The organism is Streptomyces atroolivaceus (assembly GCF_000717025.1).
GTDB lineage: Bacteria > Actinomycetota > Actinomycetes > Streptomycetales > Streptomycetaceae > Streptomyces > Streptomyces atroolivaceus.
Genome location: NZ_JNXG01000010.1, coordinates 112,430 through 169,025, shown reverse-complemented (window position 1 = coordinate 169,025; position 56,596 = coordinate 112,430). Strand labels below are relative to the sequence as shown.

The window sequence follows — 56,596 nt, the reverse complement described above, 5'->3', positions numbered from 1 at the left end:
GTCGCTCGCCGCGCGAGGGTGCTTGTGGGCGCTTACGTTGGGTGCCGAGCTCAGCACGGACGGCCATACGCCTCCCCTCACTCGTGCGAGCCCGGAGGGACGTCATGCCTGAGCTGTACATCGGGGGCCGCTGGAGCGCCGCCGTCGAGCGCGGAACGCGTGAGATCCGCTGCCCTGCCGACGGCGAGCTGGTCGCCGTCGTCGACGAGGCGGGGCCGCGGGACGCGGAGGCGGCGGTGGCTGCGGCACGCGAGGCGTTCGACAGCGGCCCGTGGCCGCGCACACCGGCGGCCGAGCGCGGCCGTCTGCTGCTGCGCGTCGCCGGCCTGCTGGAACGGGACAAGGACGTGTACGCCCGAGCCGAGACCCTGGACACCGGGAAACGGCTCGTCGAGAGCGAGTACGACATGGACGACATCGCGAACTGTTTCCGCTACTTCGGGAACCTGGTCGCGACCGGCGGCACCGACCGCGTCGTCGACACGGGCGATCATGCCATCGACAGCCGGGTGGTACGCGAACCGGTGGGTGTCTGTTCGCTGATCACACCGTGGAACTACCCGCTGCTGCAGACGGCCTGGAAGGTCGCACCCGCGGTCGCCGCGGGCAACACCTTCGTCCTCAAGCCCAGCGAGCTCACGCCGCACACCGCGATCCTCCTGATGAAGACGCTCACCGAAGCGGGACTGCCGGCCGGCGTGGCGAATCTGGTGCTCGGGGCCGGTGCGACCGCCGGAGCGCCGCTGAGCTCGGACCCGCGTGTGGACATGGTCTCCTTCACCGGCGGCCTGGTCACCGGGCGGCTGATCATGGCGGCGGCCGCGCCCACCGTGAAGAAGATCGCGCTCGAACTGGGCGGGAAGAACCCCAACATCGTGTTCGCCGACACCGAGTTCGACACCGCCGTCGACTACGCGTTGATGGCGGTGTTCCTGCACGCCGGGCAGGTCTGCTCGGCCGGTGCGCGGCTGCTCGTGCAGGACGAGCTCCACGACGCGTTCGTCGACGAGCTGGTGCGACGCGCCCGGGGGATCCGGCTCGGCGGGCCGTTCGACGAGAACGCCCGCAGCGGGCCGCTGATCTCGGCCGCACACCGCGACAAGGTCGAGAAGTACGTGGCCGCGGGCCTGGCTGAGGGAGCGGTCCTGCGTTGCGGTGGCGCCCGCCCGGACGACCCCGCGCTGCAGGATGGCTTCTACTACCTGCCGACCGTGCTCGACGAGTGCACTCCGGACATGACCGTCGTCCGGGACGAATCCTTCGGCCCGGTCCTGACCGTGGAACGGTTCCGGGAGGAGGCCGAAGCCGTCGCCCTGGCCAACGACACCGTCTACGGGCTGGCCGGGGCGGTCTGGACGCAGGACGCCGAGCGCGCCCACCGGGTGGCCGCCGGGCTGCGCACCGGAACCGTGTGGATCAATGACTTCCATCCCTACGTACCGCAGGCCGAGTGGGGCGGAATGAAGCAGTCCGGTGTCGGCCGCGAGCTGGGCCCGACCGGTCTCGAGGAGTACCAGGAGGCCAAACACATCTGGCGCAACACCGCGGCCCGGCCACAGAGGTGGTTCGAATGAGCCACTCCGGCCCGACGGGCCGGGGCCCGGCGAGCACCCCGCGCCCGGGAACCCGGGCGGACGGCAGTCACGACGACGACTCGCTCACCGAACTCGGCTACAAACCCGAGCTCAAGCGGACCCTGGGCAACTTCCACACCTTCGCCGCGGGCATCAGCTACATCTCGATCCTGACCGGTACCTTCCAGCTGTTCTACTTCGGTGTGAGCTTCGGCGGCCCGGCCTACTGGTGGTCCTGGCCCATGGTCTTCGTCGGCCAGCTCATGGTCGCCCTGTGCTTCTGCGAACTCGCGGCCCGCTACCCGGTGGCCGGCTCGGTCTACAACTGGGCCAAGAGCATGGGCGGACCGCACGTCGGCTGGCTCGGCGGCTGGATGATGATGACCGCCACCATGGTCACGCTCTCGGCCGTGGCACTCGCCTACCAGATCACGCTGCCGCAGATCGACGGCTGGTTCCAGTTCGTCGGCGACGGCACCGGCAAGAACGACGCGGCGGCCAACGCCGTTCTCCTCGGCACGGTACTGATCCTGTTCTCCACCCTGGTCAACGCCTTCGGTGTCCAGCTCATGGCCCGGATCAACTCGGCGGGCGTGTTCATCGAGCTGATCGCCGCCGTCGCCCTGATCATCTTCCTGGCGGCGCACATCACCCGAGGTCCCAGCGACGCCTTGACGGAGACGTACGGGCTCGGCGAAGGGCAGGCCCTCGGGTACTTCGGTGCGTTCCTCACCGCGTCGCTCGCGTCCGCGTACGTCATGTACGGCTTCGATACGGCGTCGTCGCTCGGTGAGGAGTCGCACAATCCGAGCCACAACGCGCCCCGCGCCATCCTGCGTGCGCTCATCGCGTCGTTCCTCATCGGCGGCCTGATCCTGCTCTTCGCGCTGCTGGCAGTGCCTGATCTGGCCGCGAAGGAGCTGTCGACGGGCGGCCTGCAGTACGTGGTGCTGGACACGCTCGGCTCGACCGTCGGCGAGATCTTCCTGTGGTGCGTGGTCATCGCGATCACGGTCTGCGTGCTGGCCGTTCAGGCCGCAGGGATCCGGCTGATGTTCGCCATGGCACGCGACAACAACCTTCCCGCGGGCTCGGTCCTGGCCCGGGTCAGCCCCCGCTTCCAGACGCCTGTGGTGCCTGCCGTCGTGATCGGTGTGGTGGGCGTCGTCATCCTGGTGATCAATGTCAACCAGCCGCAGATCTTCTCGGTGATCACGAGCATCGCGATCATCATGATCTATCTGGCCTATCTGATGGTCACCACCCCCATGCTGATCCGCCGGCTACGAGGCACCTGGAAGCCTGCCGAAGGCAGCTTCTCGCTCGGCCGGTTCGGACTGCCGGTCAACATGCTCGCCGTGCTGTGGGGAGCGGCCATGTCGGTCAACCTCGCCTGGCCGCGCGCCGAGGTCTACAACGCGACGGGGCCGCAGCACTGGTACCTGCGCTGGGGCGCCTTCGTCTTCATCGGCATCGTCGGGCTCGGCGGCTTCGCCTACTACTGGTTCGTGCAGCGGCACAGGACCGGCGTCCTCGAGAGCCATCGCACCGAGGAGAACCAGCCGGCAGCCCCCGTACCGCCGGCTGCCTAGCCACGGAACCCCGGGGGCCGCGGCCCTTCCCCCCCCTGCCTTCTGGAGCCACAGATGCCCGACGAGAGCCAACCGCAGGACGAGTTCGACTACGTGGTGGTCGGCGGGGGTACGGCCGGCGCGGTCGTGGCCGCCCGGCTGTCCGAGGACCCGTCCGTCACCGTCTGCGTACTGGAGGCCGGCCCCTCGGACGTCGGGGACGACAACATCCTGCGGCTCGACCGGTGGATGGGACTTCTGGAATCCGGCTACGACTGGGACTACCCCGTGGAGCCGCAGGAGCACGGCAACAGCTTCATGCGGCATGCTCGCGCCAAAGTCCTCGGCGGCTGCTCCTCCCACAACTCCTGCATCGCCTTCTGGGCACCGGCCGAGGACCTCGACGAGTGGGGTGCTCTGGGGTGCGAGGGCTGGAGCGCCGCGGACTGCTTTCCCCTCTACCGGCGGCTGGAGACGAACGACTCGCCCGGTGACCACCACGGGCGCAACGGCCCGGTGACCATCCGCACGATCCCTCCGGACGACCCGTGCGGAGTGGCCCTGCTGGAGGCCTGCGCGGAAGCCGGAATCCCCACCACGCCGTTCAACACCGGCAGGACGGTCACCCGAGGGGCGCACTGGTTCCAGATCAACGCCCGTCCCGACGGTACGCGTTCATCCTCTTCCGTCTCCTACCTGCACCCGATCCTCGGAAAGCGTCCCAACCTCGAAGTACGCACGGGGCTCCAGGCCAAGCGCCTGGTGCTCGACGCCGGACAGCGCTGCACCGGCGTCGAATACCTGACGCCCGACCTCATCCACACGCGCACAGTCGGCGCACGGCGCGAGGTCGTCGTGTGCTGCGGCGCCATCGACGCGCCGAAGCTGCTGATGCTCTCGGGGATCGGCCCGGCGGAGCATCTGCGGGAGACCGGTGTGGGCGTCCGCGTCGACTCGCCGGCGGTCGGCTCCCACCTCCAGGACCACCCCGAAGGGGTGATCATGTGGGAGGCCCGCCGGCCCATGGTCACCACGTCCACCCAGTGGTGGGAGATCGGCATCTTCGCCGACACCGGATCCGGCCTCGACCGGCCGGACCTGATGTTCCATTACGGGGCCGTGCCCTTCGACATGAACACCTACCGGCGCGGCTACCCGACCTCCGAGAACGCCTTCTGTCTCACGCCGAACGTCACCCGCGCCCGCTCCATGGGCACGGTGCGGCTGCGCACCCGGGACTTCCGGGACAAGCCGCGGGTCGACCCGCGCTACTTCACCGACGAGCACGACGTACGGGTGATGACCCACGGCCTGAGGCTCGCCCGGGACATCGTCTCCCGTCCGCCCATGGCGACCTGGGCCGGCCGGGAACTGGCGCCGGGGACCGGCGCCCGGACCGACGCGGAGCTGCTCGACTACATCCGCGAGACCCACAACACGGTCTACCATCCGGCGGGCACGGTACGGATGGGTGCCACCGGCGACCCCGAGGCCGCCCTCGATCCTCGCCTTCGCGTGAAGGGGGTGCGGGGTCTGAGGGTGGCCGACGCCTCCGTGATGCCGTTCCTGCCAGCCGTCAACCCCTGCATCACCACGATGATGATCGGTGAGAAGTGCGCGGACATGATCCGCGCCGACCGCGACTGAACGGACCCGGGTGCCAGGCCGCAACCGGTCGGCCCTCCGAGGACCGGGACGAGGGCTGCCTGCCTCCGGCACCGGCTGCCCGGAAGCGGCCAGGACAAGCCTCTGACCTCCGGTGCCTACGCCGGACCCCACGACATCATCACCAAGGCCGGGGACCACATCATGAAGGACTACGCGGACCTGGCCGAAAGTCCGCGCAATCCCGCAGCCATCAGTTCTCTCGCCGCTGACCCGAGGGAGTCCGTTTCCTGAACCGGGCTGCGTGCCCCGTGAACTGACGGCCCGGCGCCGAACCCGTGTCGGCCTGCTCCAAGGGGGGGTATGGCGTGGGCGGACGAGGCGGGTGCCCACCACCGGCCTCCTGTGGTCCGGATCACAGCCGGTCGCGGGAACTCCTCCGCCTGCGCAGCCGACTTCTGGACCGGCTGACCACGGTCTGCCCGCGCGCCCCCACGCCCCTCAGGAGAGCCTTCATGTCCGTCGAACCAGCAGTCCACACCTCATCCGCAGACCCGGAGGCCCGAGAGCCGGGCGATCCCCCTGGCCGGACCACCTGGGCATCGCTCAGACCTCTGGTGCTGCGACTGCACTTCTACGCCGGGGTGTTCATCGCGCCGTTCCTTCTGGTGGCCGCTGCCACGGGCCTCCTCTACGCCGGTTCCTACCAGGCCGAGAAAATCGTCTACGCGGATGAACTCCGGGTCCCCGTCGGAGTGGACGAGCTGCCGATCTCGCGGCAGGTCGAGGCGGCCCGGGAAGCGCATCCCGAGGGAGAGATCAGCGCCGTCCGTCCGGCTCCCGAAGAGGGCGCGACGACACGGGTCATGCTGTCCGGCGTGAAAGGGGTGGACGCCACCCACACGCTCGCCGTGTTCGTGGACCCGTACACCGGTGAACCGACCGGGACGCTGGAGCAGTACGGCTCCTCCGGTGCCCTGCCCCTGCGTACCTGGATCGACGAGTTCCACCGCGACCTGCACCTGGGCCAGACAGGCCGGCTCTACAGTGAGCTCGCCGCGAGCTGGCTGTGGGTGATAGCCGGCGGCGGCGTCGTGCTGTGGTTCGGCCGGCACAGGGCTCGTCGGAAGGTGCGTGGAACAACAGGTCGCAGGCGCACTCTCTCCCTGCACGGCACCGTGGGCGTGTGGGCCGCGGTCGGACTCTTCTTCCTGTCCGCCACGGGTCTGACCTGGTCCACGTACGCCGGCCAGAACGTCTCCGACCTGCGCGAGGCCATCAGTCAGACGACGCCGACGGTCTCCGCGGGGATCGTGTCCGGGGGCGAGCACGCCGAGCACACGCAGTCGGGCGGATCCGGTGACGCACCGGGTGAGGACGTCGGGCTGGACGCGGTGCTGGAGGCCGCTCGTGGCGAGCGGCTCTCGAACCCGGTGGAGATCGTTCCTCCGGCCGACGCCTCCTCCGCCTACGTCGTGCGCCAGATCCAGCGCAGCTGGCCCGAGAAGCAGGATGCGGTCGCCATCGACCCGGCCACCGGCGAGGTCACCGATGTGGTGCGGTTCGCCGACTATCCGCTGCTCGCCAAGCTGTCCCGCTGGGGGATCGACGCACACACCGGCTCCCTGTTCGGGCCGGCGAACCAGATCGTGCTCGCCGCTCTCACCGCCGGCCTGATCGTCCTCATCCTGCTCGGCTACCGGATGTGGTGGCAGCGTGGTCGCGGTTCCGGCTTCGGCCGCCCGATGCCGCGCGGCGCGTGGCAGAAGGTCCCGCCCCACGTGCTGGTTCCGCTGATGGCAGGCGTCGCCGTCGTGGGGTACTTCGTGCCGCTGCTCGGCATCCCGCTGGCGGCGTTCCTGGCTGTCGACATCGTGCTGGGCGAGGTCGCCTACCGGCGGGGCAGGCGCACGTACGCGACCGGATCCTGACGGGAGTGGCGTCCGTGCCCGACCGGCCCTCCGCGTACGGCCCTGACCTCGTTCGACGCGCACGCCGTTCTCCCCGGACGGTCAGGGGCCCGCACTCGCCGGCACCGCCGCCCTGACCTGAGGAGAGCGAAGGGGACGCCGCCGTCGTGGAGGGGCCGCCGGACGCGTCGCCTTCCAAGGCCGGTCCGGAAGGCCGTGGGGCTGCGGTCCCACGTGCCGGGCGAGCGGGACAGGCGGCCCCGGCCTGGGCCGGCCCCCGGTGGAGCGGATCCGGGGGCGCACCTCGCCGCTCCTGCGCTCAGTCCGCCGAGGGCACGAGCGCGGGAGCCGTGTCGGGGCTGCGTCCACGGCGGTTCTTCATCGCCAGCGGGACCAGGGAGATCGCCAGCGCGCCGAGGACCGCCGTCACCGCGAACGTGGTGAAACCGAGGCCCGCGTCACCGCCGGCCAGGACCGCGCCGCCGAGGGTCGGGCCGACCACCGCACCCGTACGGCCGATGCCCGTGACCCAGCCCAGGCCGGTGGCGCGTTCACGGGGTGCGTAGACGCGGGAGGTCGCGGCGTACACCATCACCTGGGCGCTGAACAGCCAGATGCCGGTGACGAAGACGACCGCGTACGCGACGCCGATGGGCAGCTGCGCCCTCAGCAGGAACGTGCCGACCGCCGTCAGCACGAACCACAGGGCGGAGACCTTCACCGGGCCGAACCTGTCCGCCGTGCGGCCGGCTACCAGCATGCCCACGATGCCGCCCGCGTTGATCACCATCAGGAAGGTGACCGAGGAGGAGAGGGAGTAACCGGTGGCACGCATGAGTTCGGGCAGCCAGGTGGAGACGCCGTAGACGAGGAGGAGTCCGGCGAAGGACGCGATCCACAGCAGCGGGGTCGCCCAGCGGGTGCCCGGCGCGAACAGGGCGGTGATCGCCGTCATGCGGCCCTTCGCGCCGGCCTGGGGGGCCTGCTGCACGCCGGGGCGCTCCAGCCGGAATCGGTCGGCGACCGCGTAGGCCTCCTCGGTCCGGCCCCTGGCGAAGAGCACCCCGGGCGACTCCGGAAGCCACTTCAGCACCAGCGGCACCGCGATCACGGCGGGGAGCACCCCTGCCCAGAACACCCAGCGCCAGCCGTGTTCGGGGGCGATGACGAGCCCGATGCCGGTGGCCGCCATGCCGCCCGCGTGGTACGAGGTCATCATCAGGCCGGTGGCGAGGGCGGCGCGGCGTGGCGGAGCGAACTCGGCCACGATCGCCAGCCCGATCGGCATGAGTCCGCCCAGGCCGAGTCCCGAGAGGAAGCGGCCCGCGCCGAACACGGTGGCACCGGTCGCGACGGCGCACAGTGCGGAGCCGACGGAGAACAGCACGACGCTGCCCACGACCAGTGGCTTCCGGCCCAGCCAGTCGGTGAGTGTCCCCGCCGTCAACGCGCCGATCAGCATGCCGAAGGTGGTCCAGCTGCCGATGGAGCCGGCCGACGCGGGGGTGAAGCCGAGGCTCTCGTCGGCGAGGAGGTGCGGCATGGTCGCGCCGTAGATGTTGACGTCCATGCCGTCGAAGAACACGGCGAGCCAGCACAGCGCGATGACTGGAGCGACGACCCGGAAGGAGCGGTCGGGTGGGGACGTGGTGGAGGCAGCCACGGGGCACTCGCTTTCTGCCACGGCGTTGTGGCGGGTGGGCCGTCCTGTACGAGGGATCAACACCACGGTCGGGGAGTAAGTGTTCGCGAGGTGAAAATAATTCCACTCGCGGGCGGTGCGAGTGTCTCCCTGGCCTCCACTCGTGTCAATGGGGGCCGCGGCGCTGCTTCGTGATGCCAGGCACGGGGGGCGGGCCCGCAGGTACATGCCTACGGGCCGGACGTCCGCTCACCTCCGGGGCGGGCGAAGTTCCCCGGTAGGCCGTCCTGTCGTCGCCCCCGTTCCGGCACGGTTACGGCAGTGGCAGACCCGCGTAGTTCATCGCGAGTTCGGCCGCGGCGTGCGGTGAGGCCGCTATGCGGTCGAGCTGGGCGATCTGGAGCCGCGTGTCGAACGGGCTCTGGTCCGGATCGGTATGCAGCGTCGTGGTCATGAAGTACGAGAAGTGTTCGGCGCGCCATACGCGACGCAGGCATGTCTCGGAATAGCTGTCCAGCAGGTCGCTCGCACCGGTCCTGTGCTGCCGGATCAGCGCCCGGCCCAGCACCACGACGTCGGCGGCCGCCAGGTTGAGCCCCTTCGCGCCGGTGGGCGGCACGATGTGCGCGGCGTCGCCGGCCAGGAAGACGCGGCCGTACCGCATCGGTTCGGTGACCGAACTGCGCATCGGCAGAACGCTCCTGGAGGTGATCGGTCCGCGGTCCAGCTTCCATCCGTCGAGTGCGAACCGGGCATCCAGCTCGTCCCAGATCCGCTCGTCGGGCCAGTCGGCCGGGTCCGTGCCGTTGGGCACCTGGAGGTACATCCGGCTGACCTCCGGCGACCGCATGCTGTGCAGGGCGAAGCCGCGCGGGGAGTGGGCGTAGACCAACTCGTCGCAGGAGGGCGCCACATCGGCCAGGATGCCGAACCAGGAGTAGGGGTAGACCCGCTCGTAGGTGCGCCTGACCCCTTCGGGTACGGCTGCCCGGGTCACCCCGTGGAAGCCGTCGCAGCCCACGACGTAGTCGCACGTCAGGGTCCTGTCCTGTCCCTCGTGCCAGTATCGGATCGTCGGGCGGCCGGTGTCCGCGCCCTCGACGGAGCGGACCTCGGCTCCGAAGTGGAGGGCGGCGCCGTCGGCCAGCTGCAGGGCTACGAGGTCCTTGACGACCTCCGTCTGCGCGTACACCCACACGCGGCGACCGCCCGTCAGGGACGGGAAGTCGATCCGGTGCGCCCGGCCTTCCCAGCGCAGTTCCACACCGTCGTGCACCAGGCCCTCGGCATCCAGCCGTTCGGCTGCCCCGACTTCGCGCAGGGCGTCGACGGTGGACTGTTCGAGGATGCCCGCCCGCTGACGCTGTTCGACGTAGGCGCGATCGCGGCTCTCCAGGACGACGCAGTCGACGCCCGCGCGGTGGAGCAGGCGCGACAGCAGCAGCCCGGCCGGGCCGCCCCCGATGATTCCTACGGTCGTGTGCACGTCTCGTTCTCCTTCTCGCTTCGGGGAGTTCGCGTCCCATGGGGCCCGCCGCTCGCCCGCCCGCATGGCTGAGTGCCGCCCGGCCCCGGAAGGTGTGGGCGATGCCCACGTTCCTTCCGGGGCGCGGGCGCCCGTCGATGCCTACCCTCGGGGCGGTGTGATCAGTACGCGTCCGTTCCCGGTCACGGGGGTGTTCGCGTAGTGAGTGTTCGCAGAGTGAAAATTTCTTCACTCGGTTGCCGTGAGTGTGCCGCCCGGATCGCGGCCCTGTCAATGGTTCTGTCCGGATACCGGCGCGTCTCACCGTCCGTCCTGTCCCGCCCTGGCCGGGCTGGTGATCAGGGCGGTGACGTGGCCGATGGCCTATTCACCGGCAGGGGGCGGCGCGGTGCTGTCGCGCACCACCAGGCGCGTGGGTACGAGTGTCGTGCCGTGCTCCGCCTCGTCGTGGCGCATCCGCCGCAGTACGCCCTCGACGCACAGCCGACCCACTTCGGCGAAGTCCTGGTGCACCGTGGTCAGGGGCGGCATGTAGGAGCCGGCTTCCGGGATGTTGTCGAAGCCGATGACGCTGACGTCGTCCGGGATGACGCGGCCTCGTTCGCGGAGGGCCCGGAGGAGACCGAGCGCCATCTGGTCGTTGGCGGCGAACACGGCCGTGCAGTCGTCCCGGGCGGCGAGTCGGAGCCCCGCCCGGTAGCCGGACTCGGCCGACCAGTCTCCGCGTGCGACCGGAGGCACGGGCCGGCCGGCCTCGGTGAGTTCGGCCGACCAGGCGTCCGCACGGCGCTGCGCGGCGAAGGACTCCTCGGGTCCGGCCAGGTGCCAGACCGTGCGGTGGCCGAGGTCCAGGAGGTGCCGCACGGCGGCACGGGCGCCCCCGGCCTGGTCGGTGTCGACCACGGTGTAGCGGTCACCGGCGTCCGAGTCGGCGACGACGACCTGGACGTGCGGGGGGAGGGAGAGGGTCGCCACGTCGAGGAGGTGCACCTCCATGATGACGATGACCGCGTCGACCGCCAGCTCTCCGAGCCGGGAGAACGCGCCGCGCACCTCGTCCTGTGTGGGAACGGCGACGGGCAGGAGAGTGACGGCGTACCCCTCCTGTGCCGCGGAGGTGGCGATCGCCTCCAGGGTGCGCATGTTGCCCGTGGTGGAGAGGTTGAAGGTGATGACGCCGATGGTGCGGAACTCGCCGCGCTTGAGCGCCCGTGCGGCGCTGTTCGGCCGGTAGCCCAGCTCCTTCATGGCGGCCAGCACCTGGCGTCTGGTCTTCTCGTTGACTCCCTCGTAGCCGTTGGACACGCGGGACACCGTCTGGGACGAGACGCCGGCCAGGCGGGCGACGTCCGCCATGGACGCCGTCCGGGAGTGCCGGGTGGCCGGTCCTCCCTTGCGGGCGTCCGGCCGTGGCGTGTTCGTCGAGTCCGTGTCCGCGGTGTCCACCGGTCTCCATCCGTTGTGCGGGGCGGCCGGAGTGCCCGACCCTTGACCGTCCACCTGGGGCCGGTGTAGACATTCCGCCATCAGATGTTTACGTAAACATATCAGCCACGCCCCTTCGGGAACGTGGTGTTCACGCGACCGTCCCGACGCTGTGTGCCGCCGGTTCCGAGATGGACGAGCGAGGAAAACATGACAACGCCAGCCACCGTTGCGGGTCCCGGCCGGCGCCCGCGACGCCCTTCGGCGAAGCGGGACCGCCGATCATGGACCGGGTGGGGCTTCATCGGCCCGTTCGTGCTGGTCTTCGCCTTCGTCTTCCTCGCGCCGATCGCCTACTCGATCTACCTCAGCCTCTTCCGGGACCAGCTCATCGGCGGCACGACCTTCGTGGGCCTGGACAACTATCAACAGGCTCTGCAGGACGAACAGTTCTGGTCGTCGTTGACCCGGGTCTCGCTCTTCCTGCTCGTCCAGGTGCCGATCATGCTGGGCATCGCCCTCTTCGTCGCGCTGGCCCTGGACAGCGGGCGGCTCTACGGCAGGGACTTCTTCCGGATCTCGGTCTTCCTGCCGTACGCGGTGCCCGCCGTGGTCGCCACGCTCATGTGGGGCTTCATGTACGGCACCCACTTCGGTCTCGTCGGCGACATCAACGACGCACTGGGCGTCTCCCTGCCGAACCCCCTCTCGCCCGGTCTCGTCCTGGCGTCGATCGGAAACATCGTCACCTGGGAGTTCGTCGGCTACAACATGCTGATCTTCTACTCCGCGCTGCGCGTCATCCCGAACTCCCTGTACGAGGCCGCGGAGATGGACGGTGCCGGCCAGATCCGCGTGATCACCGCCATCAAGCTTCCCGCCATCCGCGGGGCCCTGGTCATCGCGACGATCTTCTCGATCATCGGCACGTTCCAGCTGTTCAACGAGCCGAGCATCCTGCAGAAGCTGGCGCCCAACGCCATCACCACCTCCTACACCCCCAACTTCTACACCTACTCGTTGTCCTTCTCCGGCCAGCAGCACAACTACTCGGCGACCGTTGCCATCGTCATGGGCCTGATCACCATGGTCATCGCCTACGTCGTCCAGCTGCGCGGCATGCACAAGGAATCGTGAAGCGATGAGCAGCCCTCCCACCACAGCCCCGTCCGTACCCGCCCCGGCCGGACGGGCCGGCGCCGTCCCACGCCTGCGCGGCCGGCCGCGGCACACTCCTTCCCGCCCACGGCGCAGCGTGCCGCTGACCGTGCTCACCGGCCTGGTCCTGCTCTACTCGCTGGTCCCGCTGGCCTGGCTGGTGATCAGCGCCACCAAGACCCAGCGGGGGCTGGCCGATTCGTTCGGTCTCTGGTTCAGCGGCGACTTCGCCCTGTGGGACAACATCGTCGAGACGTTCAGCTACGACGACGGTGTCTTCACCCGATGGCTGCTGAACACCCTCTTGTACGTCGTGGTGGGGGCAGGCGGGGCGACACTTCTGGCCGTCCTGGGCGGCTACGCCCTGGCCAAGTTCTCCTTTCCCGGCAAGCGCGCGGTCTTCGGCGTGGTGATCGGCGCCGTCGCTGTCCCCGGAACGGCCCTGGCCGTTCCCACCTTCCTGATGTTCAGCAGGATGGGGCTGACCGACACCCCGTGGGCCGTGATCATCCCCTCCCTCATCTCGCCCTTCGGCCTCTACCTGATGTGGGTCTTCGCTTCCCAGGCCGTGCCGGCCGAACTGCTGGAGGCCGCGCGCATCGACGGGGCGGGGGAGACGCGCACGTTCTTCCAGGTGGTCCTGCCGCTGCTCGCTCCCGGCATCGTCACGGTCCTGCTGTTCACCACGGTCGCCACCTGGAACAACTACTTCCTGCCGTTGATCATGCTGAAGGACCCGGACTGGTATCCGCTCACCCTGGGCCTCAACAGCTGGAACGCCCAGGCCGCCACGGCCGGCGGCGAAGCCGTCTTCCATCTGGTGATCACCGGATCCCTGGTCACCATCGTTCCGCTGATCGCCGCGTTCCTCCTGCTGCAGAAGTACTGGCAGTCCGGGCTCGCCGCCGGAAGCGTCAAGGAGTAGGCGGACGCGTCCGGTCCGGACGCGTTCCCCCACAGTTCACCCAACTCTCATCAGGCACGGTTTCGGCCACGAAGAAGTGGAAGCACCCCATGCGTATGAGCACACGCCGCCTGCTGCGCGGCACAGCCCTGATCGCCGCCCTGGCCCTGGGTTCGACCGCCTGCGGCGGCTCCGCCGACGGCGGCTCCGACCGGAAGCAGGTCAGCGCCGAGGACATCGACGCCGCTCTGGAGAAGGGGGGCACCCTCACGGTCTGGGCGTGGGAGCCGACCCTGAAGCAGGTTGCCGCGGACTTCGAGAAGGCGCATCCCGCCGTCGACGTCGAACTCGTCAACGCCGGTACCGGCAACGACCAGTACAAGGCGCTCCAGAACGCCATCTCGGCGAAGAAGGGTGTCCCCGACGTCGCGCAGCTCGAGTACTACGCCCTCGGTCAGTACGCACTGACGAAGGGCCTGGACGATCTCGCCCCGTACGGCGCCGACAAGCTGGCCGACACGTTCACCCCGGGCCCGTGGAACGCCGTGAAGTCGGACGGGAACGTGTACGCCCTGCCCATGGACTCCGGTCCCATGGCGCTGTTCTACAACAAGACGGTCTTCGACAAGCACGAGATCGAGGTGCCCACCACCTGGGACGAGTACCTCCAGGCGGCACGGGACCTGCACAAGGCCGACCCCAAGGTGTACATCGCCAACGACACCGGTGACGCCGGTGCGACCACCAGCCTCCTGTGGCAGGCGGGCTCCCGCCCCTACACGGTCGACGGCACCGAAGTGAAGATCGACTTCTCCGACGAGGGCGCCGCGAAGTACACGGAGGTCTGGCAGCAGCTCCTCGACGAGAAACTCCTCGCGCCCATCACCAGCTGGAGCGACGAGTGGTACAAGGGTCTGGGCGCGGGCACGGTCGCCACCCTGGCCATCGGGGCCTGGATGCCCGCCAACCTCTCCTCGGGCGTGAAGGAGGGATCCGGCCAGTGGCGGGTCGCACCGCTGCCCCAGTGGACCGCGGGGGAGAGGACCAGTGCCGAGAACGGCGGCAGCTCCCTGGCCCTGCCCGCGCTGGGCGGGAACAAGGAACTCGCCTACGCCTTCACCGAGTACGCGAACGCCGGCGAGGGTGTCAAGACCCGCATCGCGGCGGGCGCCTTCCCGGCGACGACCGCGGATCTGCGGTCCGACGCGTTCCAGAACACCGAGTTCCCCTACTTCGGCGGCCAGAAGGCCAACAAGATCTTCGCCGAGTCGGCCGCGAACGTCGGCACGGGATGGTCGTACCTGCCCTACCAGGTCTACGCCAACTCCGTGTTCAACGACACGGTAGGCCAGGCCTACGTCTCCGGGACCAAGCTGTCCGGCGGGCTCAGGAACTGGCAGGACGCCTCCGTCAAGTACGGGACCGAACAGGGTTTCACCGTCCAGAAGTAGGCACGCGTTCCGTCCCGCCCCGCGCGGTACACCGGAAGGACCGACATGATCTCCACCCTCCTGTCCCAGGTGCGGCACGGACCGGACGGTGAGGCCGTGCCCTGCCTCGCGTTCGGCGCCGACTACAACCCCGAACAGTGGCCCCGGGAAGTGTGGGAGGAGGACATACGGCTGATGCGCGAGGCCGGGGTGAACATCGTGTCGCTGGCGATCTTCTCCTGGGCCCGCATCCAGCCGTCCCGGGAGGAGTGGGACTTCGCCTGGCTCGACGAGGTGATGGACCTCCTGCACGGAGGCGGCATCGGCGTGGACCTGGCCACCGCGACGGCGTCGCCGCCGCCCTGGCTGACCGCGGCACACCCGGAGATCCTTCCGGTGACCGCCTCCGGCGAGACGGTGTGGCCAGGAGCCCGGCAGCACTGGCGTCCCACCTCCCCCGTCTTCCGCGAGCATGCCCTGCGGCTGGTGCGCAGGATGGCCGAACGGTACGCCGGCCACCCCGCGCTGGTCGCCTGGCACGTCTCCAACGAGCTGGGCTGCCACAACATCTACGACTACTCCGACGACGCCGCACGAGCCTTCCGCGACTGGCTCCGCACCCGCTACACCACCCTCGAGTCCCTCAACCACGCCTGGGGCACGGCGTTCTGGGCACAGCGCTACAGTGCCTGGGAACAGATCCTGCCTCCCCGGCTGGCCGCCTCCCACCCCAACCCGACGCAGCAGCTGGACTTCAAGCGCTTCTCGTCCGACGCGCTCAAGGAGTACCTCCGCGCCGAACGGGACACGCTGCGGGCGATCACTCCGGCCGTCCCGGTCACCACGAACTTCATGGTCATGGGCGGGACCAAGGGGATGGACTACGCCGACTGGGCCGGTGAGGTCGACTTCGTCTCCAACGACCACTACGTCGTGCCCGGTCCGCAGAGCCGCGACGAGCTGTCCTTCTCCGCCAACCTCGTCAGCGGCATCGCCCAGGGGCGTCCTTGGTTCCTCATGGAACACTCGACCAGCGCCGTCAACTGGCAGCCCGTCAACCTGGCCAAGGCGCCCGGCGACCTCGCCCGCGATTCGCTCCTGCACGTCGCCCACGGGGCCGACGCCGTGTGTTTCTTCCAGTGGCGCCAGTCGGCGGCGGGAGCCGAGAAGTACCACTCGGCGATGCTGCCGCACGCGGGGGCGGACAGCGAACTCTTCCGCGCGGTGACCGACCTCGGACGGAAACTCCGCGCGCTCGCCCCGGTCGCCGACTCGGTGCGCGAGCCTGCTCCGGTCGGCATCCTCTTCGACTGGGACTCGTGGTGGGCCAGTGAGCAGGACTCCCACCCCACCTCCCGCCTCGACTACCACCAGGAGGCGCTCGACTGGTACTCCGCACTCCTCGGCCTCGGAGTACGGGCCGACGTGGTCACCGCCCACTCCGACCTGAGCGGGTACCAACTCCTGGTCGCGCCCGTGCTGCACGTCGTCCCCGCTGCGCTGGCGAAGGAGCTCACCCGCTACGCGGAGAACGGCGGCCATCTGGTCACCACGTACTTCTCCGGCGTCGTCGACGAGAACGACCACGTCTGGCTCGGAGGCTACCCGGGGGCGCTGCGAGAGCTGCTCGGCATCCGCATCGAGGAGTTCGGGCCGCTCGCGGACGGCGACACGGTCGACGTGGACGGCGCGACGGGCAGCCTGTGGACCGACCGGATCACCGTCACCGGCCCGGACGTGGAGATCCTTGCCCACTACCGCAGCGGTGCTCAGGCCGGCCACCCCGCCATCACCCGGCGGACAGCCGGCCGGGGCTCCGCCTCGTACGTCTCCACCCGCCTCGGCGCCGGCGGACTCACCGGGCTGCTGCCACAGTTGCTCGCCCCCGCAGGCGTGGCCGGTGAACTCCCGCAGGAAGTGGCAGGCAAGGTCGAGCTGGCCGTGCGCCGAGGAGCCGGCCGGCGATACCTGTTCCTGGTCAACCGCACCGACGAAACGGTGCCGGTGGCCGGCCTCGCCGGGGACCTCCTGATCGGCGGTGCCGAGGCGGGCACCGTCCTCCTGCCGCCGAGAGGAGTCGCCGTCCTGCGGCAGTCTGCCCCCTGACGACCTCCGGCGGCCTTCACACGCACCCTCGTGACCTGCGGGCCGGGGGTGCGGCCGCCGCTCAGACGGGGAGGCCGACGCATCCTTTCCCTGAGGCGGGCATGTCCGGGTTCGGCAGATCGGATAACGTCTCGGCCATGACGACTGCCATGGCCAGGACGGTCGATGAAGTGAACGTCGGAAGCCTGCTGCGGGGCTGGCGCAAGCTGAGACGTATCACGCAGCTCGAACTGGCCCTGAAGGCCGACAGCTCCGCACGCCACATCAGCTTCATCGAGACCGGACGGTCCACGCCGAGCCGCTCCATGGTGCTGCATCTGGCGGAGCATCTCGACGTTCCCGTGAGGGAGCGCAACTCGCTGCTGCTGGCCGCGGGTTACTCTCCCTCGTATCCGGAGACGTCGCTGACCGCCCCGGCGATGACGACGCTCCGGGCCGGCCTGGAGCAGTTGCTCACCGCGTACGAGCCACACCCCGCCCTGGTGATGGACGGGATGTACGAAGTGGTGACCGCGAACAGGGGCGTGCACGTGCTGCTCGACGGCGTGGCCGGTCACCTGCTGCAGTCGCCCATGAACGCCATGCGCCTGACGCTGCACCCGCAGGGCCTGGCCCCGCGGATCCGTAATCTCGGCGAGTGGCGTGCCCATCTGCTGGAACGGATGGAGCGGCAAGCCGCGCTGCGTTCCTCGGAAGCGCTGCGCAGCCTGTACGAGGAGGTCGCCGCCTATCCGGCACCGGCGGGAGACAACTCGGCCGGCCCGGACCGGCACACGGACGGGCACGGCCTGTCGGCGCACCCGTACGCGCTGCCGCTCCGGATCGAGGCGGGCGGCAGGGTGCTGTCGTTCATCTCGACGGTGACGACGTTCAACACACCCATGGACGTGACCGTCTCCGAGCTGGCGGTCGAGACCTTCCTGCCCGCGGACCCGGAGACGGCCGCCGCTCTCCAGGCGGCGCGCTGAGGCGCGGAGTTCATCCAGGACGACGGTCCAGGAAGCCCGCGACGCCGGTGATGCGGCCGTCATCGGCAAGCGTGATCACGTCGAAGCCGGCGGCGGGGGAGGACCCGTCGGCGGAGGAGACCAGGTCCCATGTGAAGCGCACCAGGTGGTGGTGCGCGTCGGGCTTTCCGGTGAGCTCGAAGGTGAACCCGGGGAACTGCTCATGGGCGCCGGCGATCGCCGCCGCGATCCCTTCGTGGCCCTGCGCGTCGCCCAGCGGGTCGGTGTACGTGCCGTCCTCGGTGAACGCCGAAGCGACAGCCTCGGCCAGTTCCTCGGGGGTGACGGCGTTCCAAGCGGTGAAGTAGCGCTCCACAGCGTCCTCGTGCATGGTCACGACAGTGTCCTCTCGTCGTCGGGGCGCACCCGAACGGTGCGTTCGCGGCGGGTCGTCCGCGTGCCGCCCTGCCTGCTACCGCAGCGTGCCGGACTCGTCGCGGCGGGTCGATTACCGCTGAGGTAATCACCGGGCCCGGGCCGACCGGGTCCTCACCGCCGTATTCAGGACCATGCGCGATGCCGGCCCGGCCGCGCTCACCCGACCCGACCCGACCCGACCCGCACTCACTGCACGCGCCGCGAGACCCGAGAACCTTTCCGCATGGCGAGACAGCAGGGCATCCGGAGTGAGGCCGTCCGTATATTCGTACGCATGTCTGCATCGGCCCTGCCACTGTGCCTCGCACTGTTCGCGCACTCGGAGTGGTGCGTCGACGACGGACTCTGTCGCGGCTGAATCCCGCGCCGGCAGCGCGTGCGCGCCGCCGACGGTCGATACCGCCGTCCGTCCGAGCACCATCCGGAGACTTCTCGTGACCACCGCGCCACCCGCCGGGCCGGCCGCGCCGCCGCGCGCCCTGCCCGCCCTGCTCGTCCCTTCCCCCACCTCGGTGCCGCGACCGGAGGCACCGTCCCTGCCCCCGGTGCGCAGGGCGCCACTCCTCGTGTCCGGAGTGCTCGCCGTGGCCCTGACCGCATACGTATGGTCTTCACACGGCGCCCAACCGGGTGTGCTGCTCCTGCTGGGGCTCGGCCTGGGCGTCGCCCTCTTCCACTCGCGGTTCGGCTTCACCTCCGCCTGGCGGCAGCTCGTCGCCGTCGGCAACGGCACCGGGCTGCGGGCGCACGCGCTCCTGCTCGGCACCACGGCCACGCTGTTCGCGCTGATCATCGGTACGAGCACCGGCCTGTTCGGCTCGCAGCCGGCGCCTTCCGGCGGAGCCGTCGGAGTCGGTCTGGTCGTCGGGTCGCTGCTCTTCGCCGTCGGGATGCAACTCGGTGGCGCCTGTGCCTCGGGCACCCTCTTCGCGGTCGGCTCGGGGCAGACCTCGGTGCTGCTGACCCTCGGCGGGTTCATCGCGGGTGCCACGCTCGCCGCCTGGCAGTTCGACCTGTGGAAGGACCTTCCCGCCTGGGAGCCCGTCGTCCTCTCCGACCACATCGGCTGGTTCGGCTCGTGGGCGGTGACGATCGCCGCGCTGCTGCTGGTGGTCGTGGTCACGCGACGCGTCCAGGCCCGGCGCAACCCGCCTCCCCTCGGCGCCGTACCCTCGGCTCGCACCGCGCTCGTGCGGGCCGTCCGCGGCTCCTGGCCACTGGCCGCCGGCGCCCTGGCGCTGGCCGTGCTCGGCGCGGGCGTGCTTCTGGTCTCCGGCGGCGCCTGGGGCGTCACGAGCGCCTTCAGCCTGTGGGGATCGGAGCTGGTGGGCGTACTGGGCGGCCATCCTGAGAACTGGACCTGGTGGCGGCAGGAAGGCAACGCGGAGATGCTGGCGGGCCCGGTCCTGGCCGACAAGACCAGTCTCACCGACATCGGCATCATGATCGGTGCGGCGGTGGCCGCCGCGCTCGGCGGTACCTGGGCCCTGCACCGTGGCATCCCCTGGCGCACGGCCGTCGCGTCGGTGCTCGGCGGTGTGCTGATGGGTGTCGGGGCCAGGCTGGCGGGAGGCTGCAACATCGGTGCCTACCTGGCGGGCGTCTCCTCGGGCAGCCTGAGCGGCTGGCTGTGGGGAGCCGTCGCACTCGTCGGTACCTGGGTCGGGCTCAAGCTGCGCCCCCTGTTCGGCCTGGGCAACCCCAAGCCGGGCGACGGCGTCTGCTGAACACCCGAGGCTGCCACGTCGGACCGGCTGCCGCCCGGGAGCGGGGACCGGCTCGGAGCCTGGCCGCCGGTACCAGCCGCCGCCGGAGGCCCCCAGCGGCAGCGCGCGGTCCGCGGCCGGGGGCCTCCTCTACGATCATCCCCGTGTGCGCAAACGTCATAGTCGCGGAAGACGACGCGAAACAGGCCGAGTTGGTCCGCCGCTACCTCGAACGTGAGGGCCACGCGGTCACGGTGGTGTCCGACGGCCTCGCCGCCCTGGAGCAGGCCCGGCAGGGGGCGCCTGACCTGCTCGTCCTCGACGTGATGATGCCGCGGGCGGACGGCTTGGACGTGGTCCGCATCCTTCGCGCCGAGGAAAGGGACGTGGCGGTCCTCATGCTGACCGCCCGGGCGACGGAGGACGATCTGCTGCTCGGGCTGGACCTGGGCGCGGACGACTACATGACCAAGCCCTACAGCCCGCGGGAGCTCATGGCGCGCGTGCGCACGCTCCTGCGGCGTACCCGGAGCCCCCGGCGGGACGGAGGACCCGAGGACGGGCAGGTGCTGCGGGTGGGGACTCTCGCCGTCGATCCCGTTCGTCACGAGGTGGCGGTCGACGGTGTGGGGGTCGAGTGCACTCCGGGGGAGTTCCGGCTCCTCGAGGCGATGGCCGCCGAGCCCGGACGCGTCTTCACCCGTGAGCAACTGCTGGCCGAACTCCACGGGTTCGACCGGTACATCAGCAGCCGGACGGTCGACGTGCACATCATGAACCTCCGTAAGAAGATCGAACGCGCGCCCCGGCGCCCGGTCCGGCTGCTCACCGTCTTCGGAGTCGGCTACAAACTCATGGACCCGCTGAAGGGGGTCCCGCGTGCCCCGGCGCACTGAGCCCGGCGGGCAGCGCCTGCGGCTGCCGTTGCGCAAGAGCCTCCTCGGCAGGCTGCTCGCGGTGTCGGCGCTCGTCGCGGCCTGTTCGGTCGCCGCGACCGCGTGGCTGGCCGTACAGACCACGTCCGGTGCGATCGAGCAGGAGCAGGGCCGCAATCTCGCCGCCGACACCCGTGTCCTCGACGCCCTGCTCGCCTACGCGGCCGAACACCCCACCTGGGACGGCGCAGGTGCCACCGTGGACGAGCTCGCCGACGATTCCGGCCGGCGGATCACGCTGACGACGCAGAGCCGGGAGATACTCGCGGACTCCGCCGGCTCCTCCCCGCCGCCGGCTCTGCCTCCCCAGGCATCGGCGGTCGTCGACCCGCTGTCCGTCGCCGCCGTGTCCTCCGGACCGGAGGCGGTGGCCGGGTCCGTGACGGTCGCGGCACCGGGCACGGACGGGGAGCAGCGCTCCGGGAACGACCGGGTCGACCCGCGGGCCGTCGGCCCGTTCAGGCTGTCCGAGGCAGAACGTACGTCGTTGAGACGCACCGCGCAGGAGGCGGTGCAGTGCCTCAGCCGGTCCGGGATCGCCTCGGATGTGGTGGAGGGACCGAGCGGGCGGCCCCGGATCCAGGTCGTGGGCAACGATCCGGAGCGCGTACGCGGCAGCCGGTGCTCGACGGACGCCCTGGACCGGCCCACCGCCACCGAGGCCAAGGCGCTCACGGAGCTGAACGAACTCGTCAACGCCTGCCTGGACCGGCAGGGGCGCGAAGCCGTCCGCCTTGATCTCGACCTCTCCTGGAACTCGGGCGAGGAGGCCTCCCAGGCGTCGGCCGTGCCCGAGCCGACTCCGGTTCCGGTTCCCAGCATCAGTGTTCCGCAGGAGCCCACGCCGACAGCGGTCGCGACTCCCGCGCCCCTCGACAGCGAGAACGACCGCGACATCGCCTCGTGCGTGGGCATCGCCCGCCAGGAGCAGCTCAGTTCGTATGTCGCCTCACCCGCACTGCTGTTCATCAGCGATCCGGGAGGCGGAGCCGTCCCCGGCTTCGAGCTGTCCCCCGCGAACACGGCGAAGATCACCGGGGTCGCGGCCCTCGTCCTCGCGCTCACCGTCGGCGCCTCGGTCCTCGCCGGAGTCCGGCTCGTGCGGCCCCTGCACGCGCTCACGGGAGCGGCCCAGCGCATGCGGGACGGGGAGGCCCCGTCGCAGGTGGTGGTCGCCGCGGACAACGAGATCGGCCGGCTGGCGGCCGCCTTCAACGACATGTCGGCACATCGCGCGCGGCTGGAGGAACAGCGCAAGGTGATGGTCAGCGATGTCGCGCACGAACTGCGCACCCCCCTGAGCAACATCCGAGGATGGCTCGAGGGGGCCCAGGACGGTATCGCCGACGCGGACGCGACGTTCGTCTCCTCGCTCCTGGAGGAGGCGCTGCAACTGCAGCACATCATCGACGACCTCCAGGACCTGTCGGCGGCCGACGCCGGCGCCTTGCGCCTGCACCCCGAGCCCGTACGGATCGAGGAACTGCTCACCCATGTCGTGGCGGCCCACCAGGCGCAGGCCGACGCGGCCGGGGTCGGCCTCACCGTGGCCGCCCCGGACGGGCAGGAACCGGTTCCCGAACTCGCGGCCGACCCGGTCCGGCTGCGGCAGGCGATCGGCAACCTGGTGTCGAACGCCGTACGCCACACCCCGGTCGGCGGGCGGGTGACGCTGCGGTCGTACACGACCGGGTCCGGCGGGGCGGACGAACGGGTGGTGGTGGAGGTCGCGGACACCGGCAGCGGCATGGCGCCGGAGGACCTGCCGTACGTCTTCGACCGCTTCTGGCGTGCGGAGAAGTCACGCAGCCGGCGCACCGGGGGCAGCGGCCTGGGGCTGGCGATCGTCCGCAAACTCGTAGAGGCACACGGCGGCACGACCGCCGTGGCCAGCACGGTGGGCCAGGGGTCGGTGTTCACCCTGCGGCTCCCGCCGGCCGGCCCTGATCCGATGAACACGGTGGTCTGACAGCTTCCTCACAACTTCGCTCCAGTCTGTGGGCAAGCCCGGCGCCCGACGCGCATCAGTGCGCGGGCACCACCAACGCCGAGCTGGAATCGGAGTTCTTCATGTCCCTTCGTCCCACCCTGCGCACCGCAGTCCTCGCCGCCGCCGGCCTCGGAGCGGTCCTGCTTCCGTCCGCCGTGGCCGTCGCCGACACCTCGCCCACGCCGGCGCCCGCCAGGAGCACCGCGAGCCAGAGTCCCACCCCCGCGCCCGGCGGCGCCGAGCCCACCGAGGCGGCCGCTCCGGTCCCGGCGGAGTCCGTGCCGGCAGGCACGGTGCCGCGGGGCGGCGTCGACGCCGGGGAGCGTCCGACGCAGGGCACCGACGGCACCGCGCTGTACGGTCCCGCGGCCGGCGCGGTGCTGGTCGCGGGCGCCGGTGTCCTCGTGCTCCGCCGCCGGTCCGCCGCCCGGCGCAACGGCTGACCCCCACGGTGGCGCCGCCCCCACCCGGGGGTGGCGCCACCCGCCGTTCGTCCTCCCGCTCCCACTCGCCCACCGCACGGAGAACTCATGCCCCTCACACCGCACTCGTCCAGGCCGGGTGCCGTGGCCATGGCCGCAGCCGGTCTGCTGCTCGCCACTGTCACCGGCTGCGGAGCGGGCGACGCGCCCGAGCCCTCCGCCAGGACGGCGTCGCACGCACGCGCCGTGCCGGAAGCGCCCAAGGCGCCGGCGCCTACGCGGCTGACGGTCCCGTCGCTGGGGATAGACAGCGAACTGCTGCGGCTGGGCCTCAACGAGGACGGCACGGTCGAGGTCCCGCCGGCCGAGAAGGGCATGACGGCCGGCTGGTACGCGGGCGGTGCCGTGCCCGGAGAGCCCGGTGCCGCGGTACTCATCGGTCACAACGACACACGGTTCGGCGAGGCCGTCTTCCACGACCTGCACACGATCGGCGTAGGCGAGGGCATCACCGTCTACGGCGGTGAGGGCAAGGAGGCTCACTTCACGGTCACCGGCACGGAGACGGTCCGCAAGAACGCGTTCCCCACCGAGAAGGTCTACGGGGCCACCGACGAGCGTGTGCTTCGGCTGATCACGTGCGACGGGGCGTTCGACGCGGCCGGCCACCCCGTCGACAACCTCATCGTGTACGCCACGCTGCGCTGACGGGGGAGCGAGGCGCACCGAGCGCGGGAGGCGTGCGGACTCCCCTCCCGCCGCTCACGCGCCGGTCCGCGTCGTACTGCCGACCGGTGCCCGCAGTGGTCACGGCTCCGGTGTCACCCGCCCGTCCTCGGTGGAGCATGCTCCACACGGGTGACGGCGACAAGGGCCAGATCGTCGGTCAGGACCCCGTCGGTATGGGTGTGGACCGCCCGGGTGAGCCTCTCCACGACAGCCGGTGGCCCCTGGCGCCACGACTGGCGGAGGTCCTCGTGGGGTGCGTAGAACCGTCCCTCGGAGTCACGGGCCTCCAGGAGGCCGTCCGTGCACAGCAGGAGCAGGAGCAGGTGGCCGGGGCCGAAGGGACGGGACTCGTCGTTCCACAGGCCGGTGTCGAACTCGCCGAGACCCAGAGGCAGTCCGGGATGTTCGGGCTCCCAGACCTGCAGGGAACTGTCACTCACCAGGAACGCCGGACAGTGCCCGCGGCTGATGAGACGTACCTCTGTACCGTCGTCCGGGATCTGGGCGATGGCCGCTGTGATGAAGTGTTCGCCGCTCACGGTGGTCTCACCGCTGACCGCGGCGGTCTCCCGGGTGTGCCGGGTGACGGCCTCGTCGAGGTGGCGGGCCAGCTCCGACAGGGTCGGGGTGTGGTGCGCGGCTTCGTGGAAACTGCCCACCAGGGCGGCGACGCCGGGAATGGAGTTCAGCCCCTTGCCGCGGACGTCACCGATGAGCAGGCGCACACCGTACGGGGTGTGCTCCGCCGCGTAGAGGTCGCCGCCGACGGACGCCGCGGCGGACGCCGCTTCGTAGCGGACCGCGATCCAGGTGTCCCCCCACCACGCCCGTACGGGCGGGAGCACGGCGCGCTGGGCGCTCTCCGCCACCCGTTCGGCTCCCTGGAGCCGGCGTCGGAGGGACAGCCGCAGCCGGCACAGGGGAACGGACGCCCAGGCGAGGACCACCATGGAGACGTAGTCGACCACGGCGTGACCGCCGTCGGACGAGAGGTGTCCCGCGAAGAGAAGGACCAGCCCGGCCAGACTGTTGAGGACGGCCACTCCGACCACGGCCCGCAGCGAGTACACGCAGGACGCGATCATGGAGCTGAGGATCAGGAACACGTCTCCGCTGAAGGCTCCCGGAGTGGGGAGGTCGATCGCCAGCGCGAGTGCCACCAGCGCCAACGGTGCGAGCCGTGCCCACCGTGGGAGCAGGTCGCTCTCGTTCGCCGGTGCGTGCGACATCAGCCCTGTCGTGGTGCGGTACGGGCTCACGGCATCGCCTCCGGGGTGCAACGGGCAGGTCGCCGCCACAGGCAGGCCCGTCCGCGTCCTCCCTCGACCTTGGAGCCGGAAGCTCCTTCCCGCACTCGGAAGCCGGGCGTCCACGAGCGGACGAGGGGTGCGGCCTCCTCGGAGGTCTCCGGCCCGCCGCAACTCTTGACGAGTACGCGTACGCAGGCCAGAAGTTCTCGCCCGACACCGGCCACAACACGGGCTACGACCACTCGGACACCCACATCAGGGGCTTCTCCACGTGGCCGGGAGGCCAACAAGGAGTACCTCGCCGACGGCTTCGCGCCTCACATCAAGGGCCGTGCCCATGTGGAGCCGGGCGACTCCGACTACGACCACGGGGCCTCCGCGACACTGGAGTACGCGCTGACCGGGCGTTCGGTGAGGGACCCGGCGTCGCCGGTTCCCACGCCCGACGGGTTGCGAGGCGTTCGCGTGATCGGTTAGTCGAAGCGCTTCGATCCAGGCCTCCGGTGAGTCGGCTCGCCCCTCAGGATGTCGCCCGGGCGCAGGATCCGGTCCCCGCACGCTCGGTCTTCGTGCGGAATCCGTGTGTTCGGTAGAGACTCTTGACGTTCCTCCGAACGGCTGCCATCGTCGAAGCGCTTCAACGATCATGGCCTTGGGACTCGGTCCTGGCCCCAGCTCCGAGGACGGACCATGGCGTTCTTCGACAATCCCGTGATACCCGGCTTCAGCCCGGATCCGAGCATCTGCCGCGTGGGCGAGGACTACTACGTGGCCACGTCCAGTTTCGAGTACGTACCGGGGGTGCCGCTGTGGCACAGCCGGGACCTCGTGCACTGGCGGCTGGTCGGACACGCGCTGGACCGGCCCTCGCAGTTGACGCTTCCCGAGACGGCCCCGTCCTCGTGCGGGGTGTACGCGCCCACGCTTCGGCACCACGACGGACGCTTCTGGATGATCACGACCGTAGTCGCCGATGCGGGCACCGTCCTGGTGACCGCCGAGGATCCCGCGGGGCCGTGGTCGGAACCCGTGCCGGTCGGTATACCCGGCATCGACCCCGATCTGGCCTGGGACGAGGAGGGGCACTGCTGGTGCGTGTTCTCCCACGACGGTATCCGCGGGGTGCGCATCGATCCCAGGACGGGCGAGCTGCTCGGCGAACCGGTGGAGATGTGGTCGGGCAGCGGGCTCCAGTACCCCGAGGGCCCGCACCTCTACCAGGTCGGCGGCTGGTGGTATCTGCTGTTGTCGGAGGGCGGGACGGAGCGCGGGCACGCGATGTCCGTGGCCAGGGCCCGCTCTCTGCAGGGACCCTTCGAACCGCACCCGGGCAACCCCGTGCTGTCCCACCGCAGTACAGGTCACCCGGTGCAGAGCACCGGCCACGGCGACCTGGTGCAGGCGCACGACGGAACGTGGTGGATGGTGCTCCTGGGCACCCGGCCCCGTGGGGACACCCCGGGGTTCCACGGTATGGGCCGGGAGACATTCCTGGCTCCCGTGAGGTGGGAGGACGAGTGGCCGCTGCCGGGGCCGCTGGAACTCCGCGCCCCCGCCCCGGGACTGGTCCCGCACCCCTGGCCCGCCGAGCCGGATCGCGACGACTTCGGCTCCGGCGCGCTCGCGCCGTGCTGGGTCTCCCTGAGGAGCCGCGATCCCTCCGCTGTCCGACTGGACGAGCAGCCGGGCCACCTGGTGCTGCACGCCCGTGCGGACGGGCTGGACCAGCCCGGCGCGGTGTTCGTGGGACGGCGCCAGCGTGCTGCGGACTGCAGTGCCCGGACGCGGATCGACACCGGCCGAGGAGGCCGTGGCGGCCTCGCCGTACGGCTCGACGAGGCGCATCACTACCAGGTGGAGACGGAAGAGGGAGTGGTGCGTGCGGTCGCCCGCATCGGCCCGGTGCGTCAGACCGTGGCCGAGCGGGCCGTGCCGACGGGCCCTCTGACACTGCGGGTCGACGTGACCACCACGGGCGTCCTGCCGCCCACGGTCACCGTACGTCCTGCGGACCCCGACGCCGCGGCGCCGTCCGGCCTCCGCGTCGGCGGCCCCGACACCCTCCGCCTGGGGTACGAGACGGACGACGGATCTTTCGAGATCCTCGCCGAACTCGACGGCCGTTACGTGACCACGGAGGTAGCGGGTGGATTCACCGGCCGAGTCCTCGGCATGTACGCGACCCGGGGCGCCCCGGCGTTCGACTGGTTCGAGCTGCGGCCCGCCTGACGGAGCCCCAGGGCCACGCCCCGCCCGCCGTCCGGGCGTGGCGGGGCGTGGGAGAGGGTGTTCAGCGAGCCAGGGTGGTCTCCAGCCACTGCAGGATCTCGGGCGTGACCGGGTCGGTGAGGTCGGCGAACTCCTCCTGCTTCTTGAGGAACTTCGCCACGTAGGGACAGACCGGAACGATCCGCCCACCCGAGGACCGCACGTCGCTCAACGCCTCCCGTACGAGGACGGAGGCCAGTCCCCGGCCCGCGAAAGCGTCATCGATCTCGGTGTGGAAGAACACGCGCTGCCCGTCGCGGTCGCGGTAGGCGGTGAACCCCGCCCTTTCTCCGTCGACCAGGATCTCGTAGCGGTGCCTGGCGTCCACGTTCCGGACGATCGGGGTGGTGGCCTGGTTCATCGTGTGCTGCCTTTCGGGCGGGTCGGGTTGCCACGCGGTGCGATGGTGGCATTGGGGAGGGCCGGGGCGGGGATACGGTCGCCGGGGTAGCCGTCGACATGACCGAAGCGGCCGGAGCCGGCCTCCCAGTCCTGCCGCGCCTCGACGATGTCCTCATGGCTACGGCCCACGAAGTTCCACCACATGACGATCCGTTCCCCGAACGGGGTTCCGCCCACGAGCACCGCCCGAGCGGGCGCGTCCGTCTCGTTGACCAGGGTCACCTCTGCGTTCCCCGGGCCGAGGTAGCCCAGTTCGCCACCGCGCAGCAGCGTCCCGTCCGTGCGGATGTCCCCCTGGTCGACGAGGAGGCCGTGTTCGAAGGCGGGGTCGGTGTCCAGGGTCGTGGTGGAATGCGGGGCGAGAACGATCTCGGCACCGAGCAGTGGGGTGAAGGTGGGGACCGGCGAGGTGTCTCCGGCGAGGGATCCGAGGAACACCCTGATCACGGCTCCGTCCTGGCGGACCGGCTCCGGCGCATGGTGCCGGAAGTCGCGCCCCGTGTCCCGGTGTCCTTCAGGAAGCGCCACCCACAGCTGGACGCCGTGCAGAACCGTGGTTCCGGGGGTGGAGACCTCCGTGTGGCTGATTCCGTGACCACCGGTCATGAGGTTCAGCTCTCCTGGGCGCACGAAGGCGTGGCTCCCCATGCTGTCGCGGTGCTCGATCTCCCCGCTGAACAGCCAGCTGACGGTCTGCAGGCCGATGTGCGGATGCGGGGCCACATCCATTCCGCCCGTCTCGGCGACGTCGTCGGGACCGTAGTGGTCGATGAAGCACCAGGCCCCGATGAGCGTGCGGGCTCTCTGCGGCAGCGTGCGCCGCACCGTCATCGCCCTCGGGCCGCCCAGCGGCACGTCGCGTGGTGTCAGCACGTCGACGCCGGTGCCGAGGGCCGGCTCCCGGTCACCGGCGGCCGTGCGCGCGGTGTCCCGGCCCATGCCGACTCCGCTCATCGCGGGACCCCCTGCGCGACAACGGTGCTTTCATGTTCAACAATCATGCTTGATGATAAGCCGTCGCCCGTTCGGGCGAACGGCACGACGAGGGGCGGCACGCCCTGGTGAGGAGTCCGGAGTGAACGGTACGGAGGCAGTCCGTGCGGAGAAGCGGGTCTACGTCGACAAGCAGAGCCCGAAGGCCTACCACGCCCTGACGGCCACGGCCGAAGCGGTGCGCGCGGTGGCCCAGGAGGCGGGGCTGGACCGCACGCTGGTCGAACTCGTCAACCTCCGGGTGTCACAGATCAACGGCTGCGCGTACTGCCTGGACGTCCACACCCGGGCCGCGCTGCGTGCGGGCGAGACGGCTCAGCGGCTCGGAGTGCTGGCAGCCTGGCGCGACACCGAGGTCTTCACCCCGCAGGAGCGTGCCGCCCTCGCGCTGGCCGAGGCGACGACGCACCCCGCGGACGCCGCCCTTCAGGAGGACGCCTACGCCGCGGCACGCCAGACCCTGTCGGACGACGAGACGGCCGCCGTGGTCTGGGTGGCCGTCACCATCAACGCGTTCAACCGGGTCTCGATCATGAGCAAGCACCCCGTCCGCGGTGTCCCCAGGCAGTGAGGTGACCAGCATGACCGCCGTCCCGGGGCGCTGCTGCGGTTCCTCGCGCCCCGGAGAGGCCCTGCGGAACGCGCGTCCCCAGGTGAAGGTCCACCGCCACGGGGGCCGCACGTCCTGGGTGTCGGACAGCGAGTGAACAGAGCGGCCGGCCCTTGCGTCCACGTGCCCGCCCGGAACGGAACGGCCTGACAGGAGCCGAGGGCTTCCCGCCGCACCGGTGCTCTGCGTGCCGCAGCCTGCCGTCGCCGACGGGAAGACGCCGGGCTGCGGCGGCTTCCTGATCCGGATCCCTCCTTTCCGTCCGCCGACCGGGTGAACTCCGCTCCGACAGGGCCGTGTGCCGGGCAGGCATAGGGGCATCCGCGAACCTCGCGGCCGGAAGCACCGGTGGACGCGCGAGCGGACAACCGGGCGAAAGGGGCTCTCCATGCTCGGTCCACGGGCGACGCGGGCGGGCACCGGCGGGATCGCCGGACCCCACCCCGGCTCCGGCGCGGGCACAGGCCCAGGCCCGGCCCCGCACACTGCCGCAGAGGCGGCCGCGGCCGTGGACGCCGTCCTCGCGGAGTACCTGCGGACCAGGCTGCGGGAAGCCAGGCGCGTCGACCCCGTGTTCGCCGAGGAGGTGGCCTCCCGGGTCGCCACATTCGTCCTGCACGGCGGCAAAAGGCTGCGGACGGCCTTCGTCTGGTGCGGCTGGCTCGCCGCCGGAGGCGCCGGAGACCCCCGGACCCCGCTGCGCATCGGCGCCGCACTGGAACTTCTGCAGGCCTGCGCGCTGGTGCACGACGACGTCATGGACGAGTCGCCGGTACGCCGGGGCGCGCCCGCCGTGCACGCGGATTTCGCACGCGTGCACAAGGCGGGCCGCATGCGCGGTTCCGCCGCGTCCTACTCGGCCACCGCCGCGGTGCTCGCCGGGGACCTGGCGCTGGCGTGGGCCGACGATCTGCTCACCGAGACCGCGCTGGCGTCCCCGTACGGCGAACAGCTTCACCGGGAGTGGCAGGCGATGCGCGGCGAGATGGTCGCCGGCCAGTACCTGGACATGCGGGCACAGGCGACGGGTTCGTCCGACACCGCCCAGGCCAGGAACATCGCGACGCTCAAGAGCGCGCTCTACACCGTGGAGCGTCCGCTCGCCCTGGGGGCGTCCCTGGCCGGGGCGGATGTCCGCGTCACGGACGGGCTGCGGTCCGCCGGACGGTGCGCCGGACTCGCCTTCCAGCTCCGTGACGACCTGCTGGGCGCGTTCGGGGATCCGGCCGTGACGGGGAAGCCCGCAGACGAGGACCTGCGCGGACGCAAACTCACCTACCTCCTCGCCGTCGCTCTCCGGCGCGCCGCCGAGTCGGGAGACACCGATGCTCTGGCCGTGCTCGGCCCCGAGGGGGTCACAGGTGGCGGAGGAACGGTCGACCGGATGCGCGCCGCCCTGGAACGTACGGGCGCGCGGGTGCTGGTGGAGGAGGAGATCGCCGAGCTCTCGGCGTCGAGCCTGAGCCACTTCGCGTCCGTCGGCGCGGACGCCCGGGCCCGGCGGGAATTCGCCGCCCTGGTGGCCAGGGCCGTGGGCACCGGCCCCGTCCGGGACGGGGAGGGCGGATGAGAACCGTGTCCGGCCCCACGGACCACGTGGTGGTGATCGGCGCCGGACTGTCCGGCCTCGCGACCGCCCTCCATCTCCTCGGCGCCGGACGGCGGGTGACCGTGGTCGAACGGCACGCCGGGCCCGGAGGACGTGCGGGACGGCTCGAACTCGGCGGATACCGGGTCGACACCGGGCCGACGGTGCTGACCATGCCGCACCTGGCCGACGAGGCCTTCGCCGCCGTAGGGGACAGTCTTCACCGGAGGGTGGAGCTCGTCCCGCTGCACCCGGCCTACCGGGCCCGCTTCGCGGACGGCAGCGGCCTGGACGTCCACACGGACGGCGACGCCATGGAGGCCGAGGTACGGAGGTTCGCCGGGGGGACGGAGGCTGCGGGGTACCGCCGGCTGCGCCGCTGGCTGGAGAAGCTCTACCAGGCACAGATGCACCGCTTCATCGACACCAACTTCGACTCGCCCTTCCAGCTCCTGCATCCGGACCTGGCCCGGCTGGCGGCCCTGGGGGGCTTCGGCCGGCTCGATCCGCAGATCGCCAGATTCCTCTCGGACCCCCGGCTGCGCAGGGTGTTCTCCTTCCAGTCGCTGTACGCGGGAGTCGCCCCGGCCCGGGCGCTCGCCGCCTACGCCGTCATCGCCTACATGGACACGGTCGCGGGCGTCTGGTTCCCGAAGGGCGGCATGTACGCACTGCCCCGGGCGATGGCGGACGCCGCCACCGACGCCGGAGGCGAGTTCCGCTGGTCCGCGGAGGTGAGCGCACTGGAACGGTCGGCGGGGCGCGTCCGGGCCGTACGGCTGGAGTCGGGTGAACGGATCGCCTGCGACGCGGTCGTCCTGACACCGGACCTGCCCGTCGTCCACCGCCTCCTGGGCCGGACGCCACGCCGGCCCGTGCCGCTGCGCCACGCGCCGTCGGCCGTGATCCTGCACGCCGGCACGGACCGTACCTGGCCGGAGCTGGCGCACCACACGCTGTCCTTCGGCGCGGCCTGGGAGCGCACATTCGACGAACTCACCCGGACCGGGCGGCTGATGAGCGACCCGTCGCTGCTCATCACCCGTCCGACGACGCACGACCCGTCCCTCGCGCCGCGCGGCCGGCACCTGCACTACGTCCTGGCCCCGTGCCCCAACACCACCGCCGGCTACTCGGCGGGTGCCTGGCGCGGCCTGGGACCGCGCTACCGGGACAGTCTGCTGGCGGAGCTGGAACGCCGGGGGCTCCACGGCTTCGAGGCGTCGATGGAACGGGAACTGCTGGTCACGCCGATGGACTGGGCGGCCCAGGGGCTCGCCGCGGGGACCCCCTTCTCCGTGTCGCACACCTTCGCGCAGACCGGCCCCTTCCGGCCCCGCAACCTCGTACGCGGTCACGACAACGTCGTCCTCGCCGGATGCGGAACCACACCCGGGGTGGGCGTGCCCACCGTCCTCGTCAGCGGCAAGCTCGCCGCCGCCCGCATCACGGGCCCTCCCCGCGCTACGGGTGCGCGCCGTCGTCCCCCCGTCACCGAAGGGCATGCCAGATGAACCGACGTGAACTGGACGCCGCAGGGATCACCGGGCCCGACCTGCGCGCCGCCTACGCCCGGTGCCGCCAGCTCAACGCGCAGCACGGCCGGACGTACTTCCTGGCCACCCGGCTGCTGCCCGTCGAACGCCGCTGCGCGGTGCACGCGCTGTACGGCTTCGCCCGGTGGGCCGACGACATCGTGGACGACCTGGACCGCAGGCAGCCCACCGGGGAACGCGACCGTCTGCTGCGTCTGCTGGAGAACGACCTGGCCCACGCACTCCGCACGGGAAGCGGTGACGAGCCCGTGGTCAGGGCAGTGTCGGACACCGCCCGGCGCTACGCCATCGACCACGCCCTGTTCGCCGACTTCATGGCGTCCATGCGCAGCGATCTCACCGTCACCGACTATCCGACGTACGCCGATCTGCGGGCCTACATGCACGGTTCGGCAGCGGTGATCGGCCTCCAGATGCTGCCCGTGCTCGGGGCGGTCGTGGCCAGGGAGAAGGCGGCTCCGCACGCGGCCGCCCTCGGTGTGGCCTTCCAGCTGACCAACTTCCTGCGGGACGTGGGCGAGGACCTGGACCGCGGGCGCGTCTACCTGCCGGCGGACCTGCTCGGCGCCCACGGCGTGGACCGGCCCCTGCTGGAGTGGAGCCGCCGCACCGGACGTCACGACCCGCGGATCCGGGCGGCCTTCGTGGAGGCCGAGGCGGTGATCCGGGCCGTCTACCGGGAGGCGGCGCCGGGCATCGCCATGCTGGAGCCGCGGGTACGGCCCTGCATCCGTACGGCGTTCGTCCTGTACCGGGGGATCCTCGACGCGATCGCAGCCGACGACCACCGGGTGCTGCACCGGCGTGCCGTGGTGCGGAGGCGCCGGCGGGCCGTCACCGCCGCGGCCGGTGTCGTACGGATCCTGGGAGCACGGATGCGCACCCGGCCGCCCGGCCCGGCGCAGGGAGCGGTCGCCGGAGCGGAGGGCTCCCTCCGGTGAACGGTCCGCGCCGACGGAGGACATGGACGTCACCCCTGCGGGTGCGGCGCGCTCCCCGCTGGGAGCGGCAGACTCCCACCTGGCGTGAGGCGAAGCCCGCACTGATCGCCGAAGCCCTGAAGCGTGCCGCCGCCCGGCCGTCGGGCAACTGGTACGTCGTCGGGGCCTCCCGGGAGATCGGCGGGCGGGACCGCCCGTACGGGCGGACGGTCGCCGGGGTGGAGGTCGTCCTGTGGCGGTCCGGGGCCGGTGCGCTGCACGCCGGGCCGGGGGAGTGCCCCCATCTGGGAGCCCCGTTGCGCGACAGCCGGGTGGCGTGCGGGACGCTCGTGTGCCACTGGCACGGCCTGGCCCTGGACGGCGGGCCGTTCGCCGGATGGGAGCCGTATCCCGTGCACGACGACGGGGTGCTGGTCTGGGTGCGGCTGGACCCGGCCGGTGGCGAAGCTCCGCTGGAACGCCCCGTCGTACCGGCGAGACCCGTACCGGCGGCCGCGGTGGAGGCGGTGTTCACGGCGGTGGGCCGGTGCGAACCCGAGGACGTGGTCGCCAACCGGCTGGACCCCTGGCACGGTTCCTGGTTCCACCCGTACGCGTTCGTCGGACTGAGGGTGACCGGCACTCCCGAGGACGCCGGGGACGACGCGTTCGCCGTCGACGTCTCGTTCAAGGTCGCCGGACGGCTGGTGGTTCCGGTGCGGGCGGTGTTCACCGCGCCCGGACCGCGCACGGTGGTCATGCACATCACGGACGGCGAGGGCTCCGGGTCGGTGGTGGAGACCCACGCCACGCCGCTCACCCCACCCGGTGCGACGGCCCCGCGGACGGCCGTGGTCGAGGCCGTCGTCGCGGCCTCGGACCGGCGGGGCTTCGCCCTGGCGCGAGCCGTCGCGCCCGCGCTGAGGCCGTTGATGCGCCGGACGGCCGGCCGGCTCTGGCGCGACGACCTGGCCTACGCGGAGCGCCGCTGGGCGCTGCGGAGCACCGGGCGCTTCCCCGGCTGAGCGTCAGTGCCTCGCGGCCATGCCCGCGAGGGTGCGCAGGACACGGGAGCGCCCGGCGCGCGGGACGGTCCAGAGCACCTGCCCCCGGACGCCCCAGCCGGCGAGGAGCGCGTTGGCCGCCAGGAATCCCGAGGTCGCCGCGCGCTCCATCAGAGCCACGGGCAGGCCGGTGCGGACCAGGTCGCCCGCCAGTGTGACGCGAGGGTGGGGCGTGCGCACGCCCGGACGCCGGTGGTAGCCGCCCACGGTGAAGACGGGGCAGTCCGCGCGCCACTCGTGACGGGCGTCGACGGCTTCGGCGTCCGCGGTCTCGGGATAGATCTCGTGCAGCCGGTCGAGCATCCGGCGCTGTACCTCCTTCGGTTCGGCGCCCTCGTCGACGGCGTAGGCGTGCAGTTCGACCACGGAGCCGCCCGTCCGCGCGGCCCAGCGGGCGGACTCGCCTTCCCAGCGGTCGAGGACGCTGACGTTGTCGAGCCCGTCGAAGCCGCTGGTGCCGAGGAACCCCGCGCGGTCCTCGCGCACGGGGCGGTCGAGCCAGAGCCGTGACACGAGGAACGGCGGTGCGGTGCGCAGGGCCGCGATGTCCGCGCGCCACGAGGCGTCCCCCAACTGCTCGGACGCGGAGACGACATGGCGAAGGCCGTCCGTGTCAAGGGCGAGGACGACGGCCTGGTGGCGGTCGGCCGCCCCTTCGGTCTCCACGGTCAGGTCCCCCTCGGCGGCCGGGCGGAGACGGTGGACAGGAGTGCCGGTGCGCACCTCGGCGCCGAGCCGGCCCAGATAGCCGCCCAGAGGTTCCCAGAGCGCCTGGGGGAACGGGTCGCGCGGCACGTCGAAGAGGAGGCCCTCGGACGACCCGAGGAAGTAGATGTGGAACATCAGCAGCAGTTCCGCGGCCGACAGCTCGCGCGGGTCGGCGAAGAAGCTGCGGGAGAACACCTCGAAGGCCAGGTGGTGGGCCGCCTCGGGGAAGTTGATGCGGCGCAGGAAGTCCTCGGCGCTGATCCCGTCGAACCGCTCGTACACCTCGGGGACCCGCACGTCCAGGAGGGGCAGGGCCTCGCGGGGGTTCATCGCGGCGAGGTCGCGCCAGCCGAACGACGGGCTGAGCGCGACGAATCCGAGCGCGCTCCACGGTGGGGTCCTCGGCACGCGGGCGAACCCGTCCGCCATGCCGTCACGGTGCAGGAGGGGGTAGTCCGGCAACGGGGTGAGCGACGCGAGTCCGGGATCCGTACGACGCAACAGCCCGCGCAGGTTGTAGTACTGGCGGAAGAAGGCGTGGAAGCCGCGGCTCATCGTCGCCCCCGACCCGTCCGCCAGACGGACGGGCCAACCGGCGAGCCGGCCGCCGAGGGAGTCCCCCTTCTCGTACAGCGTCACGCGGACACCGCGCTCGGCGAGTGCGGTCGCCGCCGCGATGCCGGCGATGCCGCCGCCGATCACCGCCGCCGATGGTGCGTCGCCGGTGAGGCGCTCGAGCCCCGGTCGGGGCACGAGCACCTCCGCCCGGCGGTCGCGTCCGTGCCGGGCGGCGCCGGACCGGTGCCCGCGGGCTCTCATGACGCCTCGGGACCGGTGGATCCGGCTCCTCGCCGGGCGAGGAACACGTGGACGATCCCGGCCTGCCAGCCGCTGACGGGAACGGTCCGCACGAACGGGAATCCGGCCCTGGTCATCCGCTGTGCGAAGACGGGCGCCGTGTCGAACGTCAGGACGCTGCGCCAGAGGTGGTGGTACAGCTCGCGGTTTCCTGTCAGCGTGCCCACCGGGACGATGACACCCCGGCAGACCGTGTTCCACACGGCCCGGTGCACCGCTGAGCCACTGAGGCTGTACTCGTGGACCAGCAGGCGGCCGCCGGGACGCAGCAGGGAGCGCACGGCCCCGAGGACCTCGCCGGGTACCGCGACGTTGCGGAACAGGTAGGCGGCGAAGACGGCGTCGTACGAACCGTCGTCATCGGTGACGGCGAGGTCCTCCGCGGACCGGTGCAGGAAACGGACGTTCGGCGGCCAGCGTTTCGCGCGCGCACGGTCCAGCATGCCGACGGAGGCGTCGACGGCCGTGATCCGGGCATGGGGAGCGGCCCGGAGCAGCGCCCGCGTGGACGCGCCCGTACCGCATCCGAGGTCGAGCACCCGCAGTCCCCTTCCGCCACGGGGCAGCCGCAGGCGGTGCGCCGAGCGGAGGAGACCGGACCGGTAGCCCGGATGCAGCGCGGTGAGCCGGTCGTACGTGTGGGACGCGTGATCGAAGGCGCGCGCCAGGTCGTGGTCCCGCAGGAGGGTCATCGGGGGCTCTCTTCGGATCGGCCGGTGGCCCGGCGGGCGAGGAAGGGGAGTTCGGCCGCGGTACGGAGCATCGGGCCCACGGGCGTACGCAGGCCGATGCCGAACTCCTCCCACGGCGTGCTTCCGCCGTCGAGGAAACGCAGAAGCCGCTCCATGGGGACGCGGCGGAAGAGGTCGGTGAAGAAGCGCGGTCCGTCCACGCGGCCGGTGTCGAGGGCACGGAGCAGCACGGCGTCCATGGCGAGAGCTCTCCGGCCGTGCGGCGGAGGCACGACACCCGAGGATGCACGCAGTGCGGTGGCGATGGCCCGGCTCTGACGCTGCACGGCGGCGAAGGTGTAGCCGGTCGCCGGGCGGGTGGCACCCCCGGCGGCCCCGATACGGAAGGCTGCGCGGCCGGTCCGGCGGGGGAAGCGCGCGTCGGTCATGGGGATGGCGCCCTGCTCCGCCGACTCCACGGTGAAGCGGCCGAGCCGCAGCACCTCCCCGGTGTACTGCAGCAGCGCGGCTTCGTACGCGTCTGTCGTGAGCGGGGTACGGGAGAACTCGGTGTACTCCACCAGAGCACGGTCCGGTGCGAGGGGCAGCACGTAGCCGAACGCGAGTCCGTGGCCGGGCTGCGGGACCCGGAAGTCCATGAGGTCCGCCACTCCCGGATCGAAGCGGGGGACGGCGGTCCGCACGAACCAGCCCCGGAAGTGCTGCAGCAGCAGCGTGCGGTGCGGCGGTGTGTCCCGTACGGGCCGTGAGTCGAAGACGCGTCTGCCGTGCAGGACGAGCGGTTGTCCACCGGCCGTCGTGCAGCGCACTTCGGCACCGTACGGCGCGTCGCGCACCTCGTGTGCCGTGGCACGCAGGACGCGTGCCGCCGGGGACGCCGCCAGCCGGGAGTGGACGAGCCGTTCGAAGGGGCCGGAGCGCACCATGCGGTAGCGCAGGGGTGCGGGGGCCGACTCGATGACGGCGCCGTCCGGCCCTCGCACCCGCAGCCGCTCCCAGGAGGCGACGACGGCCTCCTCGAACTCGCCGGCCCCCGCCTCCCAGTAGCACCACGTGCGTTCCGCCGGGCGCAGCGGTCCGTCGGGTGCCTCGACCAGCGTCACTCCCGTGCCGGTACCGGACAGCCAGTGAGCGAGACAGAGTCCGGCGGCGCCACCGCCCACGACGACGGCGTCGTCCAACCGGCCCTGAACAGGCGCGGTCACCTCCTGGAGGCCCGCGCCGCCGACCGGTCGGCCAGGACCTCGCGTGCCGCCCTGCTGCCGGAGGCCAGAGCCCCCTGCACCGACCCGGTCGCGCGATGGTCCCCGCACACGTACCGGGCTGGTGCGAAACGGGTCGTACGGCTCAGTGGCCAGGGAGGCCGCATAACGGGCAGGGCGCCTTCCACGGTGTAGGCGGCGACCGCGTCCCACCTACTCGTGTCCGTGTCGTACAGCTCGGCCAGCCGCGCGCGGACCGTCTTCTCGGGCGGACCCGAGCCGAGGACGGAGGTGGACACGAGCGCCGTGCCCGGGGGAGCGTAGGTGGGGGTGACCTCGGTGAGGACACAGCTGTTCAGGAGGGCGAGGCCGCTGTCCACGAGCAGGGTCGGCTCGGTCAGCGGTGACCGGTCGGCCGCGTGGTAGTACGTCGTCACCGTACGGCTGTCCGGTACCGGCAGACCGGGCAGCAGCCGGGCGGCGGTGGTGGAGTCGGTGGCCACGACGACGGAGGCGGCCGGCCGCTCACCACCGTCGGCCAGCAGAACACCGTGGTCCGTGACTCCGGCGACGGCCGTGCCGAGCCGAAGCGCGCCCTCCGGCAGCCGGGCGGCGAGCTGGGCCGGCACGGCGCCGATGCCGTGGGCGGGCAGACAGAGCGTGCCCCGCGCCATGCTCCGCCAGACCAGGTGAAGGAAGCGCGCGGAGGTCTCCAGCCCTTCCTCCAGGAAGACCCCGGACAGGAAGGGCCGCAGGAGATCCTCGATCGCGCGCGGCGACAGCCCGGCGCGGACGAGGGCCTCCGACGCGGTGCGGTCGGGCATGTGCCCCAGGCGCCTCGCGGGAAGCAGGACGTCGCGGGCGGTGAGCGCGGCGAGCGCGGCGAGGTCGCGGGCCGCGAGGGCGCGCCCCGGCAGCAGCTGGGCCGCGTCACCCGGCCGCCGGGTCGGGTCGGTGACACGCACCCGTCCCGAGGGCGTCCGGGCGATGAGCCCGGGGGTGAACGGCCGCAGTCGCAGGGCGCGCAGGTCGAGACGCCTCTTCACCTGCGGGTAGGAGGTGTTGAAGACCTGGAAGCCGCGGTCCAGGAGGAAGCCGTCCCTGCGGTCCGTACGCATCCGGCCGCCCACCGCGTCGGACGCCTCCAGCAGCTCGACGCGGAGGCCCGCGCCGCTGAGGTCGAGCGCGCAGGCCAGTCCCGCCAGGCCGGCGCCGACGACGACGGCGTCCGGCGCCGGTGGGTGCTGTCGGTTCGTCATCCGTGCCCCTCGGCTTGGTCCCGTACGGCTGACGGGTTGTCAAGCCGATCACGTTCCGGGCGCCGAAGCCAGCAGCCGCCACGGAGATCGCCTCTTCGGGTGACCCGTGTGCCTGCCCGGGGCGCCGTTCCCCAGGCCGTCAGGAGCCGTCGCGCTTCTTCCGCAGGGAGCCGGGCTTGTGAACGGCGGAGCGGCCGGACTTGTCGCTCTCCACCTCGAACTGAGGATCCTCCTCCGAGGCGTCCACGGTCCGTCCCGCGGCGCTTGTGCGGTCCGTATGCTTCTTGGTCACTTTGCCCGTCACGTTCTGCCCATGGCTCTTCCAGGTGACCTTGTCGCCCTTGCCCAGGCTGTCGTCCTTCTTCGTCACAGCAACCTCCTCGAACGGGCGGCCGATCCCGCCACGCACCCTCCAGCGTCGTGCAGATCGCACCGCCGCGCACCCGCGCGTCCGAGGGGGCGGTGTCCACCGGAACCACCGCGTCACCTTCCGGGCGCCCCGGTGCAGGTGTGCCCAGCCGCGGCGCCCGGCGTGCGACTGGTCCCACCGCGCATCCGGGAGCGGGCCGGAACGCGTCCGGAGGGCCGGCTCAGACGGTCAGGTGGCCCAGAACCGTACGCATCGCGTGACGCACGGCCTCGCGCGATTCATCGGTCCGGTCGACCGTCTCGAAATCGTGATGACCGTTCGGCACGTCGATCACCTGGATGTCCGCCCCGCTCTCGCGCGCCGCGGTGAGGAACTCCTCCACGGTGGCCGCCACAGCGGCCGTCTCGAGCCCGGCACGCACCAGCACGAGAGGCAGGGAACCCGCGGCGGCGACCGCGTTCGCCGGGTGGAAACGGCTGTCCAGCCGTCCCCAGTTCGGCAGAGCCGCCATGACGGGGTAGTTGGCCGCCAGGCAACGCAGCCAGGGTGGGGTCCTTCCCATCCAGTCCGCGGTGAGCGGACCGCTGCCCGAGAAGAACCACAGGGCGACCCGGTCCCCGTCCACCCGCGGATCGGCCCGGACCCGCTCGACCGCTTCCGCCACGTCGGCAGCCGCCGTCGCGTAGTCGGTCACGGCATGCAGGCGGTGGTCGAGAGTCACCCCCACCACGCCCTGGCCGGCGGCGTAGCGGGCGTATCCCACCAGGCCCGGCCAGTCCCGTGGGGTCGGGCGGGCTCCGCGAGGCACCGGGCCGCCGTGGACGAAGACCACCGCCGGGCGCGGGCCACGGGCGTCGGGCGGCAGGTACAGGTCGACGTTGCCGCTGCGCTCACGGGGGAGCTCCGGCACGTCCAGCAGGAACGGCTGCGCCTCTGTGGCGCGCCTCGGAGTCAGGCGGTGTCCCTCGCCGGCCGCTGCCTTCAGCAGTGTCCCGGCCAGTGCGGTGGGGTCGGACAGCATCGGCCAGTGCCCCGTGTGCAGTTCGAAGAAGGTCACCCGGGGGTCGGCGAATGCCTGCAGAGTGGGTTCACCGAAGTCCACCTGCGCCTGGACCATCGCGATGCTCGCACCGTTTCCCGTGCACAGCACCGCGGCCGTGGGAAGCGCTGCCGCCGCACCGGTCAGCGTCAGTGGCCGGAGCAGCGTGCCGAGCGGCTGCGGCGAGGCGAGGGCGGTGAGCCGGTCGAGCGCGGCGTCAGGGATGCCCGCGGTGCTGCCCAGGAACTGCCACGCGTCGCGTTCCGGAGGCGCCAGCGCCGCGCCCGCTCCCTCGGCGCTTCCCCCGGCGGCTTGGAGCGCCTGTTCGCGCAGACCCCGGTCAGCCACGGCGGCCAGGGCCGGGACGCCGTCCCGGGGCAGCCCCGAGTCCAGGTAGACGATCCGGGCGACCTTCTCCGCACGCCGGTCGGCGGCGCCCAGGACCGGATGGATGCCGTAGTCGTGGCCGACCAGCACGATCTCCTGGCCCGCCTCCTTCCCGGCCGAGTCGATCACGGCGAGGACGTCGGCGATGTGCGTCTCCAGATCGATCTCCGTTCCCCCGGCGGGGACGGGACCGCCGAGCCCGGCCAGGGCCACGGCATGGACCTCGGCACCCGCCTCCGTCAGCCGCGCGGTCGCGTCGGCCCACACGTGCGGGCCGGTGAACACACCGGACACCAGGATGAACACGGTCATGGTCTCTCCTCGGTACACCTTCGTCGGCGAACCGGGCCCGATCGCCCGGCCGCTCTCGCGGGTACCGTAGGAACTCCCCCAGAGGGAGGTTCAAGTGTTCTCGTCGTACGACGGACTGTGCGGCATCGGCGAACTCGCCGAGCGGGTGGGAGTGAGCGTCAAGACGGTCCGCTTCTACTCCGACAGCGGTCTGCTGCCCGAAGCCTCCCGCAGTGCCGGCGGGCACCGCCGGTACGGCCCGGACTCCGTCGAGCGGCTGCGGATGATCCGATCGCTGCGCACCATGGGCCTGCCGGTGTCCGCGGTGCGCCGCGTCCTGGACGAGGGGGACGACGCCGGCCGTGCGGGCGGTGCCCTGGAGGACGCCGTCGCCGGGCAGTTGCGCGCCACCGGCTCCCAGCTGAGGGCCATGCGGTGGCGAGAGGCGGCGCTGCGCTCGGTGCAGGAGTGCCCGGCGGCCGAACGAGCCGGCCGACTGCGCCTGATCGGAGCGGTGGCCGCCCCGCCGGACACCGCAGCCCTGGCCCGGTTCTGGCGTGCCTGGCTGCCGCCGCGGATGCCGGCCCGGTCCGTCACCGCCTTTCTGGAGCGGGCGGTACCGCAACCGCCCGAGGACCCGGACCCGGGCCAGGCGCTGGCCTTCGCCCGCCTCCACGCCTTGGTGTCCGGTCCGTGCGACGGGGACGAGCCGACCCAGCCCCATGCGCACAGGGCAGCGGGGGCCCGCGCGTCAGCCGTTCTCTACGCGGGCCTGGCCGAGGCCTACGACCTGGCGGCCACCGAGATGCGCCAGGACAGGGATCCGCACCCGGGGGAGGCGCTGGACGGGTTCGTGGACGCGTACGCGAGCGCTCACGCCGCAGCCGACACCCCGGACTTCCGCCGGGAGCTGGCCAGGCAACTGGCCGCCGACCCGCGCATCGACCGGTACTGGGAGCTGACGGCGGAGCTGGTCAGCCGACCCGCCGGCCGGCCCGAGCCGACACCCGGGTCGGCCCACGACTGGCTCGTCGCCGCGCTGGAGGACGAGTCGCGGACTGCGCTGACGGTGTAGGAGAGCGGAGACCACGGCTGCTGCCGGCGTCCGGCGGACGTCCGCGGGCGGGGCGCGGGCCGGTCATGGACGTGCGGTCTGCCCCTGAGCGGATACCGCGGAAACCCCGGGAGCCGTGTTGCGGACGAAGCCTTCGAGCGTCGAGTCGATCAGGGCCCCCGGCGATCCGCATTCCAGCGGCGCGGAGAAGGGGCCTCCGGTCAACGTGACGGATCACTCCGGTCAACGTGACGGATCACAAGTACCTTCCTGCCGCCGGTCATGTCAGCGGACGCACCTCGGCCGCCGGTGATCTTTCACCGTCGGCCCCATGGGCCGGCGGGCAGCCGACGGGCCGGTCGTACCGCGCGCCCCGTCGGCTGCCCTGCGCGTCTCCTGTCACTGGGGGCGACCCAGCGCCCAGCCCGACACATCGGCCAGGCGTCCCCGCCACAGGGGCAGTCTCAGGGACCCCGTACCGCCGAAGAGCAGGGTGGCGTCCCTCAGATGAATCCAGCGCGGCAGATGCGCCGTGCCGTCGCCGGCACCCAGCTCCCTGATTCCCTGGTCCACCGTCTCCGGGAACTCCGCGATCAGGTTCGCACCTTCGCCCTCGACCTGGCGGAGGCTCCGTGCCCAGTCCGCCTTCCACGCCTCGTGGCCGATCACATCTCCGTGGAGTACGCCACCGGCCATGGCGAGGGTGATCGGCAGACTGGAGCGCTGTTCTCTGTCCAGCAGTTGGATCAGCAACTGAAGCTGCAGATCGGGCACGGGCTCCGTCACCACCGCAGTCGTATCGGGCCGTGTCTCTACGAACTCGCTCATGGACCACTCCCTTCACCTGACAATCGGCAGGTGACAGCCCGTATGCCCCCGGCGAGCGCCGCCACACCCCGGGGGACCGTGTCGTCGGGGCAGCAGGGAGCGGCACCCGTACGTTCGGGCTGCGTCAGGTGGCCGCGAAGGGCGGTGCCGTCCGGCTGCGTCAGCCGGCACACAGGCGGCTGACCGGCCGCGGGGTAAGCACGGGGGCGCACCGCTCCCCGGGGTGGCGTACCCCTCCGTGGGTCACAGCCAGCGCCGGATCGGCAGCACCGCCGCCTCCCGCATCCTCTGCACGGGCGAGCGGCGCTTCCACCGGGCGCCGTCGATCAGTGTGCTCCGCTCCACGTCCTCGTCGAAGTGACCGTCCAGCGTGACGGTGAAGTCCCGGTCCAGGACCGCGAGCATCACTTCCTCGTCGTGTTCGAGCGAGCGGCGGTTGAAGTTGGTCGACCCGATGAGCGAGGCGACACCGTCCACCGTCAGCGCCTTGGTGTGGAGCATGGTCGGCTGGTACTGGTAGATCTTCACGCCGCAGGCGATGAGCTCCTCGTAATGGTGCTGACCGGCCAGCTGGCACACCCGCTTGTCCGTGTGCGGTCCGGGGAGCAGGATCTCCACGGAAACGCCCCGGCGGGCGGCCGCGCACAGCACCCCGATGAAGTACTCGTCCGGCGCGAAGTACGCCGTCGTGAGCCGGACCCGCTCCTCGGCGGACTCCAGGACGACGCGGAGCAGGGTCTGCATGTCCTGCCAGCCGAAGCCGGCCGAGCCACGCACCACCTGGACGACCGCGTCGCCGTGCTGCTTGGCGTCGACGAACCTGTCGCGGTCGGTGAACAGCTCGTCGTGGCACTCGGCCCAGTTCTGCGCGAACGCGGCGGCCAGCCCGTCGACCGCCGGACCCTGCACCCGCACGTGGGTGTCCCGCCACTCGTTCTCGTCCCGGGCGTCGCCGCACCACTCCTCGGCTATCCCGACGCCGCCGGTGAACGCGGTCTCCTCATCCGTGATGAGGACCTTGCGATGGCAGCGGTGGTTCTGCTTGAGCGGCGAGAGGTACAGGGGCTTGCGGAACCACGCCACCTCCACCCCGGCCTCGTCCATCATCGCGAGCTGGTTCTTCTCGATGAGCCGGCTGCCGAAGCCGTCCAGCAGCAGCCGCACCCGCACTCCGGCGCGAGCCCGCTCGGACAGTGCCTCGGCGAAGTCGCGGGCGATGTCCCCGCGCCAGTAGACGAACGTCATCATGTCCACGGTGTGCTCGGCACCGCGGATGGAATCCAGCATGGAGGCGAAGATCTCGTCCCCGTTACGCAGTGGGACGAGATGGTTGCCCTCGGTCGCGGCTATGCCGATCAGGCGTTCCAGCCGCCGTCGCAGCCGCTGTGCGCGTTCCGCGTGAAGGGCGTCGTCGTCGGGGCCTGCGTCCGTGGGTCTCTGATCTATGTGGCTGGACATCTCTCACCTGATGGGCTGGGGGCGATGGGGCAGGGCGACTGTACTCCCGCGAGGCCACGTACTTCGAAGCGGCTTTCAGCCACCTCCCGTCAGCTGGGTGGGCCCCCGGGGTCAGCGCCTGGCGGAATCCCGCCGGAACCGCCGGTCCAGAGCTCGGCGCGGCCCTCAGGATGCGCCCATGCCGGACGCCCAGCCACACGCCCCGAGCCGTTCATCCAGCGGACCGCTCCCGCGGCGCTCGAAGACCTGCGCGCGCGGCTGCGCGCGACCCGCTGGCCGGACACGCCGGAGGACGCCGGGTGGTCGCTCGGGACCGACCTGGACCACCTCCGCGAGCTCGTCACGTACTGGGCGGAGAGCTTCGACCGGCCGGCCCGGGAGGCGGCGCTCTCCGCGCTTCCCCGCTTCAGGGTTCGCCGGGCGGACTCGGGATCCACTTCGTGCGTGCCCGGGCCACCGCGCCTGCCGGGCCCGTGCGTCCGCGCGGCAGGCCTTGACCTCAAGGGCGCTCGAGGTTGCAGAGTCGTGCACATGAATACCGACGCCGCAGACATCGAGGCCATCGAAGACGTGGTCGCCACCGTGGAGCGCACCCAGAGAGCGAGGGACGCCGACGGGTTCCTCTCGCTCTTCCACCCCGACGCACTCTGGACGACCGGCCACGGCAAGGTCCTGGTCGGCCTCGACGCGATCGCGGAGTTCACCCGCTCGGTGCTGCCCGCCGCCGAGTGGGACGGCGAGGTGACGTACGAGGTGGTTCACACGCAGTTCCTGCGGCCGGACGTGGCAGCCGTGAAGGTCCGGCAGGTGTACCGCTCGGCCGAGGGAGAGTCGGAAGGTGTCCCGCTCTACGTCATGACCAGGCGGGATGACGGAGCCTGGCTGCTCCACGTCTGCCAGAACACCCAGGTCCACGTCGGAGAGCACAGGCGATGACTTGTCAGGAGGCGGGGTAGGGGCCGTCGTTGAGCAGACGCGCCAGGTGCGTCGCGTTGACGGCGAGGGTGCGGGTCGTGGACGCGACTGCCTCCGGCGGGCCGTCGAGATCCCTGTAGTCCGCCCCCTGCATGGCCTCGCCGACCCAGTAGGTGACCGCTCCCGGGGCCAGGGAGAATCCCAGGTCGTTGAGGCCCTGGAACAGATCGGAACTCACCTTGTGGGCGCCGTCCTCGTTCCCCACCACGGCCGCGGCGGCGACCTTGCCGTACGTCAACAGCCTCCCCTGTCCGTCTGTCTCGGACAGCTCGGCGTCCAGCCGTTCGAGGACGCGCTGGCAGACGCTGGACGGGTGGCCGAGCCAGATGGGAGTGGCGAGGAGGAGGATGTCGGCCTCCATCACCTTCTCGCGCAGAGCGGGCCAGGCGTCACCGTCGCCCATGTCGATCTGCACCCCCGGCCTGATGTCGTGGTCGGCCACGCGGACCACCTCGCCGTCGACCCCGAGGCTTGCGAGCTCGGCCATCACCTGGTCGGCGAGGAGGTGGCTGCTGGAGGGAGCGGGTGAGGGGTTCAGGGTGCAGACGAAGGCCAGGGCACGCACAGCGGGACACTCCTTCGGGAGGGACTTGGACGTCGGCTTCGACGCCACTGTGCCCCTCGGAATCCCGAGCCACTCGGAGCGGCCGCGGATATGCCCCGTACGGAACTCGCCGTCGGCCCACGGCGTGTCCGGCGGCACTCAGAACTCGACGTTCGCCGCCTTCGGCACCGACGCGTTCATGTTGCGCTCCATCATCCTGAGCGACGCCTGCGCCAGGTCCTCGTGGATGTGGGCCACGGCATTGTCGGGGACGGTCACCGCCAGGTGGCGGATGTGCGCGTCGAGGGCCGAGTACAGGACGCACTGCTCGGTGACCTGGCCAGTGAGGACCACCCTGTGCACGTCCAGCTGGGAGAGGAGGTAACTGAGCGGTGTCTCGTAGAAGATCGAGTGCCTGGCCTTGACGACGAACAGCGAGTCGTCGTCCGGCAGCACGGGCCGCACCAGCTCCCTGTGCGGTCCGGACATCGTCGTCTCGACGATCTCGCCGTGGTGGGACCGCCATTCCCCGAAGTTGTCATTCACGTAGATCACCGGCACACCCTCGGTCCGGGCCCGTTCGATGAGACCTACGATGTGGGGGAGCGCCTCGCGTACGGAGGGGATGAGGAGCTCGGCATCCGGGTGGTTGTACGTGTTGAGCATGTCGATGACGATGAGGGCACTTCGACTCATAGCTCCATATTCTTATCGTGTCGACCGGTGAGGCTCGCGGGCGACACGACTCGTCGGGTCCGCTGCGGTCATTGCCGGCAGAGACAGAAGGGGTGCCCCGCCGGGTCGGCGTACACGCGGAATCCGCGTTCCCCGTCCCCGTCGTCGAGATCCAGAGGTGTCGCACCGAGTGCCAGCACCTCCTCCTGCGCGCGATCGATGTCCGTCACGTCGAAGTCCAGGTGTTCCTGCTGCGAATTGCGGTCTCCCCGGGGCCACTCCGGAGGCCGGTGGTCCGGCGCCCTCTGGAAAGCGATGCGCGCGCCGCCGGGGACGTGCAGGTCGTACCAGTCCTCGTCGTACTTCGTGATCTCGCCGCCCAGAACGGCCTGGTAGAAGGCGGCCAGGGACCTGGGGTCGGGGCAGTCGAGAGCGACAAGGCTGTATGTGGCGATGGGCATGGGCCGGTCCTTCCGTCACGGGGCGGGAGAGTTCTCGTGTGGGCGATGGTCGTGTCCCAGGACTTTCACCGTTCACGCGGACCGCACGGTCCCGAAGGCCGGGCCGGCCGGGTCGGGAACGTTCGTTCCCGACCCGGCCGGCCCGACCTCGGTGGCGGCGAAGCGGGTGAGACGGGCGGGCGGCCTGGTCCGGGCGTGTGTTCCCGGCGCTCCCCTCGCGGGGCACGCATCGGGTGCGGGGGCTTCGTGGCGGTGTGCGCGTAATCCCTCCATCGCTCCGCGGATCAACCGCGTCACGGCAGCGGCGTACCACCGGTCGCGTTCATGATCTCGCCGGTGATGAACGACGCGTTCGCCGAGGCGAGGAAGACGTAGGCGGGCGCCATCTCGGCCGGCTGGGCCGGTCGGCCCAGAGGGCTCTGCTTGCCGAACTCCTTCGTGTCGGGCATGGTCGCGGGGATGAGGGGCGTCCAGACCGGCCCGGGAGCGACCGCGTTGACCCGGATTCCGTCGGACGCCAGCATCTGGGCGAGTCCCTGGGTGAACGTGACGATGGCGCCCTTGGTCATGGCGTAGTCCAGCAGATGAGGACTTGGCTTGTAGGCCTGTACCGAGGTGGTGTTGATGATCGAGCCGCCGGCCGGGATGTGCGGCAGGGCGGTTTTGCACAGCCAGAACATTCCGTACAGGTTGGTACGCACGACGCGGTCGAACTGAGAGGTCGAGATGGCGGCGATGCCGTCGGGCTGGGACATCTGGTAGGCGGCGTTGTTCACCAGGACGTCGATCCGCCCGAACTCGGACACGGCCCTCTCGATGAGAGCCCGGCACTGCTTCTCGTCGCGGATGTCGCACTCCACGGGAATCGCCCTGCGACCGGCCTGCTCGACGAGGCGGCACGTCTCCTGCGCTTCGCTCTTCTCCTCGGGCAGGTGCGTGAGCAGCACGTCCGCCCCCTCCCGCGCGAAGGCCAGGGCCACCGCCCGGCCGATGCCGGAATCGCCCCCGGTGATGACGGTCCTGCGGTCGACGAGGAGTCCGCTTCCCTTGTAGGAGTCCTCTCCGTGGTCCGGCGGCGGATCCATCGGCCCGGTCCAGCCCGGATGCTCCTGGTCCTGCTGGGGGAACTCCGGCTGCGGGTGGCTCCGCGTCGGGTCCTCCGGCTGCTCGGTGTCGGCCATCGACTTCTCCCTCTCCTTCACCTGCTGTGAGCCTGCTGAACTTGTGTCGCCGCGTTCCCCGGAGGCGGTCTGTCAATCATCTCGGGTGGATCAGCGGCGGGCATGTTGACCGGAGCGGCCCCGGAAGATCCGCGGAGACGCTAAATTCGAACAATGAGTTCCATGACCGAACCCGCCTTTCACCCGTCGAAGGGTGGCGGCCGGCTCCTCGCAGTCAGTGATCTCCATGTCGGGATCGCCGACAACCGTCCCGTCGCGGACAGGTTGCACCCGTCCTCCGACGAGGACTGGCTCATCGTCGCGGGTGATGTGGCGGAGCAGGCGGAAGAGGTCGAACGGGCGCTCGAACTCCTTGCGGGGCGGTTCGCCCATGTGGTGTGGACCCCCGGGAACCACGAGTTGTGGACGGTGGACAAGGACCCCGTACGACTGCGTGGGCACGCGCGGTACGAGCACCTCGTCCAGGTGTGCCGCGAACTCGGCGTCACGACGCCCGAGGATCCCTATCCCCGGTGGCGGGGCACGGATGGCGAAGTGGCCGTGGCCCCTGTGTTCCTGCTGTACGACTACTCCTTCAGGGTCCCTGGGACGTCGACCAAGGAGGAGTCCCTGGCGCGCGCCCACGAGGCGGGCATCGTCTGCACCGACGAGTACCTGCTGCACCCCGATCCGTATCCGACCCGGGACGACTGGTGCCGGGCGCGGGTGGCACTCACCGAACGGCGGCTGGCGGAGCACGACCCCGAGGTTCCCCTCGTGATCGCCGGGCACTGGCCTCTGTTGCGAGAACCCACCTCCGTGATGTGGTACCCGGAGTTCGCCCAGTGGTGCGGCACGGAACTCACCGCCGACTGGCACCTCCGTTTCAACGTCGCGGCAGTCGTCTACGGCCACCTCCACATCCCCCGCACGACCTGGCACGACGGGGTGCGGTTCGAGGAGGTCTCCATCGGCTACCCCCGGGAGTGGCGCAAGCGGGGCCACCCGCGCGGACTCCTGCGGCAGATCCTCCCGTACGAGGGGCAGCCGCCCGCGGCCGCGCGGGGCGGCGCCTCGTGATCGAACGGCTTCTTCCCGCGTACGTCGCCTGCGCGGACACCTACGAAACGGACGCTCCGGCAGGCAGCCTGTACCCGGAGGAAGCGCGACTGGTGGCCACGAGCGTGGACCGGCGGAAACACGAATTCGCGGCTGTACGCGCTTGCGCGAGACGGGCCATGGCCGACCTGGGGGTGCCCGCGGCGCCGGTGATGCGCGGCCATCGAGGCATGCCGTTGTGGCCGGACGGCACCGTGGGCAGCATGACGCACTGTGACGGTTACCGGGCGGCGGTTCTGGCCAGGGCGTCCCAGGTGCGCGCGGTCGGTATCGACGCCGAGCCCAACGAACCGCTCCCGCCCGGTGTGTGGGAGGTGATATCCGGGCCTTCGGAACGCGCGCGGACACCCCTGGGCGCGAGTGGCCGGACGGTCCACTGGGACCGGCTGCTCTTCAGTGCCAAGGAGAGCGTCTTCAAGACGTGGTTTCCGCTCACCCGCGTGGAACTCGACTTCCTCGAGGCGGACATCACCTTCCGCACGAGCCCCGGCACCGGTACCGAAGGCACGTTCACCGCGGAGCTCTCGCTGACGGCACCCGACATGCCGAGGTCGTACGAGGGCAGGTGGCTGATCGACGGCGGCTTCGCTGTGACCGCGATAGTGCTCCCCGTAAGCCCTTCCGCCTGACGCCAAGTCAGCCCCGTTGGAACGTCGTGGTGCACGTGCTTCGGATCGGCGGGGGAGCCGCTAGGGCTGCGAGCGTTCCGGTCCGTTGCCGATCGCGGGTGCCGTGGCCGGACTCGGCCACGGCACCCGCCACCGGCCGCATGCACGGCGGTCCGTGGGCGGTGAACTCCGACGGGGCCGGGGTGGCGCTCCGCCGGTCGCCGGTACCGGAACCGTCGCTGTTCACGAAAGCTGAATCCGCCCTTCGCGCCGGTCCGGCCACCGTGGACCCGGCCTGCCCGGATGTGCCCCTGCGGCTCGAGGCCGGCGCCTTTGCGAGCGCCGCGGTTATCCGGAAGTAGCGACGATACGGTCGACCTGTTAGCGTTGATTGCGTCACGGTAGCGGAACCGACGGCAACCTCTCTCGCCACAGGAGCGACGTCATGACCGAGCAGCACGCCACCGCCGCACGCAGGGTGGCTCTTGTCACCGGGGGTTCGCGAGGTATCGGTCGCGAGAGCGCCGAGCGGCTCGCGGCGGACGGGTTCGCGGTCGTCATCAACTACGCGGGAAACCAGGCCGAGGCCGAAGCGGCGGTCGCGGCCGTCGCCGCCGCGGGCGGCGAGGCCATCGCCCACCGGGCGGACGTCGCCGACGAGGTGGCGGTCGCCGCTCTCTTCGACGCCGCGTCGCAGGCCTTCGGCGGCGTCGACGTGGTCGTGCACGCGGCCGGGGTCATGTCGCTCTCTCCGCTGGTCGACCTCGACCTGGACGCCCTGGACCGGATGTACCGGACCAACGTCCGTGGCACGTTCGTCGTCGACCAGCAGGCGGCGCGCCGCCTGCGCGACGGCGGCGCGATCATCAACTTCTCGAGCTCGGTGCTGGCGCTGGCCATCCCCGGCTACACCGCTTACGCCGCCACCAAGGGGGCCGTGGAGGCGATGACGCTGATCCTCGCCCGTGAGCTGCGGGGCCGGGACATCACGGTCAACGCCGTAGCCCCCGGACCGACCGCCACCGCGTTGTTCCTGGACGGGAAGGACGAGGCCACCATCGCGCGTATGGCCGCGCAGCCTCCCCTCGAGCGGCTCGGCACTCCCCAGGACATCGCGGAAGCCGTCGCGTTTCTCGCCGGTCCCGCCCGCTGGGTCAACGGACAGGTGCTGCGCGCCAACGGCGGCATAGCCTGACCGGACTCGCCTCAGCCGCTTCGACGGCCGGCCGCGGGAGGGGGGCCAGGCCGTGCGGTGCGGTGGCCATGAGCACCCGGGCCGAGCGCCGCGAGGCAGCTCCGAGGGGTGGCCGCCCTCGCCGCCACCGTCCGATCCGCCTGCCGTGCCGCTTGATAGCGTCCCTCCGGTGAGTACACGAGCGCGCATCCTCGAAGTCGCGGCCCGGTTGGTCGCGGAGTCTCCTGACGGGGACATCTCCACGCGGGCGGTGTGCGAGGCGGCGCAGGTCGGAGCCCCTGCCCTCTACAGGCACTTCGGCGACAAGGAGGGCCTGCTGTCCGCCGTCGTCGATCACGGCTTCGACGCCTACCTCGCGGCCAAGCGGGAGCGCGGCGAGTCCGCCGATCCCGTCGAGGACCTGCGGAACGGCTGGGACAGCCACGTCGACTTCGCTCTCCGGAACCCGAATCTGTACCGGTTGATGAACTCTCCGGCGATGCGTACGCCGCCCGCGGCCGCCTTCGAGTCGCACCGCATCCTGACGCGCGACCTGGAGCGAGCGGCCGAGCAGGGGAAACTGCGTGTCGCTCCCGAACTGGCCGCTCAGATGATCATGTCCGCCACGACGGGCGTGGCGCTCATGCTCGTCTCGCGCCCCGCCACCTTCGCGGATTCCGGGGTCTCGGCACGGGTGCGCGACGCCGTGCACGCCGCCGTCTTCACCCCGGACGTCGACGCGGGCGATCCGGCCGACTACGAGGTCCCCTCCGCGGCGGCCAGGCTGCGAGCCCTGCTGCGCCGGTCGCACGGAGCAGGGCTCAGCACGGCTGAATCGGCGCTGATGAACGAGTGGCTGAACCGGGTGTCCAACGCGGAACGGTGAACCGGCCGCGGGGACGGGCCGGGGGCGGCGCCGGCTTCCGCTCCCCGGTACCCGTCCGCGGGGACGGGCCGGGGGTGGTGCCGGCTTCCGCTCCCTGGTACCCGTCCGCGGGTGCGCGCGTCACCCCTGGTTGTGCCGCTCCTGACCAGCGGGATCGGACCCGGCATCCCCGGTCATCGCATGAGCCATCCGCAGATGCGTAGCGGCCTCCACGTGCCGGCCCTGGCGTTCGAGGGTGCGCCCGAGCATCAGCCGGGCGTAGTCCTCGACGGGGTCGCGCTCCAGTACCTCGCGCAGCTCCGTCTCGGCCTTGGCGAGCCTGGCCGAGTGGTAGTAGGCGCGCGCCAGCAGCAGCCGCGGTGCGACCTGCTCCGGCATCTCCCGGACGAGGCCCCCCAGGATCCGCGCCGCCGTCAGGTACTCCTTCGCCTCGAAGAACAGCTGGGCCCGGTCCCAGCGGTCGGCGGGCGTACCGAACTCGTAGTAGGTGTCGTCCACTTTTCCTCCTCGGCCGGAATGCTTACGGACCCGTCAACACACCAAGGTAGTTAAACATTCCACTAAATTTTCGGCGTGGGGACCGGCGCTCGCCGACCGTCCGGGAATAGGTTGTGCGCCATGAGCAATCTCGATCGCCAGGCCACTCCCTCCGTGTGCGGAGGACGTGGCTTCGTCGTCGCCGAACCGGTTCGCGAACTCCTCACCCCGCGCCGCGTCCAGCTCGGCGAGTCCACGGAGGTGCGCAGGCTGCTGCCCAATCTCGGGCGCCGTATGGTCGGTGCCTGGGCATTCGTGGATCACTACGGCCCCGACGACATCGCCGACGAGCCCGGGATGCAGGTGCCGCCGCACCCTCACATGGGCCTGCAGACGGTCAGCTGGCTGCACGACGGGGAAGTCCTGCACCGTGACAGCCTGGGCAGCCTCCAGACGATCCGGCCGCGTGAACTCGGTCTGATGACTTCCGGCCGGGCCATCAGTCACTCCGAGGAGAGTCCGAAGCCGCACGCGAGGTTTCTGCACGGCGCACAGCTGTGGGTGGCCCTTCCCGACTCCGACCGGCATGTCGAACCGCACTTCCAGCATCACACCGACCTGCCCACGGTCACGGCGCCGGGCCTCACCGCCACCGTGATCCTCGGGGATCTCGACGGAGTCACCTCGCCCGGGAAGGCCTACACCCCGATCGTAGGAGCCGACCTGGCTCTGGCCGCCGGTGCCGAAGCCCGGCTCCCGCTGGAACCCGACTTCGAGTACGCCGTGCTGTCGATGTCCGGCGAGGCAGAGGTGGACGGTGTTCCCGTCCTGCCCGGGTCGATGCTCTACCTCGGGTGCGGCCGCACCGAACTGCCGTTGCGTGCCACCTCCGAGGCCGGACTGATGCTTCTCGGCGGCGAGCCCTTCGAGGAGGAGATCGTCATGTGGTGGAACTTCGTCGGGCGGTCCCAGGAGGAGATCGAGGAGGCCCGGCACGACTGGATGGAGGGCCCCCGTTTCGGTGAGGTGAAGGGCTACGACGGTGGCCGGCTGCCTGCTCCCGCACTTCCGCCTGTTGCGCTGAAACCACGTGGACGGGTGCGCTGAGCCCTTCCGGTGTGGATGAGCCGACCCTGGGCGACACGGAGCAGCCGTGGAACCTACGCGAACGTCGCTCGCCCGGCAGGGAGGGAGGACAGCGAGGCGCCCAGGAAATCCAGTGACGCCGAGGCCTCCGGGGGCGAGGGCCAGTGGTTCAGGTGGCCGTGCGGCATTCTCGCCGCTACGTGCAGGCTCACCGGCACGCCGACGGAGGTCAACTGCCGGCCCAGCAACTCGCCGGAAGGCCGCAGGTCGTCGTACTCGGAGAGGGCGATCGCGGTGGGCGGCAGGCCGTCGAGCCGTGCGGCGCCGGGGAGAGCCAGCGGAGGGAGATCGGTGATCCTCCCCACGTATCCGGCGACCATCTCCTCGATCGATGCGGGAGGGCAGCGGAGAATCCCCGGTATCGCCTCCATGTCACGGACGGTCGCGGAGTCCAGCGCGGGGTTGGGGTAGTGGGCGAACGGATAGGCCAGCAGCACCCGGTCCGCGGGCAGGGACTCATCCCTGCCGCGGATCGCGCACCCCAGCGCGAGTGCGGCACCCGCGCTGGCACCACCGACGGCATGGATGCCGCCCTCGGACCGGGGGAAGGCGGAGGTGAGCCATTCCCAGGCCGCGTACACGTCGTCGAGCGGAACCGGGAAGAGGATTCCGGCTCCGGCGAGCCGATAGTCGACCGACACGACGCGGGCCGACGCCCGCGCGGCGAGTTCCGCGCTCACCATGTGGGCCTCCGGCCAGTCGAGAGTGCCCCTGCTGAAGCCGCCCCCGTGCATCCAGAGCAGCGTGGCGGCAGGGCGGGTGGCGGGTGTGTAGACGCGGAGCGGGATCGTGCCGTGCGGGCCTTCGACGAGGAGGTCCTCGGTCGTCACGGAGCCCGGGATCGCGGGTGGGCCGGCGTCGTCGTGCTCGGACTCCCGCCGCGTCGGCTGCCGCGAGTCCGACCGCGGCGACGTCTCGGGCAGGTGAGGGCGGCTGGTCATCGTTTCTCCGGAATCCATGGTTGCGCTTCCCGTCCGTGGCTGTCGGATGCGTTCGTACCGGTGCGACGTGGCGCCTGCCCGTCAGCCGCGGGTCGTAGGAGGGGACGGAGCACCGGCCGGGTGCGGGGCCACGGAGACCTGCTCGGACGCGGGTGCGCGCGCCGTCGGGAAAGCGCACCGTGATCATACCGCCGGACGTGGGGGAGACCTGGGTGAGGTCGCGCCAACCACGGGCGTCCGCAGATGTCTTCGGGTCGGAGGTGAGTACGACGAGTGTGGCGAGCGGCCGGGTGCCTCCTGGGTGACGTGGCAGGTACGGGAGGAAGCACTGTCGACCAGGGCTTCAAGAAACACCACGAAGCAGTAGTCGCCCTGCGACAGGCAGCTCTGCGCCGGCACACCCGGCAGCGTCGTCCATGGCCAGGGCGCAGAACGGAGGAAGCGCACCTACGACACGCCCCGACGTGATCCGGCCGCGTTGTGCCCGGCCCCCGGCGCGAGGAGGTACCTTCGTCCGCTGCGGGCGCATGGGCCCGCCCCCTGTCTGCCGGGCGATCAGCTTCGAGGTGAGGGACGGACGATGTCTTCTGCGGAGTACGTGGCGCCTACGCCTGGAATGCCCTGCTGGGCGAACCTGATGGTGAGCGATCTGCGCGTGTCCCAGGCGTTCTACACGGCGGTACTCGGGTGGGAGTTCCGGCAGAGTTCGCTGGGCGCCGGGTTCCTCGTAGGGTCTGCCGGGGGTGCGCCGGTGGCGGGCATCGGTGAGCGGCGGGCAGGTTTCGCCCCACCCTCGGCATGGACCCCCTACTTCGCGGTGAGTGACGCGGACCTGACGGCGGCCCGGGTCCAGGAACGTGGGGCCACCCTGGCGGTGGGGCCCGTCGCTCTGGGCGAGGGCCGGGCAGGACTTGCCGCTGACCGGGACGGGGCGACGTTCGGTTTCTGGGAAGGGCCTGCCCCCGCATGGTCGGTGGGGGAGGGAAGCGCTCCCGCCCGCCTGGACCTGCAGACACGCGATGTGTCCGAGGCCGCCGTCTTCTACGGCGAGGTCCTGGGCTGGGGGCATGACCACGGCATCGATGTCGTCCACCGGCGTGATCACGTCCTCGTCGAGCGTGAGGGGAAGGAGGTTCTCTCCCTCTGGAGGGGCGGGGCCGAGAATTCCGCGGATCCGCAGACGTGGCCGCAGTGGATGGTGAACTTCGCGGTGGACGATGTGGAGCACGCCGTCGCGATGGCGTCCGAAGGCGGGGGCGAGGTGCGGGTACCGACCTCCGCCTGGGTACCGGACGGCTCCGCCCGGGTTCTGCGGGATCCGGACGGCGGTCTCTTCACGGTCTCGGAGCGACGCCGTTGACCGGGTGGTGCGCTGTCGTGTCAGGTCATGCCTCCTGGTCCACGCAGGCCGAGTGAGGCCCCCGCCGTCAGTGAGCGTCAGGACCACGCGGTCACACGGGTTCTCCGGGGAGGTGGTACCGCAGTCGGCCGGCCGAACCGATGGGCCGGACGGCTGCCGGGCCGTCACCCGTGTCCGGAGACCATTTCCAGGGCTCCGATCTTGAGCACGCGTGGCCGTTCGAGCTCCCTGGACCGGGCAGCCTGTCCGCCTTGACCGCTTGTCAGCGGCGTCCGCCGCCGGCCGGAGCCCGACC

The 56,596-nt window shown here is 71.3% G+C and carries 50 protein-coding genes and 1 pseudogene; 30 read left to right on the top strand and 21 right to left on the bottom strand.

Annotation, left to right across the window (positions count from 1 at the left end):
- Positions 1-104 precede the first annotated feature (104 nt).
- The 4 genes from OO67_RS20625 (at position 105) to OO67_RS20610 (ending at position 6,681) form a co-directional block, all read left to right on the top strand.
- On the top strand, positions 105-1,574 hold the full coding sequence (locus tag OO67_RS20625) for an aldehyde dehydrogenase family protein (protein ID WP_033302504.1): 1,470 nt from the start codon (positions 105-107) through the stop codon (positions 1,572-1,574).
- A complete protein-coding gene (locus OO67_RS20620; protein ID WP_033302502.1) occupies positions 1,571-3,166 on the top strand; it encodes an APC family permease in 1,596 nt (531 codons plus the stop codon). The genes OO67_RS20625 and OO67_RS20620 overlap by 4 nt, the downstream gene beginning before the upstream one ends.
- A gap of 54 nt (positions 3,167-3,220) precedes the next feature.
- Entirely contained in the window at positions 3,221-4,792 is a 1,572-nt protein-coding gene (locus OO67_RS20615) for a GMC family oxidoreductase (RefSeq protein ID WP_033302501.1), read from the top strand.
- 473 nt (positions 4,793-5,265) lie between these two features.
- The gene (locus OO67_RS20610) at positions 5,266-6,681 is read left to right on the top strand and encodes a PepSY-associated TM helix domain-containing protein (protein WP_033302500.1); all 1,416 of its coding nucleotides are present in this window, start codon (positions 5,266-5,268) and stop codon (positions 6,679-6,681) included.
- Between the two features lie 298 nt (positions 6,682-6,979).
- Here OO67_RS20610 and OO67_RS20605 read toward each other — a convergent pair whose 3' ends face one another.
- From OO67_RS20605 to OO67_RS20595, 3 genes are all read right to left on the bottom strand, one after another.
- Complete coding sequence (locus OO67_RS20605; RefSeq protein ID WP_033302499.1) at positions 6,980-8,323, bottom strand: MFS transporter; 1,344 nt, start codon at positions 8,321-8,323, stop codon at positions 6,980-6,982.
- Positions 8,324-8,615: 292 nt separating this feature from the next.
- Positions 8,616-9,788, bottom strand: coding sequence for a 4-hydroxybenzoate 3-monooxygenase (locus OO67_RS20600; RefSeq protein WP_033302497.1), 1,173 nt, complete (start codon positions 9,786-9,788; stop codon positions 8,616-8,618).
- 363 nt (positions 9,789-10,151) lie between these two features.
- Positions 10,152-11,234 (bottom strand): LacI family DNA-binding transcriptional regulator, encoded by a 1,083-nt coding sequence (locus OO67_RS20595; RefSeq protein ID WP_078598124.1) that lies wholly within the window; start codon positions 11,232-11,234, stop codon positions 10,152-10,154.
- Positions 11,235-11,423: 189 nt separating this feature from the next.
- Here OO67_RS20595 and OO67_RS20590 point away from each other — a divergent pair, with 189 nt between their 5' ends.
- From OO67_RS20590 to OO67_RS20570, 5 genes are all read left to right on the top strand, one after another.
- Positions 11,424-12,350 carry a carbohydrate ABC transporter permease gene (locus tag OO67_RS20590; RefSeq protein ID WP_033302495.1) on the top strand — a complete coding sequence of 309 codons (927 nt, stop codon included), beginning with the start codon at positions 11,424-11,426 and terminating at the stop codon, positions 12,348-12,350.
- A 4-nt stretch (positions 12,351-12,354) separates the two neighbouring features.
- The gene (locus OO67_RS20585; protein ID WP_033302494.1) at positions 12,355-13,296 is read left to right on the top strand and encodes a carbohydrate ABC transporter permease; all 942 of its coding nucleotides are present in this window, start codon (positions 12,355-12,357) and stop codon (positions 13,294-13,296) included.
- A gap of 89 nt (positions 13,297-13,385) precedes the next feature.
- Entirely contained in the window at positions 13,386-14,726 is a 1,341-nt protein-coding gene (locus OO67_RS20580; protein WP_033302493.1) for an ABC transporter substrate-binding protein, read from the top strand.
- A gap of 45 nt (positions 14,727-14,771) precedes the next feature.
- Positions 14,772-16,811 (top strand): beta-galactosidase, encoded by a 2,040-nt coding sequence (locus OO67_RS20575; protein ID WP_033302492.1) that lies wholly within the window; start codon positions 14,772-14,774, stop codon positions 16,809-16,811.
- A gap of 149 nt (positions 16,812-16,960) precedes the next feature.
- Positions 16,961-17,779 carry a helix-turn-helix domain-containing protein gene (locus tag OO67_RS20570; RefSeq protein WP_033302491.1) on the top strand — a complete coding sequence of 273 codons (819 nt, stop codon included), beginning with the start codon at positions 16,961-16,963 and terminating at the stop codon, positions 17,777-17,779.
- Positions 17,780-17,789: 10 nt separating this feature from the next.
- Here OO67_RS20570 and OO67_RS20565 read toward each other — a convergent pair whose 3' ends face one another.
- Complete coding sequence (locus OO67_RS20565; protein ID WP_033302489.1) at positions 17,790-18,155, bottom strand: nuclear transport factor 2 family protein; 366 nt, start codon at positions 18,153-18,155, stop codon at positions 17,790-17,792.
- A gap of 475 nt (positions 18,156-18,630) precedes the next feature.
- Between OO67_RS20565 and OO67_RS20560 the strand changes: the two genes are divergently transcribed.
- The 5 genes from OO67_RS20560 to OO67_RS20540 all read left to right on the top strand — a co-directional run bounded on the left by OO67_RS20560 (position 18,631) and on the right by OO67_RS20540 (position 23,957).
- Positions 18,631-19,923 (top strand): YeeE/YedE family protein, encoded by a 1,293-nt coding sequence (locus tag OO67_RS20560; RefSeq protein WP_033302488.1) that lies wholly within the window; start codon positions 18,631-18,633, stop codon positions 19,921-19,923.
- Positions 19,924-20,066: 143 nt separating this feature from the next.
- Positions 20,067-20,798: a response regulator transcription factor gene (locus tag OO67_RS20555; protein ID WP_033302487.1), complete on the top strand. Its 732-nt coding sequence runs from the start codon at positions 20,067-20,069 to the stop codon at positions 20,796-20,798.
- Positions 20,782-22,806, top strand: coding sequence for a sensor histidine kinase (locus tag OO67_RS20550; protein WP_033302486.1), 2,025 nt, complete (start codon positions 20,782-20,784; stop codon positions 22,804-22,806). Before OO67_RS20555 ends, OO67_RS20550 begins: the two co-directional genes overlap by 17 nt.
- Positions 22,807-22,907: 101 nt before the next feature.
- Positions 22,908-23,270 (top strand): hypothetical protein, encoded by a 363-nt coding sequence (locus tag OO67_RS20545; protein ID WP_033302485.1) that lies wholly within the window; start codon positions 22,908-22,910, stop codon positions 23,268-23,270.
- 87 nt (positions 23,271-23,357) lie between these two features.
- Complete coding sequence (locus OO67_RS20540) at positions 23,358-23,957, top strand: class F sortase (RefSeq protein WP_033302484.1); 600 nt, start codon at positions 23,358-23,360, stop codon at positions 23,955-23,957.
- Between the two features lie 113 nt (positions 23,958-24,070).
- Here OO67_RS20540 and OO67_RS20535 read toward each other — a convergent pair whose 3' ends face one another.
- Positions 24,071-25,237 (bottom strand): PP2C family protein-serine/threonine phosphatase, encoded by a 1,167-nt coding sequence (locus tag OO67_RS20535; protein WP_033302482.1) that lies wholly within the window; start codon positions 25,235-25,237, stop codon positions 24,071-24,073.
- A 681-nt stretch (positions 25,238-25,918) separates the two neighbouring features.
- Here OO67_RS20535 and OO67_RS20530 point away from each other — a divergent pair.
- Complete coding sequence (locus tag OO67_RS20530) at positions 25,919-27,457, top strand: glycoside hydrolase family 43 protein (RefSeq protein ID WP_033302481.1); 1,539 nt, start codon at positions 25,919-25,921, stop codon at positions 27,455-27,457.
- 61 nt (positions 27,458-27,518) lie between these two features.
- On the opposite strand, the gene OO67_RS20525 is transcribed toward OO67_RS20530, so the two are convergent.
- Both OO67_RS20525 and OO67_RS20520 read right to left on the bottom strand, forming a co-directional pair.
- On the bottom strand, positions 27,519-27,857 hold the full coding sequence (locus tag OO67_RS20525; protein WP_033302480.1) for a GNAT family N-acetyltransferase: 339 nt from the start codon (positions 27,855-27,857) through the stop codon (positions 27,519-27,521).
- Positions 27,854-28,852, bottom strand: coding sequence for a pirin family protein (locus tag OO67_RS20520; protein WP_033302479.1), 999 nt, complete (start codon positions 28,850-28,852; stop codon positions 27,854-27,856). The genes OO67_RS20525 and OO67_RS20520 overlap by 4 nt, the downstream gene beginning before the upstream one ends.
- 121 nt (positions 28,853-28,973) lie before the next feature.
- On the opposite strand from OO67_RS20520, the gene OO67_RS20515 reads away from it, so the two are divergent.
- From OO67_RS20515 to OO67_RS20495, 6 genes are all read left to right on the top strand, one after another.
- Complete coding sequence (locus OO67_RS20515) at positions 28,974-29,462, top strand: carboxymuconolactone decarboxylase family protein (protein ID WP_033302478.1); 489 nt, start codon at positions 28,974-28,976, stop codon at positions 29,460-29,462.
- Positions 29,463-29,472: 10 nt separating this feature from the next.
- A complete protein-coding gene (locus OO67_RS40500) occupies positions 29,473-29,598 on the top strand; it encodes a hypothetical protein (protein ID WP_279626904.1) in 126 nt (41 codons plus the stop codon).
- Positions 29,599-29,889: 291 nt separating this feature from the next.
- Positions 29,890-31,071 (top strand): polyprenyl synthetase family protein, encoded by a 1,182-nt coding sequence (locus tag OO67_RS20510; RefSeq protein WP_033302476.1) that lies wholly within the window; start codon positions 29,890-29,892, stop codon positions 31,069-31,071.
- Entirely contained in the window at positions 31,068-32,603 is a 1,536-nt protein-coding gene (locus OO67_RS20505) for a phytoene desaturase (protein ID WP_033302474.1), read from the top strand. Before OO67_RS20510 ends, OO67_RS20505 begins: the two co-directional genes overlap by 4 nt.
- The gene (locus OO67_RS20500; protein ID WP_033302473.1) at positions 32,600-33,586 is read left to right on the top strand and encodes a phytoene/squalene synthase family protein; all 987 of its coding nucleotides are present in this window, start codon (positions 32,600-32,602) and stop codon (positions 33,584-33,586) included. Before OO67_RS20505 ends, OO67_RS20500 begins: the two co-directional genes overlap by 4 nt.
- Positions 33,583-34,590, top strand: coding sequence for a DUF5914 domain-containing protein (locus OO67_RS20495; RefSeq protein ID WP_033302471.1), 1,008 nt, complete (start codon positions 33,583-33,585; stop codon positions 34,588-34,590). The genes OO67_RS20500 and OO67_RS20495 overlap by 4 nt, the downstream gene beginning before the upstream one ends.
- Before the next feature lie 3 nt (positions 34,591-34,593).
- Here OO67_RS20495 and OO67_RS20490 read toward each other — a convergent pair whose 3' ends face one another.
- The 6 genes from OO67_RS20490 to OO67_RS20465 form a co-directional block, all read right to left on the bottom strand.
- On the bottom strand, positions 34,594-36,156 hold the full coding sequence (locus OO67_RS20490; protein ID WP_033302470.1) for an FAD-dependent oxidoreductase: 1,563 nt from the start codon (positions 36,154-36,156) through the stop codon (positions 34,594-34,596).
- Positions 36,153-36,887, bottom strand: coding sequence for a methyltransferase domain-containing protein (locus tag OO67_RS20485; RefSeq protein WP_033302469.1), 735 nt, complete (start codon positions 36,885-36,887; stop codon positions 36,153-36,155). Before OO67_RS20485 ends, OO67_RS20490 begins: the two co-directional genes overlap by 4 nt.
- Positions 36,884-38,092: a lycopene cyclase family protein gene (locus OO67_RS20480; RefSeq protein ID WP_033302468.1), complete on the bottom strand. Its 1,209-nt coding sequence runs from the start codon at positions 38,090-38,092 to the stop codon at positions 36,884-36,886. Before OO67_RS20480 ends, OO67_RS20485 begins: the two co-directional genes overlap by 4 nt.
- A complete protein-coding gene (locus OO67_RS20475; RefSeq protein ID WP_033302466.1) occupies positions 38,089-39,348 on the bottom strand; it encodes an NAD(P)/FAD-dependent oxidoreductase in 1,260 nt (419 codons plus the stop codon). Before OO67_RS20475 ends, OO67_RS20480 begins: the two co-directional genes overlap by 4 nt.
- Positions 39,349-39,487: 139 nt before the next feature.
- The gene (locus tag OO67_RS20470; protein ID WP_033302465.1) at positions 39,488-39,718 is read right to left on the bottom strand and encodes a hypervirulence associated TUDOR domain-containing protein; all 231 of its coding nucleotides are present in this window, start codon (positions 39,716-39,718) and stop codon (positions 39,488-39,490) included.
- A gap of 220 nt (positions 39,719-39,938) precedes the next feature.
- Positions 39,939-41,456 carry an alpha/beta fold hydrolase gene (locus tag OO67_RS20465; RefSeq protein ID WP_033302463.1) on the bottom strand — a complete coding sequence of 506 codons (1,518 nt, stop codon included), beginning with the start codon at positions 41,454-41,456 and terminating at the stop codon, positions 39,939-39,941.
- Positions 41,457-41,550: 94 nt separating this feature from the next.
- Here OO67_RS20465 and OO67_RS20460 point away from each other — a divergent pair, with 94 nt between their 5' ends.
- Entirely contained in the window at positions 41,551-42,510 is a 960-nt protein-coding gene (locus tag OO67_RS20460) for a MerR family transcriptional regulator (protein ID WP_033302461.1), read from the top strand.
- A gap of 378 nt (positions 42,511-42,888) precedes the next feature.
- Here the strand turns inward: OO67_RS20460 and OO67_RS20455 are convergent, their stop codons facing one another.
- Both OO67_RS20455 and OO67_RS20450 read right to left on the bottom strand, forming a co-directional pair.
- Positions 42,889-43,317 (bottom strand): hypothetical protein, encoded by a 429-nt coding sequence (locus OO67_RS20455; protein WP_033302460.1) that lies wholly within the window; start codon positions 43,315-43,317, stop codon positions 42,889-42,891.
- A gap of 243 nt (positions 43,318-43,560) precedes the next feature.
- Complete coding sequence (locus tag OO67_RS20450; protein WP_033302458.1) at positions 43,561-44,775, bottom strand: phospholipase D-like domain-containing protein; 1,215 nt, start codon at positions 44,773-44,775, stop codon at positions 43,561-43,563.
- A 24-nt stretch (positions 44,776-44,799) separates the two neighbouring features.
- On the opposite strand from OO67_RS20450, the pseudogene OO67_RS36875 reads away from it, so the two are divergent.
- Together OO67_RS36875 and OO67_RS20445 are read left to right on the top strand one after the other, a co-directional pair.
- Positions 44,800-45,132, top strand: a pseudogene (locus tag OO67_RS36875) (epoxide hydrolase N-terminal domain-containing protein); the annotation flags it as partial.
- 174 nt (positions 45,133-45,306) lie between these two features.
- Positions 45,307-45,711 carry an SgcJ/EcaC family oxidoreductase gene (locus tag OO67_RS20445; RefSeq protein WP_033302456.1) on the top strand — a complete coding sequence of 135 codons (405 nt, stop codon included), beginning with the start codon at positions 45,307-45,309 and terminating at the stop codon, positions 45,709-45,711.
- A 4-nt stretch (positions 45,712-45,715) separates the two neighbouring features.
- Here the strand turns inward: OO67_RS20445 and OO67_RS20440 are convergent, their stop codons facing one another.
- From OO67_RS20440 to OO67_RS20425, 4 genes are all read right to left on the bottom strand, one after another.
- A complete protein-coding gene (locus OO67_RS20440) occupies positions 45,716-46,315 on the bottom strand; it encodes a flavodoxin family protein (protein WP_033302454.1) in 600 nt (199 codons plus the stop codon).
- 138 nt (positions 46,316-46,453) lie between these two features.
- Positions 46,454-46,990 (bottom strand): cysteine hydrolase family protein, encoded by a 537-nt coding sequence (locus OO67_RS20435; protein ID WP_033302452.1) that lies wholly within the window; start codon positions 46,988-46,990, stop codon positions 46,454-46,456.
- 68 nt (positions 46,991-47,058) lie between these two features.
- Entirely contained in the window at positions 47,059-47,430 is a 372-nt protein-coding gene (locus OO67_RS20430; RefSeq protein ID WP_033302450.1) for a VOC family protein, read from the bottom strand.
- 293 nt (positions 47,431-47,723) lie between these two features.
- A complete protein-coding gene (locus OO67_RS20425) occupies positions 47,724-48,611 on the bottom strand; it encodes an SDR family oxidoreductase (protein ID WP_033302449.1) in 888 nt (295 codons plus the stop codon).
- A 153-nt stretch (positions 48,612-48,764) separates the two neighbouring features.
- On the opposite strand from OO67_RS20425, the gene OO67_RS20420 reads away from it, so the two are divergent.
- From OO67_RS20420 to OO67_RS20405, 4 genes are all read left to right on the top strand, one after another.
- Positions 48,765-49,670 (top strand): metallophosphoesterase family protein, encoded by a 906-nt coding sequence (locus tag OO67_RS20420; RefSeq protein ID WP_033302448.1) that lies wholly within the window; start codon positions 48,765-48,767, stop codon positions 49,668-49,670.
- Positions 49,667-50,338, top strand: coding sequence for a 4'-phosphopantetheinyl transferase family protein (locus OO67_RS20415; protein ID WP_033302446.1), 672 nt, complete (start codon positions 49,667-49,669; stop codon positions 50,336-50,338). Before OO67_RS20420 ends, OO67_RS20415 begins: the two co-directional genes overlap by 4 nt.
- Before the next feature lie 424 nt (positions 50,339-50,762).
- Positions 50,763-51,512: an SDR family oxidoreductase gene (locus OO67_RS20410; protein WP_033302445.1), complete on the top strand. Its 750-nt coding sequence runs from the start codon at positions 50,763-50,765 to the stop codon at positions 51,510-51,512.
- Between the two features lie 169 nt (positions 51,513-51,681).
- On the top strand, positions 51,682-52,377 hold the full coding sequence (locus OO67_RS20405; RefSeq protein WP_033302443.1) for a TetR/AcrR family transcriptional regulator: 696 nt from the start codon (positions 51,682-51,684) through the stop codon (positions 52,375-52,377).
- 120 nt (positions 52,378-52,497) lie between these two features.
- Here the strand turns inward: OO67_RS20405 and OO67_RS20400 are convergent, their stop codons facing one another.
- On the bottom strand, positions 52,498-52,875 hold the full coding sequence (locus OO67_RS20400; protein ID WP_033302442.1) for a tetratricopeptide repeat protein: 378 nt from the start codon (positions 52,873-52,875) through the stop codon (positions 52,498-52,500).
- Between the two features lie 120 nt (positions 52,876-52,995).
- Between OO67_RS20400 and OO67_RS20395 the strand changes: the two genes are divergently transcribed.
- Positions 52,996-53,961: a pirin family protein gene (locus OO67_RS20395; RefSeq protein ID WP_033302440.1), complete on the top strand. Its 966-nt coding sequence runs from the start codon at positions 52,996-52,998 to the stop codon at positions 53,959-53,961.
- Between the two features lie 53 nt (positions 53,962-54,014).
- Here OO67_RS20395 and OO67_RS20390 read toward each other — a convergent pair whose 3' ends face one another.
- Positions 54,015-54,941, bottom strand: coding sequence for an alpha/beta hydrolase fold domain-containing protein (locus tag OO67_RS20390; protein ID WP_051709601.1), 927 nt, complete (start codon positions 54,939-54,941; stop codon positions 54,015-54,017).
- Positions 54,942-55,521: 580 nt separating this feature from the next.
- On the opposite strand from OO67_RS20390, the gene OO67_RS20385 reads away from it, so the two are divergent.
- Positions 55,522-56,301: a VOC family protein gene (locus tag OO67_RS20385; RefSeq protein WP_033302438.1), complete on the top strand. Its 780-nt coding sequence runs from the start codon at positions 55,522-55,524 to the stop codon at positions 56,299-56,301.
- Positions 56,302-56,596 lie beyond the last annotated feature (295 nt).

What these genes read in the sequence shown, in the direction of transcription:
- OO67_RS20625 (WP_033302504.1), top strand. Translation starts at nt 105, where the DNA reads ATGCCTGAGCTGTACATCGGGGGCCGCTGGAGCGCCGCCGTCGAGCGC.
- OO67_RS20620 (WP_033302502.1), top strand. Translation starts at nt 1,571, where the DNA reads ATGAGCCACTCCGGCCCGACGGGCCGGGGCCCGGCGAGCACCCCGCGC.
- OO67_RS20615 (WP_033302501.1), top strand. Translation starts at nt 3,221, where the DNA reads ATGCCCGACGAGAGCCAACCGCAGGACGAGTTCGACTACGTGGTGGTC.
- OO67_RS20610 (WP_033302500.1), top strand. Translation starts at nt 5,266, where the DNA reads ATGTCCGTCGAACCAGCAGTCCACACCTCATCCGCAGACCCGGAGGCC.
- OO67_RS20590 (WP_033302495.1), top strand. Translation starts at nt 11,424, where the DNA reads ATGACAACGCCAGCCACCGTTGCGGGTCCCGGCCGGCGCCCGCGACGC.
- OO67_RS20585 (WP_033302494.1), top strand. Translation starts at nt 12,355, where the DNA reads ATGAGCAGCCCTCCCACCACAGCCCCGTCCGTACCCGCCCCGGCCGGA.
- OO67_RS20580 (WP_033302493.1), top strand. Translation starts at nt 13,386, where the DNA reads ATGCGTATGAGCACACGCCGCCTGCTGCGCGGCACAGCCCTGATCGCC.
- OO67_RS20575 (WP_033302492.1), top strand. Translation starts at nt 14,772, where the DNA reads ATGATCTCCACCCTCCTGTCCCAGGTGCGGCACGGACCGGACGGTGAG.
- OO67_RS20570 (WP_033302491.1), top strand. Translation starts at nt 16,961, where the DNA reads ATGGCCAGGACGGTCGATGAAGTGAACGTCGGAAGCCTGCTGCGGGGC.
- OO67_RS20545 (WP_033302485.1), top strand. Translation starts at nt 22,908, where the DNA reads ATGTCCCTTCGTCCCACCCTGCGCACCGCAGTCCTCGCCGCCGCCGGC.
- OO67_RS20540 (WP_033302484.1), top strand. Translation starts at nt 23,358, where the DNA reads ATGCCCCTCACACCGCACTCGTCCAGGCCGGGTGCCGTGGCCATGGCC.
- OO67_RS20530 (WP_033302481.1), top strand. Translation starts at nt 25,919, where the DNA reads ATGGCGTTCTTCGACAATCCCGTGATACCCGGCTTCAGCCCGGATCCG.
- OO67_RS20525 (WP_033302480.1), bottom strand. Translation starts at nt 27,857, where the DNA reads ATGAACCAGGCCACCACCCCGATCGTCCGGAACGTGGACGCCAGGCAC.
- OO67_RS20520 (WP_033302479.1), bottom strand. Translation starts at nt 28,852, where the DNA reads ATGAGCGGAGTCGGCATGGGCCGGGACACCGCGCGCACGGCCGCCGGT.
- OO67_RS40500 (WP_279626904.1), top strand. Translation starts at nt 29,473, where the DNA reads ATGACCGCCGTCCCGGGGCGCTGCTGCGGTTCCTCGCGCCCCGGAGAG.
- OO67_RS20510 (WP_033302476.1), top strand. Translation starts at nt 29,890, where the DNA reads ATGCTCGGTCCACGGGCGACGCGGGCGGGCACCGGCGGGATCGCCGGA.
- OO67_RS20505 (WP_033302474.1), top strand. Translation starts at nt 31,068, where the DNA reads ATGAGAACCGTGTCCGGCCCCACGGACCACGTGGTGGTGATCGGCGCC.
- OO67_RS20500 (WP_033302473.1), top strand. Translation starts at nt 32,600, where the DNA reads ATGAACCGACGTGAACTGGACGCCGCAGGGATCACCGGGCCCGACCTG.
- OO67_RS20490 (WP_033302470.1), bottom strand. Translation starts at nt 36,156, where the DNA reads ATGAGAGCCCGCGGGCACCGGTCCGGCGCCGCCCGGCACGGACGCGAC.
- OO67_RS20485 (WP_033302469.1), bottom strand. Translation starts at nt 36,887, where the DNA reads ATGACCCTCCTGCGGGACCACGACCTGGCGCGCGCCTTCGATCACGCG.
- OO67_RS20475 (WP_033302466.1), bottom strand. Translation starts at nt 39,348, where the DNA reads ATGACGAACCGACAGCACCCACCGGCGCCGGACGCCGTCGTCGTCGGC.
- OO67_RS20465 (WP_033302463.1), bottom strand. Translation starts at nt 41,456, where the DNA reads ATGACCGTGTTCATCCTGGTGTCCGGTGTGTTCACCGGCCCGCACGTG.
- OO67_RS20455 (WP_033302460.1), bottom strand. Translation starts at nt 43,317, where the DNA reads ATGAGCGAGTTCGTAGAGACACGGCCCGATACGACTGCGGTGGTGACG.
- OO67_RS20450 (WP_033302458.1), bottom strand. Translation starts at nt 44,775, where the DNA reads ATGTCCAGCCACATAGATCAGAGACCCACGGACGCAGGCCCCGACGAC.
- OO67_RS20445 (WP_033302456.1), top strand. Translation starts at nt 45,307, where the DNA reads ATGAATACCGACGCCGCAGACATCGAGGCCATCGAAGACGTGGTCGCC.
- OO67_RS20435 (WP_033302452.1), bottom strand. Translation starts at nt 46,990, where the DNA reads ATGAGTCGAAGTGCCCTCATCGTCATCGACATGCTCAACACGTACAAC.
- OO67_RS20430 (WP_033302450.1), bottom strand. Translation starts at nt 47,430, where the DNA reads ATGCCCATCGCCACATACAGCCTTGTCGCTCTCGACTGCCCCGACCCC.
- OO67_RS20425 (WP_033302449.1), bottom strand. Translation starts at nt 48,611, where the DNA reads ATGGCCGACACCGAGCAGCCGGAGGACCCGACGCGGAGCCACCCGCAG.
- OO67_RS20420 (WP_033302448.1), top strand. Translation starts at nt 48,765, where the DNA reads ATGAGTTCCATGACCGAACCCGCCTTTCACCCGTCGAAGGGTGGCGGC.
- OO67_RS20410 (WP_033302445.1), top strand. Translation starts at nt 50,763, where the DNA reads ATGACCGAGCAGCACGCCACCGCCGCACGCAGGGTGGCTCTTGTCACC.
- OO67_RS20395 (WP_033302440.1), top strand. Translation starts at nt 52,996, where the DNA reads ATGAGCAATCTCGATCGCCAGGCCACTCCCTCCGTGTGCGGAGGACGT.
- OO67_RS20390 (WP_051709601.1), bottom strand. Translation starts at nt 54,941, where the DNA reads ATGACCAGCCGCCCTCACCTGCCCGAGACGTCGCCGCGGTCGGACTCG.
- OO67_RS20385 (WP_033302438.1), top strand. Translation starts at nt 55,522, where the DNA reads ATGTCTTCTGCGGAGTACGTGGCGCCTACGCCTGGAATGCCCTGCTGG.